At 32.3% G+C, this 57,671-nt stretch carries 59 protein-coding genes (1 of these 59 running past the window's edge); 47 read left to right on the forward strand and 12 right to left on the reverse strand.

Annotated elements, in window-relative coordinates; translation table 11 throughout:
• Positions 1 to 87 precede the first annotated feature (87 nt).
• From BG262_RS06095 to BG262_RS06110, 4 genes are all read left to right on the forward strand, one after another.
• Positions 88 to 1,005: a Dyp-type peroxidase gene (locus tag BG262_RS06095; RefSeq protein WP_070788090.1), complete on the forward strand. Its 918-nt coding sequence runs from the start codon at positions 88 to 90 to the stop codon at positions 1,003 to 1,005.
• A gap of 93 nt (positions 1,006 to 1,098) precedes the next feature.
• Positions 1,099 to 1,938: an AAC(3) family N-acetyltransferase gene (locus BG262_RS06100; RefSeq protein ID WP_070787981.1), complete on the forward strand. Its 840-nt coding sequence runs from the start codon at positions 1,099 to 1,101 to the stop codon at positions 1,936 to 1,938.
• On the forward strand, positions 1,922 to 2,185 hold the full coding sequence (locus BG262_RS06105) for a DUF3977 family protein (protein ID WP_070787982.1): 264 nt from the start codon (positions 1,922 to 1,924) through the stop codon (positions 2,183 to 2,185). The genes BG262_RS06100 and BG262_RS06105 overlap by 17 nt, the downstream gene beginning before the upstream one ends.
• The gene (locus BG262_RS06110; RefSeq protein WP_070787983.1) at positions 2,178 to 2,840 is read left to right on the forward strand and encodes an aspartate/glutamate racemase family protein; all 663 of its coding nucleotides are present in this window, start codon (positions 2,178 to 2,180) and stop codon (positions 2,838 to 2,840) included. The genes BG262_RS06105 and BG262_RS06110 overlap by 8 nt, the downstream gene beginning before the upstream one ends.
• 31 nt (positions 2,841 to 2,871) lie before the next feature.
• Here the strand turns inward: BG262_RS06110 and BG262_RS06115 are convergent, their stop codons facing one another.
• Positions 2,872 to 3,426: a GNAT family N-acetyltransferase gene (locus BG262_RS06115; protein ID WP_070787984.1), complete on the reverse strand. Its 555-nt coding sequence runs from the start codon at positions 3,424 to 3,426 to the stop codon at positions 2,872 to 2,874.
• A 1-nt stretch (position 3,427) separates the two neighbouring features.
• Entirely contained in the window at positions 3,428 to 3,772 is a 345-nt protein-coding gene (locus BG262_RS06120; protein ID WP_070787985.1) for a MazG nucleotide pyrophosphohydrolase domain-containing protein, read from the reverse strand.
• Positions 3,773 to 3,898: 126 nt separating this feature from the next.
• Between BG262_RS06120 and BG262_RS06125 the strand changes: the two genes are divergently transcribed.
• Both BG262_RS06125 and BG262_RS06130 read left to right on the forward strand, forming a co-directional pair.
• Complete coding sequence (locus tag BG262_RS06125; protein ID WP_070787986.1) at positions 3,899 to 4,462, forward strand: LOG family protein; 564 nt, start codon at positions 3,899 to 3,901, stop codon at positions 4,460 to 4,462.
• Between the two features lie 95 nt (positions 4,463 to 4,557).
• The gene (locus tag BG262_RS06130; RefSeq protein WP_070787987.1) at positions 4,558 to 4,836 is read left to right on the forward strand and encodes a hypothetical protein; all 279 of its coding nucleotides are present in this window, start codon (positions 4,558 to 4,560) and stop codon (positions 4,834 to 4,836) included.
• A gap of 61 nt (positions 4,837 to 4,897) precedes the next feature.
• Here BG262_RS06130 and BG262_RS06135 read toward each other — a convergent pair whose 3' ends face one another.
• Positions 4,898 to 5,908 carry a lactonase family protein gene (locus tag BG262_RS06135; protein ID WP_070787988.1) on the reverse strand — a complete coding sequence of 337 codons (1,011 nt, stop codon included), beginning with the start codon at positions 5,906 to 5,908 and terminating at the stop codon, positions 4,898 to 4,900.
• 245 nt (positions 5,909 to 6,153) lie between these two features.
• Here BG262_RS06135 and BG262_RS06140 point away from each other — a divergent pair, with 245 nt between their 5' ends.
• The 10 genes from BG262_RS06140 (at position 6,154) to BG262_RS06185 (ending at position 17,038) form a co-directional block, all read left to right on the forward strand.
• Positions 6,154 to 7,359 carry an AI-2E family transporter gene (locus BG262_RS06140; protein WP_070787989.1) on the forward strand — a complete coding sequence of 402 codons (1,206 nt, stop codon included), beginning with the start codon at positions 6,154 to 6,156 and terminating at the stop codon, positions 7,357 to 7,359.
• Positions 7,356 to 8,612, forward strand: coding sequence for a tetratricopeptide repeat protein (locus BG262_RS06145; protein ID WP_070787990.1), 1,257 nt, complete (start codon positions 7,356 to 7,358; stop codon positions 8,610 to 8,612). Before BG262_RS06140 ends, BG262_RS06145 begins: the two co-directional genes overlap by 4 nt.
• A 137-nt stretch (positions 8,613 to 8,749) precedes the next feature.
• Positions 8,750 to 10,414, forward strand: a complete 1,665-nt coding sequence (gene alsS, locus BG262_RS06150; protein ID WP_070787991.1) for an acetolactate synthase AlsS — start codon at positions 8,750 to 8,752, stop codon at positions 10,412 to 10,414.
• A 150-nt stretch (positions 10,415 to 10,564) separates the two neighbouring features.
• On the forward strand, positions 10,565 to 11,299 hold the full coding sequence (locus BG262_RS06155) for a MerR family transcriptional regulator (protein WP_070787992.1): 735 nt from the start codon (positions 10,565 to 10,567) through the stop codon (positions 11,297 to 11,299).
• Between the two features lie 238 nt (positions 11,300 to 11,537).
• Positions 11,538 to 12,908: an amino acid permease gene (locus BG262_RS06160; RefSeq protein ID WP_070787993.1), complete on the forward strand. Its 1,371-nt coding sequence runs from the start codon at positions 11,538 to 11,540 to the stop codon at positions 12,906 to 12,908.
• 180 nt (positions 12,909 to 13,088) lie between these two features.
• Positions 13,089 to 13,439, forward strand: a complete 351-nt coding sequence (locus BG262_RS06165) for a GntR family transcriptional regulator (RefSeq protein WP_158006653.1) — start codon at positions 13,089 to 13,091, stop codon at positions 13,437 to 13,439.
• Complete coding sequence (locus BG262_RS06170; protein WP_070787995.1) at positions 13,429 to 14,253, forward strand: ATP-binding cassette domain-containing protein; 825 nt, start codon at positions 13,429 to 13,431, stop codon at positions 14,251 to 14,253. Before BG262_RS06165 ends, BG262_RS06170 begins: the two co-directional genes overlap by 11 nt.
• Positions 14,254 to 14,263: 10 nt before the next feature.
• Complete coding sequence (locus tag BG262_RS06175; protein ID WP_070787996.1) at positions 14,264 to 15,526, forward strand: hypothetical protein; 1,263 nt, start codon at positions 14,264 to 14,266, stop codon at positions 15,524 to 15,526.
• Between the two features lie 72 nt (positions 15,527 to 15,598).
• On the forward strand, positions 15,599 to 16,072 hold the full coding sequence (locus BG262_RS06180; RefSeq protein WP_070787997.1) for a GNAT family N-acetyltransferase: 474 nt from the start codon (positions 15,599 to 15,601) through the stop codon (positions 16,070 to 16,072).
• A 117-nt stretch (positions 16,073 to 16,189) separates the two neighbouring features.
• Positions 16,190 to 17,038: a YitT family protein gene (locus tag BG262_RS06185; RefSeq protein WP_070787998.1), complete on the forward strand. Its 849-nt coding sequence runs from the start codon at positions 16,190 to 16,192 to the stop codon at positions 17,036 to 17,038.
• An 89-nt stretch (positions 17,039 to 17,127) separates the two neighbouring features.
• Here BG262_RS06185 and BG262_RS06190 read toward each other — a convergent pair whose 3' ends face one another.
• Together BG262_RS06190 and BG262_RS06195 are read right to left on the reverse strand one after the other, a co-directional pair.
• A complete protein-coding gene (locus BG262_RS06190; RefSeq protein WP_070787999.1) occupies positions 17,128 to 17,868 on the reverse strand; it encodes a putative ABC transporter permease in 741 nt (246 codons plus the stop codon).
• An 82-nt stretch (positions 17,869 to 17,950) separates the two neighbouring features.
• Entirely contained in the window at positions 17,951 to 18,214 is a 264-nt protein-coding gene (locus BG262_RS06195; RefSeq protein WP_070788000.1) for a hypothetical protein, read from the reverse strand.
• A gap of 160 nt (positions 18,215 to 18,374) precedes the next feature.
• Here BG262_RS06195 and BG262_RS06200 point away from each other — a divergent pair, with 160 nt between their 5' ends.
• From BG262_RS06200 to BG262_RS06225, 6 genes are all read left to right on the forward strand, one after another.
• Positions 18,375 to 19,457, forward strand: a complete 1,083-nt coding sequence (locus BG262_RS06200; protein ID WP_070788001.1) for an ABC transporter permease — start codon at positions 18,375 to 18,377, stop codon at positions 19,455 to 19,457.
• A gap of 15 nt (positions 19,458 to 19,472) precedes the next feature.
• Complete coding sequence (locus tag BG262_RS06205; protein ID WP_070788091.1) at positions 19,473 to 20,168, forward strand: ABC transporter ATP-binding protein; 696 nt, start codon at positions 19,473 to 19,475, stop codon at positions 20,166 to 20,168.
• A gap of 10 nt (positions 20,169 to 20,178) precedes the next feature.
• Positions 20,179 to 20,793, forward strand: coding sequence for a TetR/AcrR family transcriptional regulator (locus BG262_RS06210; protein WP_070788002.1), 615 nt, complete (start codon positions 20,179 to 20,181; stop codon positions 20,791 to 20,793).
• A 165-nt stretch (positions 20,794 to 20,958) separates the two neighbouring features.
• Positions 20,959 to 22,326 (forward strand): DUF2252 domain-containing protein, encoded by a 1,368-nt coding sequence (locus BG262_RS06215; protein ID WP_070788003.1) that lies wholly within the window; start codon positions 20,959 to 20,961, stop codon positions 22,324 to 22,326.
• Entirely contained in the window at positions 22,319 to 24,547 is a 2,229-nt protein-coding gene (gene ppk1 / locus BG262_RS06220) for a polyphosphate kinase 1 (RefSeq protein WP_070788004.1), read from the forward strand. Before BG262_RS06215 ends, ppk1 begins: the two co-directional genes overlap by 8 nt.
• A gap of 172 nt (positions 24,548 to 24,719) precedes the next feature.
• Positions 24,720 to 24,941: a hypothetical protein gene (locus BG262_RS06225; protein ID WP_233278828.1), complete on the forward strand. Its 222-nt coding sequence runs from the start codon at positions 24,720 to 24,722 to the stop codon at positions 24,939 to 24,941.
• Positions 24,942 to 24,992: 51 nt separating this feature from the next.
• Here the strand turns inward: BG262_RS06225 and BG262_RS06230 are convergent, their stop codons facing one another.
• Both BG262_RS06230 and BG262_RS06235 read right to left on the reverse strand, forming a co-directional pair.
• On the reverse strand, positions 24,993 to 25,811 hold the full coding sequence (locus BG262_RS06230) for a Cof-type HAD-IIB family hydrolase (protein WP_070788006.1): 819 nt from the start codon (positions 25,809 to 25,811) through the stop codon (positions 24,993 to 24,995).
• Positions 25,804 to 26,172, reverse strand: a complete 369-nt coding sequence (locus BG262_RS06235) for a MerR family transcriptional regulator (RefSeq protein ID WP_070788007.1) — start codon at positions 26,170 to 26,172, stop codon at positions 25,804 to 25,806. Before BG262_RS06235 ends, BG262_RS06230 begins: the two co-directional genes overlap by 8 nt.
• A gap of 168 nt (positions 26,173 to 26,340) precedes the next feature.
• Between BG262_RS06235 and BG262_RS06240 the strand changes: the two genes are divergently transcribed.
• Positions 26,341 to 26,637, forward strand: coding sequence for a hypothetical protein (locus BG262_RS06240; RefSeq protein ID WP_070788008.1), 297 nt, complete (start codon positions 26,341 to 26,343; stop codon positions 26,635 to 26,637).
• Between the two features lie 70 nt (positions 26,638 to 26,707).
• Positions 26,708 to 27,325, forward strand: coding sequence for a DUF1054 domain-containing protein (locus BG262_RS06245; protein ID WP_070788009.1), 618 nt, complete (start codon positions 26,708 to 26,710; stop codon positions 27,323 to 27,325).
• A gap of 55 nt (positions 27,326 to 27,380) precedes the next feature.
• Here the strand turns inward: BG262_RS06245 and BG262_RS06250 are convergent, their stop codons facing one another.
• Both BG262_RS06250 and BG262_RS06255 read right to left on the reverse strand, forming a co-directional pair.
• The gene (locus tag BG262_RS06250) at positions 27,381 to 28,034 is read right to left on the reverse strand and encodes a GNAT family N-acetyltransferase (protein ID WP_070788010.1); all 654 of its coding nucleotides are present in this window, start codon (positions 28,032 to 28,034) and stop codon (positions 27,381 to 27,383) included.
• Positions 28,035 to 28,082: 48 nt separating this feature from the next.
• The gene (locus BG262_RS06255; RefSeq protein ID WP_070788011.1) at positions 28,083 to 28,352 is read right to left on the reverse strand and encodes a SemiSWEET family transporter; all 270 of its coding nucleotides are present in this window, start codon (positions 28,350 to 28,352) and stop codon (positions 28,083 to 28,085) included.
• Positions 28,353 to 28,513: 161 nt separating this feature from the next.
• Between BG262_RS06255 and BG262_RS06260 the strand changes: the two genes are divergently transcribed.
• The 6 genes from BG262_RS06260 (at position 28,514) to BG262_RS10775 (ending at position 35,208) form a co-directional block, all read left to right on the forward strand.
• Positions 28,514 to 30,247, forward strand: coding sequence for an ABC transporter ATP-binding protein (locus BG262_RS06260; RefSeq protein WP_070788012.1), 1,734 nt, complete (start codon positions 28,514 to 28,516; stop codon positions 30,245 to 30,247).
• Positions 30,244 to 32,001: an ABC transporter ATP-binding protein gene (locus tag BG262_RS06265; RefSeq protein ID WP_070788013.1), complete on the forward strand. Its 1,758-nt coding sequence runs from the start codon at positions 30,244 to 30,246 to the stop codon at positions 31,999 to 32,001. The genes BG262_RS06260 and BG262_RS06265 overlap by 4 nt, the downstream gene beginning before the upstream one ends.
• A 709-nt stretch (positions 32,002 to 32,710) precedes the next feature.
• Positions 32,711 to 33,598, forward strand: coding sequence for an ABC transporter ATP-binding protein (locus BG262_RS06270; protein WP_070788014.1), 888 nt, complete (start codon positions 32,711 to 32,713; stop codon positions 33,596 to 33,598).
• Positions 33,591 to 34,304 carry a hypothetical protein gene (locus BG262_RS06275; protein ID WP_070788015.1) on the forward strand — a complete coding sequence of 238 codons (714 nt, stop codon included), beginning with the start codon at positions 33,591 to 33,593 and terminating at the stop codon, positions 34,302 to 34,304. The genes BG262_RS06270 and BG262_RS06275 overlap by 8 nt, the downstream gene beginning before the upstream one ends.
• Positions 34,304 to 35,044 carry a hypothetical protein gene (locus BG262_RS06280; RefSeq protein WP_070788016.1) on the forward strand — a complete coding sequence of 247 codons (741 nt, stop codon included), beginning with the start codon at positions 34,304 to 34,306 and terminating at the stop codon, positions 35,042 to 35,044. Before BG262_RS06275 ends, BG262_RS06280 begins: the two co-directional genes overlap by 1 nt.
• Before the next feature lie 26 nt (positions 35,045 to 35,070).
• Complete coding sequence (locus BG262_RS10775; RefSeq protein WP_158006654.1) at positions 35,071 to 35,208, forward strand: hypothetical protein; 138 nt, start codon at positions 35,071 to 35,073, stop codon at positions 35,206 to 35,208.
• Between the two features lie 111 nt (positions 35,209 to 35,319).
• Here BG262_RS10775 and BG262_RS06285 read toward each other — a convergent pair whose 3' ends face one another.
• Positions 35,320 to 35,934, reverse strand: a complete 615-nt coding sequence (locus tag BG262_RS06285; RefSeq protein ID WP_070788017.1) for a TetR/AcrR family transcriptional regulator — start codon at positions 35,932 to 35,934, stop codon at positions 35,320 to 35,322.
• Positions 35,935 to 36,080: 146 nt separating this feature from the next.
• Here BG262_RS06285 and BG262_RS06290 point away from each other — a divergent pair, with 146 nt between their 5' ends.
• The 7 genes from BG262_RS06290 (at position 36,081) to pyrF (ending at position 47,575) form a co-directional block, all read left to right on the forward strand.
• Positions 36,081 to 40,370, forward strand: coding sequence for a 2-hydroxyacyl-CoA dehydratase (locus tag BG262_RS06290; RefSeq protein ID WP_070788018.1), 4,290 nt, complete (start codon positions 36,081 to 36,083; stop codon positions 40,368 to 40,370).
• A gap of 393 nt (positions 40,371 to 40,763) precedes the next feature.
• Positions 40,764 to 41,747, forward strand: a complete 984-nt coding sequence (gene ypfJ / locus BG262_RS06295; protein ID WP_070788019.1) for a KPN_02809 family neutral zinc metallopeptidase — start codon at positions 40,764 to 40,766, stop codon at positions 41,745 to 41,747.
• Between the two features lie 19 nt (positions 41,748 to 41,766).
• Positions 41,767 to 43,578 carry an excinuclease ABC subunit UvrC gene (gene uvrC / locus BG262_RS06300; protein ID WP_070788020.1) on the forward strand — a complete coding sequence of 604 codons (1,812 nt, stop codon included), beginning with the start codon at positions 41,767 to 41,769 and terminating at the stop codon, positions 43,576 to 43,578.
• Between the two features lie 141 nt (positions 43,579 to 43,719).
• Entirely contained in the window at positions 43,720 to 45,129 is a 1,410-nt protein-coding gene (pepV, locus tag BG262_RS06305; RefSeq protein WP_070788021.1) for a dipeptidase PepV, read from the forward strand.
• Between the two features lie 353 nt (positions 45,130 to 45,482).
• A complete protein-coding gene (locus BG262_RS06310) occupies positions 45,483 to 46,007 on the forward strand; it encodes a ribonuclease G (RefSeq protein WP_233278829.1) in 525 nt (174 codons plus the stop codon).
• Between the two features lie 92 nt (positions 46,008 to 46,099).
• A complete protein-coding gene (locus BG262_RS06315) occupies positions 46,100 to 46,591 on the forward strand; it encodes a hypothetical protein (protein ID WP_233278830.1) in 492 nt (163 codons plus the stop codon).
• Between the two features lie 45 nt (positions 46,592 to 46,636).
• Complete coding sequence (gene pyrF, locus BG262_RS06320; protein WP_070788022.1) at positions 46,637 to 47,575, forward strand: orotidine-5'-phosphate decarboxylase; 939 nt, start codon at positions 46,637 to 46,639, stop codon at positions 47,573 to 47,575.
• A gap of 56 nt (positions 47,576 to 47,631) precedes the next feature.
• Here pyrF and BG262_RS06325 read toward each other — a convergent pair whose 3' ends face one another.
• Together BG262_RS06325 and queA are read right to left on the reverse strand one after the other, a co-directional pair.
• On the reverse strand, positions 47,632 to 48,165 hold the full coding sequence (locus tag BG262_RS06325; RefSeq protein WP_070788023.1) for an HdeD family acid-resistance protein: 534 nt from the start codon (positions 48,163 to 48,165) through the stop codon (positions 47,632 to 47,634).
• Between the two features lie 234 nt (positions 48,166 to 48,399).
• The gene (gene queA / locus BG262_RS06330) at positions 48,400 to 49,428 is read right to left on the reverse strand and encodes a tRNA preQ1(34) S-adenosylmethionine ribosyltransferase-isomerase QueA (RefSeq protein ID WP_070788094.1); all 1,029 of its coding nucleotides are present in this window, start codon (positions 49,426 to 49,428) and stop codon (positions 48,400 to 48,402) included.
• A gap of 188 nt (positions 49,429 to 49,616) precedes the next feature.
• Between queA and BG262_RS06335 the strand changes: the two genes are divergently transcribed.
• From BG262_RS06335 to BG262_RS06380, 10 genes are all read left to right on the forward strand, one after another.
• Positions 49,617 to 50,318 carry a glucosamine-6-phosphate deaminase gene (locus tag BG262_RS06335; RefSeq protein WP_070788024.1) on the forward strand — a complete coding sequence of 234 codons (702 nt, stop codon included), beginning with the start codon at positions 49,617 to 49,619 and terminating at the stop codon, positions 50,316 to 50,318.
• A 280-nt stretch (positions 50,319 to 50,598) separates the two neighbouring features.
• Positions 50,599 to 51,105: a GNAT family N-acetyltransferase gene (locus BG262_RS06340; RefSeq protein WP_070788025.1), complete on the forward strand. Its 507-nt coding sequence runs from the start codon at positions 50,599 to 50,601 to the stop codon at positions 51,103 to 51,105.
• 12 nt (positions 51,106 to 51,117) lie between these two features.
• Positions 51,118 to 51,948 carry a methylenetetrahydrofolate reductase gene (locus tag BG262_RS06345; protein ID WP_070788026.1) on the forward strand — a complete coding sequence of 277 codons (831 nt, stop codon included), beginning with the start codon at positions 51,118 to 51,120 and terminating at the stop codon, positions 51,946 to 51,948.
• Between the two features lie 29 nt (positions 51,949 to 51,977).
• Positions 51,978 to 52,445, forward strand: a complete 468-nt coding sequence (locus BG262_RS06350; protein WP_233278831.1) for an NUDIX hydrolase — start codon at positions 51,978 to 51,980, stop codon at positions 52,443 to 52,445.
• Positions 52,446 to 52,642: 197 nt separating this feature from the next.
• Positions 52,643 to 54,250, forward strand: a complete 1,608-nt coding sequence (locus tag BG262_RS06355; protein ID WP_070788027.1) for an ATP-binding cassette domain-containing protein — start codon at positions 52,643 to 52,645, stop codon at positions 54,248 to 54,250.
• 14 nt (positions 54,251 to 54,264) lie between these two features.
• Positions 54,265 to 54,573 (forward strand): DUF3784 domain-containing protein, encoded by a 309-nt coding sequence (locus tag BG262_RS06360; RefSeq protein WP_070788028.1) that lies wholly within the window; start codon positions 54,265 to 54,267, stop codon positions 54,571 to 54,573.
• A 390-nt stretch (positions 54,574 to 54,963) separates the two neighbouring features.
• A complete protein-coding gene (locus BG262_RS06365) occupies positions 54,964 to 55,494 on the forward strand; it encodes a dihydrofolate reductase family protein (RefSeq protein ID WP_070788029.1) in 531 nt (176 codons plus the stop codon).
• Positions 55,495 to 56,154, forward strand: coding sequence for a VTT domain-containing protein (locus tag BG262_RS06370; protein ID WP_083312919.1), 660 nt, complete (start codon positions 55,495 to 55,497; stop codon positions 56,152 to 56,154).
• Positions 56,155 to 56,245: 91 nt separating this feature from the next.
• Positions 56,246 to 57,055 carry an alpha/beta fold hydrolase gene (locus BG262_RS06375; protein WP_070788031.1) on the forward strand — a complete coding sequence of 270 codons (810 nt, stop codon included), beginning with the start codon at positions 56,246 to 56,248 and terminating at the stop codon, positions 57,053 to 57,055.
• 3 nt (positions 57,056 to 57,058) lie between these two features.
• A protein-coding gene (locus tag BG262_RS06380) for a class I SAM-dependent methyltransferase (RefSeq protein WP_070788032.1) crosses the window boundary here: on the forward strand, positions 57,059 to 57,671 show its 5' portion. 128 nt of this gene lie beyond the right edge of the window; the window shows 613 of its 741 coding nt (coding positions 1-613); the start codon lies at positions 57,059 to 57,061; the stop codon falls past the right edge of the window.

Here is a 57,671-nt window from a genome sequence, read left to right on the forward strand (position 1 = left end):
TGGACTATAATTATTAGATATAAAGGCTTATAAATTAAGGAGAATAAAGTGACTGAAAAACAAGTAATTCTTGGTGCACAAGATGTAATGAAAGATCCTGGTAAAAATATCGTTTTTGCAACTTACACAATGGATAAGGTTGATGGGGCAAAAGATGCCGTTGCTGATTTAGCTGATCACATTCCACCATTTTTAAATAGTATGCGAACTCGTTATCCTGATGATAGGTTAGAATTTGCTTTTGGTATTGGGTCTGAGGCATGGGATTATCTGTTCCCAGGTAAAGCAAAACCAAATCAACTTGTACCTTTTAAGGAAATTGATGGACCAAAAGTTCCAGCAGTAGCAACACCTGGTGACCTATTCTTCCATATCAGAGCAAATGAAATGGCTATTTGCTACGAGATTCATCAACTTTGCTATGATATTATTAAAGACTATGTTCAGTTAACGGATGAAACTCATGGTTTTAGGAACTTTGAGGGTCGTGCTATTATTGGTTTTGTCGATGGAACTGAAAATCCTGTTGGCGCTGAAATTCCTGAATATGCTATTGTTGGTGAAGAGGATGAAAAATTCATTAATGGTTCTTACGCTTTCGCTCAAAAATACATCCATGATATGTCTTATTGGAACAAGCAGACTACTGAGAATCAAGAAGCTTCAATTGGTCGCCGTAAATATGACGACAAGGAACTTGATGATGATGCTAAGATGAAGAACGCTCATAATGTAGTTTCTGTTGACGATACAACTGGTGTAGAAAACAAGATTATCCGCATGAACGTTCCTTTTGCTGTAACAGGTGAAAATAAGGTAGGTACTTACTTTATCGGTTATTCTCGCTATTATTCTGTTACTCATAGAATGTTAGTGAATATGTTCCAAGGTAAACCAAAAGGAAATTATGACCGTTTACTAGACTTTTCAACTCCGATAACTGGTAATCTATTCTTCATCCCTTCTTACGATACATTGGCTGAAATTGCTGACGGTACATTTTAGAATCAATTATTAAAAGTTAAAACCTGAAAGATGGTTTTTTCTTTTTGGTTAATATTGTATAATAGATTAAATTTATGAGTTGAGGATGAAAAAATGGAAGGCATACCATACGTAGTAAAGGCAATTGAGAAGGGACTAACACCTTTAGGCAAAAGTGATTTTATCAAAGCATTTAAAGAACTAGGTGTTCAATCTAATGATAATATAATTGCTCATGCATCTTTGAGTGCATTTTCCTATATTTTGGGTGATGAACGGGCTATTTTTGAAGCACTAATGGAGGTTATGGGAGTAGCTGGTACACTCGTGGTTCCTACCCAAACTGTTGATATTACCGACCCAATAAGATACGAGTATCCTCCAGTTCCCAAAGAATGGTGGCAAAAGATTCGTGATGAAATACCAGCTTTTGATAAAGAAAAGTCACCATCAAGAGCAATAGGGGATTTTGCTGAATATGTCAGAACATATAAGGATTCTAAAAGGAGTATCCATCCACTTTATTCCTTTGCAGCTGTGGGGGAAAAAGCAGATTTTATTTTAGAAAATCATCAGCTAGATTATGGTTTGGGGCAAAACTCACCATTAATGAAATTATATGAATTAGATGCTAAGATTCTTTTATTAGGTGTTGATTTCGACTCTAATACATCCCTTCATTTAGCAGAATATTATCCTAATCGTCCTGATCTTGAAGAATCATCAAAAATAATTGCTGATGGACAAGAAAAATGGATTAGTTTTAAAAATATTGATTTAGATATCTATGATGATTTTACAGATATTGAAAAGAAATTTTATTCTGAAAAACCTGAATCATACACATCTACAAAATTAAATGAAGGAAGTATTTACTTGATAAATATGAGAGATTGTGTTGATTTTGCAAGAAACTACTATTTAGAGAAAGAGTGTGATGAGAAAATTCTTTGAGTTTGGCGTAGGTAACAATTACCTTCTTAGAACTGAATTTGAGCGTGCAGATGGAAGTGAGTATGAGAAAAAAGGAATTCATGGACCTATAAATTTTAATTCAGTTTATGTGAGAATATGGATTAAGCAAAAAGTATTTATACTTGATAGCAAGGAAGGATTTAAGAAAACGAATAAGAAAAGGAGTGATTTCAAATTTATTTTGGGAATCTCTTCGAAAGAGATTGAGGAAGATAATAATGAATAAAAAGATTCTTGTAATGGCAGGCACACCAGTAGATACAGAGGCCGGAGCTAAGCTCTTAAAGGATAACTTTTCTGATGAAATTGAGATAATAGAGCGAGCAATTTCTAAGGATCCCAACCAGCAAACTTATTTTCAAACAATGGACAAGAATAAGAGAGAAAAAATCATTAAAGAAATTCTTTCAGATTATAAAACTTCTGGTGTAGATATTTTCTTCATTTATTGTAATTCTCTGTCAGCATCTGTTGATTTTGAAAGTCTTGCTCAAATACTTCAAATAAATATAATTACTCCTTTTACACTATATCGTGAACTAGCTACTAACTATAATAAAATAGGAGTTCTAGCTGCTAATGCCCAAGGAGCAGCAGGAGTGGAAAGAGTTATGAGTCAAACTAATGAAGATATTTCCATAACATCAATTTCAAATTTAGAGTGGGTTTATGCAGTCGAACGACATGAAAATCCAAAAGTAATTATTGAGTCATATGGTTTACCAGCGAGTATTGAGCTTTTTAAAGCAAATAATGTAGAAAAAATTGTCTTTGCCTGTACACACTTTCCTTATTTCTTTAATGAATATCAAAAAAAGACAGATATATTCTGTCTCAATGTTGACGGATTAATGGTGGAAAAGGTAAGGAACAGTATATAAAAATAAGAGGCTTGAAAATTTTCAAGGCTCTTTATTTATAAATTTTATCTTTTGGCATAAAATATAGCATTTTACCAAAGAATTTCTTTTTTAAATCTGCATATTCTTTTGGATTGACGGGACGTCCATTCGACATAAATGAATATAAAACATGATATTCTTCTATATAAAAATTAAGGTAGTCAAAGCCATTTTTATCATAGAATTTTTTGCGAGCAAGTCGTTGAGCGTTGTTATCAGACTTTGAATCAATCTTTTCATAGGTGAGACATATTCTCTGGTTACTATATTCCTTTTTCAGGGCTTGAAGAATTTGACTCCCAAAACCACGTGATTGAAAATCGTCATCAACCGCTAAATAAGACAGATAAGTTAAATCATCATCATGCATAAGGTAGACAAGACCAATCAACATGTCGTCATCATAAACTGCTAGAAAATCAACAAAGTCTTTATCGGACTTACTTAATAGGGTACGAAAGGGTATTTGTTCGTCCCGAGGAAAAGATTTTCTATATAAAAATTTCAGCTTTGCTATCTCTTCATCAGAAGAAGATTTCTTGGAGATTTTATTAAAGGACAGCATACTAATCTTCTTTGTCGTCCTCTTTTTGGTCTTGCTCAAAACGCTTCTCAAGTTTTTTAATATGTTTGTCCATCACATCTTCGAGTGTCATGTCATATTTATCCGCTAGAATAATGATATTATCCAAAACGTCACCTAACTCTTCAAGCAGATTATCTTTCTTCGTATCAAGTGATTTCTCACTTTCGTCCGGTCTGTCTCGTCCAATCTCTATATCCCTAACAGCACGTGAAACTTCGCCAACCTCTTCGGTTAAATAGTTAATCCTAACGAACGGATCATACTCATACCAACCACGATTTCGATAAAAATCAATAACCCATTTTTCATATTCTTTAGTATTCATTTTAGATTCCTCCTTTTTGATATTATAACGCAATTTGCTAAAATTTCCTTGTTTGAAATAATTTTTAAAATGATATACTAAACAATAGAGCTTTAGATAATATTGAGATAGAAAGGCAATTATATAATGAATATAGCTGTATATTGTGGTGCTAACGCTGGAAATAATTTTCTTTATGAAAAAGCAACAATTGACTTGGGAAAATGGATAGCAGAGCGTAAAAATACCCTTGTTTATGGTGGAGGTAATGTTGGATTGATGAAAAAAATCGCTGACACTGTTCTTGATAATGGTGGTAAAGTGATTGGAATAATTCCAACTTTCTTACAAGAACGAGAACTTGCTCATGATAAGATTGATGAAATTGAAGTAGTGGAAAACATGTCTGTAAGAAAAATGAGAATGCTTGAACTTTCAGATGTTTGTATTGCTCTTCCTGGAGGACCAGGAACACTTGAAGAGATAGCAGAAGCGTACTCATGGGTTCGTGTTGGACAAAATTCAAGCCCCTGTATCTTTTACAATGTTGCAGGATATTATGATTTACTTAAAAGTTTCTTTGATAAGATGGTTACTGAGGGGTTCTTAAGTGAGGTTGACCGCAGTAAAATTTATTTTATAGATAATTTGAATCAATTAGATAAAATTATTGATGATTATCAAAGTCCTGAAGTCCGTAAATATAAATAAATCTACTTTATAAGTAGTTTTTATTTTACACTTGTTTAATCTTAAAATTAGTATTATATTAATAAAAAAAGCTGCTACATATTAAAGGAGATTTCATGAAAAAAAGTATTTCTAGTCAGAATTCATATCCTACATTAAGTATAGTTTGTTTCATACTAGGTTTGCTTTGTTGGATTCCTAACTTATTCTTTTATGATCCAAATAATCCTTCCTTATTTATATTTTTCACTCCAGTTTTAGGAGTTTTGGGAATATATTTTGCGATAAAGTGTCAAAGTAAATCACTGAAAAATACTTTGATAGTATTGAATGGCCTCATTGCCTGTAGTATTGGTTTAGTATTTTTTATTGGGACTTTGATTTGGGGCCCTTAGCTAATTAAAGTAAAAAACTCTCTTAGTATCTTCATTAATTAGAAGATACTAAGAGTCTTTTTTATTTTTCTACATAAACACACACAGCTTCTGGAACTTTAAAGTCATGCTTAATTTCAGCCAAAAGTCCTGTTGCCTCATCACGCGCAAATGTAGTAACATTATCACTATCTTGGTGTGCGGCTACTACAATCTTACCATCACTTGATAAGTTAATATCTCGAGGTGTCTTACCTGCTGTAGAGATAGTTTGTATTTTCTCCAAAGTAGAGTCACCTAAACATTTGTAAACGACAATTGAGTCATGACCGCGGTTACTAGCGTATAAAAATTTATCATCATCAGATAGTCTGATTGCAGCAGTTCCGTTAAAACCAATATAATCTTCTGGAAGTGTTGAAATTGTTTGAAGTAATGAGAAATCGCCTACACCATCGTAGATGAGTACTTCGATAGTGGAATTAAGTTCACAAATTAAGTAAGCAATCTTATTTGTTTTTTGAAAGACGATATGGCGAGCACCAGAACCAGGTGCAGACTGATAATTATTGATTTCAATCATTTTCCCATCAACGATATCATATGTTGTTACACTGTCAGTACCGAGGTCGCAGGTTACCAAAAACTTGTCTGGTGTTAGATCTGCAAAGTGAACATGCGGACTTGCTTGATTTTCATGAGGACCAAAACCAACATGTTGAACCTTGTCACTTAAAGATAAACGACCATCCTCGTGGCGCGTGTAGGCAAGGACTTGTCCTTTGTGATAGTTAGCTCCATATACTAAATTACGATCTTCATCAACAGAGACGTAACAAAGTGGTGCACCCTCTTCAACAACGTGGTTGAGAAGATGACCATTAGCATCGAAAGCTGCAACTCCACCTTCAGACTTAACAGCACCAACAGAGTACAGATGTCTTTGATTATCAATAGTTAAGTAAGTTGGGCTTGGTTCCTCAATATATTCAATTAAATCACTAAGTTGACCAGTTTCAGTATCCAAATTAGCCTTGTAGATTCCTTTAGAATCACGACGTGTATAAGTTCCAAAGTAAATTGTATCTTGCATGTTTTACCTCTTCCTAGATTATATTCAACTTAATAATATCATAAATGGTCTAAAAGGTTGAATCGAACTGCTTACGGAATCAAAAAAGTTCATATATATTTCCTGTAAATATACGAATATTTTTCCTTAAATTTAATATCGAAAATACAAAAAGGAGATTCTATTTAATGTTTTTAAATGTTTTTTTCCTATGCTTACTTGTGTTATAATTTAAGTTACAAAAAAGAAAAAATGAAGGTAAATGAATGAATCAAAGTAGACCTTATAAAACCTCTTGGTTTTACAAACTATTTATTAATAATAGGATAGCAACAACATTGGTTGTTTCGCTTCTATTATTTTTAAATCTTTATATAATTAGTAAACTAGGTTTTCTTTTTAGACCAATAATTGATTTCTTAGGAATAATAATGTTGCCAGTTGTTCTTGCAGCAATTTTCTACTATATGTTAAATCCTATTGTCGATTGGTGTGAGAAGAAAGGAGTAAAAAGAACAATTTCAATTGGTGTTCTTTTTATTATATTAGCAGGAATAATTATTTTCTCACTAGCAGTAGTAATTCCTAGTATCCTTGATCATGTTGAAAGCTTCATGACCAACATTCCTTCCTACATTAGTGAATCGCAAAAAAGAGTTAATGAAATAATTCAGCAACCATTCTTCGAACAATTTAGACCTCAGATTGAGGAATTCATTAATAACGTCAGTGGAAAATTGATAGAAGCATCAAGAGATATTTCGAAAACAGCAGTTTCAGGAGTAACTGGATTTCTATCAACTGCGACAAGCGTTCTGATATCAATTGCAATCCTACCTTTTATATTGTTCTATCTTCTAAAAGATGGGAGAAGATTGAACCCTTATATTACTCAATTTCTTCCTGATAAAGCTAGACCTCAAACTTCTAAAATTTTATCAGAAGTTGACAACACCCTATCAAATTATGTACGCGGGCAAGTAACAGTTTCACTTGCCGTAGCAATAATGCTAAGTACCTTATTCACTATAATCGGACTTAAATATAGCGTGACTATCGGTATTATAGCAGGGATACTTAATCTCATTCCATATTTAGGATCGTTTGTTGCCTTAGTTACAGCGTTATTAGTTGCACTAGCAACTGGTCCTGTTATGATTGTAAAAGTTCTAATCTGTTTTGCCTTAGAACAATTTATTGAAGCACATCTAATTTCTCCTTTAGTATTAGGAAGTAAATTAAAAATACATCCGGTTACAGTATTAATCGTATTACTGACTTCAGGAAAACTCTTCGGTCTTTGGGGAGTACTACTTGGAATACCAGTTTATGCATCATTAAAAGTAATAATAAGCTACTTCTATAAATGGTACCGTGAAGTATCTGGACTTTATAGTGAACCGCTAATGACAGAAGGCCAACTTGATCAAGTAGAAGATGAGTTGGATAAGGAGGCAGAAGAAAAAGAATGACATATTCAGAACAAATGGTCGAAGCACTTCATGACCAAGAATTAGAAAAAGCTCAGGATCTTTTAAAAAAGGCTCTTGAGTCTGACGAACAGGAAGTCCTTTTAGATCTAGCCGAATATCTAGAGTATATGGGATTTCAAGAAGAAAGCCGCTTAATATATGATAAAGTCATGGATGAAGATCCAGAAGATAAAGGCTTCTATATAAATTTAGCAAGTATGGCTGCTGATGATGGTGACTTTGATAAGGCATATGAATACCTAGCTCAAATTCCTGAAGATGACGAAAATTATTTGGCAGTAGTAGTTGAGACAGCAGATTTATACCAAATGGAAGGCTTTTATGAAGCCGCTTTGGAGAAATTACGTCTCGCAGAAAGCATGTCAGATTCACCATTAATTACCTTTGCAATGGCTGAATTATTTTATAGTCAAGGAAGGTATCAAGAAGCAATAGATAAGTATGTATTACTTGATGTTGAAGAAATTTATGAAGCGACAAGAGTTTCAACCTATCAACGTATTGGTACAGCGTATGCAAGTATAGGTAAGTTTGAGTTAGCTCTTGAATATCTAGAAAAATCTTTAGAATTATATCATGATGACAATGTTCTTTTTGAACTTGCAAATATCAATATGGAGCTTGGAGAAGATAAAAGAGCAATTGATTACTTCAAACAGTTAGATGTTTTAAATCCTGATTTTGACGGATATGAATATTTATATGCACAAGCATTAGAACATGATAATAATTTTGAAGAAGCTAAAAACATTGCATTACAAGGATTGAAAAAGAACCCTCAAGATGTTCCATTACTTCATTTCTTATCACGTATTTCTTATCAAATGCATGACTTTGAAGAAGCTGAAAAATATTTGATGCAGGCGCTTGATGTACCAGATATGCATGACGAAACAGTGTTCCTATTAAGTAATTTATATTTAGATCATGAAGACTATGAAGCAGTAGTTCATTTGGAAGATGTTTTAGATGAAGAACATTTACTTGCATCTTGGAATTTTGCTAAAGCGTATATGGAACTTGATGAAGAAGACAAGGCTGAAGAAATCTTTGATGGATTGGCAGAAAACATGTCAAATAACCCTGAATTTTTAAAAGATTATATTGATGTTTTGCGCAGATTAGGACGTCAAACGGATGCTAAAATTCAAGTTGAAAAATATCTTGATTTAGTTCCAGATGATGAAAATATGCAAAATTTACTACAAGATCTTCAATCAGAAGAATATTAATCTAAAAATTATTCTCGCTTTCGGGCGAGTTTTTTTATATAAAATATTTTTTTCTTATGATAACGGTTTCCTAGACTTCTTTAATAGTTTTCTTCTTTTTTTCGTGATATACTAATTCACGAAATAAGAAAAAGGAGATGCAAATGTCAAAAGATAAATTTGGTGCAGACCTAGTTGTTGATAGTCTGATTAATCATGATGTGAAGTATATTTTTGGAATTCCAGGAGCAAAAATTGATAAAGTATTTGATACTTTAGAAGATAAAGGCCCTGAATTAATCATTGCCCGTCACGAACAAAATGCTGCCTTTATGGCTCAGGGTATTGGTCGTATTACAGGTGAACCAGGAGTTGTTATTGCTACAAGTGGTCCTGGGGCAAGTAATTTGGCAACAGGTTTGGTAACAGCAACCGCAGAAGGTGATCCTGTACTTGCCATTGGGGGACAAGTTAAACGTGGAGATTTATTAAAACGAACTCACCAAAGTATGGATAATGCTGCCCTTTTCGAACCAATTACTAAATATTCAGCTGAAGTTGAGGACTCAAATACTATTTCAGAAGCAATTGCAAATGCTTATAGAATGGCTAAGTCTGGTAAACCAGGAGCGAGTTTTATTTCACTTCCTCAAGATGTTGTAGATTCAAAAGTTTCTGTGAAAGCAATTTCACCATTAAGTGAACCACGTCTAGGAACAGCTTCTATTGAAGATATTAATTATCTTGCACAGGCTATTAGAAATGCTGAATTACCAGTTCTATTATTAGGTAGTGGTGCTTCAAGTGAAAAAGTTACTGAAGCAGTTCGTAATTTAATTAAACATGTTCCTCTTCCTGTAGTTGAAACATTCCAAGGAGCAGGTATTATTTCAAGAGATTTAGAAAAGAATTTCTTTGGTCGTGTTGGTTTATTCCGTAACCAACCAGGTGATATGCTTCTTAAGAGATCGGACCTTGTAATTGCAATTGGTTATGACCCAATTGAATACGAAGCACGTAACTGGAATGCTGAAATCGATAGTAGAATTATTGTTATTGATGAAGCTATGGCTGAAATTGATACATATTTCCAACCAGAACGTGAATTAATTGGTGACATCTCTGAAACATTAAAGAGTCTTTTACCTGCCATCAGAGGTTATAAACTACCTAAAGCTTCAATTGATTATTTGATTGATTTACGCGAAATTCTAAATTTCCCTGATATGAGTATTGTTGAAAAAGAAGGTGTTCTTCATCCAGTTGATGTAGTTTCAACTCTTCAAAAACATGTTAAAGACGATCAAACAGTCACTGTTGATATTGGTAGCCATTATATCTGGATGGCGCGTAAATTCCGTTCATATAGCCCACGTCATTTGTTATTCTCAAATGGTATGCAAACACTTGGTGTTGCGCTTCCTTGGGCAATTTCTGCAGCCCTTGTTCGCCCAGGTAAAAAAGTTTATTCAGTATCTGGTGATGGAGGATTCTTATTCTCAGCTCAAGAGCTTGAAACAGCTGTACGTATGAATTTACCAATCGTTCATTTAATATGGAATGATGGTCATTACAACATGGTAGAATTCCAAGAAGTAATGAAATATGGCCGTTCAAGTGGTGTTGATTTAGGACCTGTTGATTTTGTTAAATATGCAGAAGCATTTGGAGCAAAAGGAATTAGAGTTCACTCAAAAGATGAGTTAGACCAAGTATTGGCGAGCATTGATGATTCTACTGGTCCAGTAATCATTGATATTCCAGTTGATTACTCAGATAATATCAAACTTGGAGAAACAATCTTACCAGATGAGTTTTATTAAAAATATAATTTAGACATCTTCGGATGTCTTTTTTAGTTGATTATAATCTTATAGCAGAAAGCATTTATGATATTATTTAATAAAAGTCTTGACCTTTACCTTACGTAAAGGAATATACTGATATTTGTAAAGAACAAGGAGGCAATTTAGGTGAAAAACATTAAGGAAGTATCCAAGCTTACTGGCTTAACAGAAAGAAGCTTAAGATACTATGAAGAAATAGGTTTAATTAATCCAACTAGAAACGAAATAAATGATTATCGTCAATATAGTGATTCTGACATCGAAAAACTATATCAAATTCAGCTATATCGCAGTCTAGAAATTCCTTTGAAGAAGATATCGGAAATATTTTTCAATGAAAATACATCAGAATATCAAATTTATATGGAACAAATTGATAAATTAAAGAAAAAAAGAGATGACCTAAATAAAATTCTTGCTGATTTACAAAGAAAAGTAGAAGGTGAGAAAATAATGGAAAAAGATTTCAAAAATGTTAATGCAGTTATTGCAGATAATGAAACAAAATACGGACAAGAAATTCGAGAAAAATATGGTAATCAAGTTGTTGATAAAGCAAATGATTATCTACGTGCATCAGGGGGTGAAAAACTTGATAGTGCGGAAGAATTACGTCTTCAAATTAATGAACTGTTGACTCAACTTGTAAGTGAAGAAGTGAGTATTGAAGATGAAAAAGCGAAAAAACTTTTTGCTCTTCATAAAGAATGGTTAGAAATATATTATCCTAATTATTCAAAAGAATATCATTTAGGACTTGCTGATATGTATGAGTTTGACGAAAGATTTGCAAAATACTATGATGATGTAATTAATGGCGGAATGAAATTCATAGTTGATACAATTAGAAAATATGTATAATAAGTAAAATTGGTATATACAAATATGCCGATTTTTTCGTATATAATTTATCAATAAAAATATTTTTTTAAGGTCCAAAAAGCTTTAATTTAAAGGCAAGTGTACGCTTTCAATATATCAGATTGAAGTTTAAATATTATGAAAATAATTGAAATTTGGTAAATCTTAGTCTATAATACTGTAATATATTTGAAACATATTAAGAAATCACATTTTAAAAAAAGAAGTGAGGAAAAAGATGGGTGAAAAACAAGTAAATAAGGACGATAAGGCTGTCTTAGAACGAGGACTCAGTGGTCGTCATGTTGAAATGATTGCTCTTGGGGGAACAATTGGTACAGGTCTATTTTTGGGAGCTGGAAGATCAATTCAAGCAGCAGGACCATCGATAGTACTAATTTATATCATTACTGGGATATTTATGTTCTGGATGATGCGAGCACTTGGTGAGTTAATGTTGACTGATACTAATCAGCCCACTTTTATCGCTTTTATAGAAAAATATCTTGGGAAACGAGCACAATTAGTAATTGGTTGGACCTACTGGATTGGTTGGATTGTAATCGCCATGGCTGAGCTTACGGCCATTGGTATTTACATGAAATATTGGTTTCCAACGATTCCAGTTTGGATATGGGAGATAATTTTCTTAATCGTCTTATTTGGAATTAATATCATTGCAGTAGGAGCTTTTGGAGAAACAGAGTTTTGGTTTGCCATGATTAAAATTATTGCAATCTTAGCTATGATTGCTACTGGTATATTTATGGTTGTAACCCATACTAGAACCTCAGCTGGTGTCGCAAGCTTATCAAATTTATGGAAATATGGCTTTGTAGCTGACCATGGGAAACATTTATTACCTGCCTTCAAGATGGTATTCTTTGCTTTCCTAGGTATTGAGTTTGTTGGTACTACAGCAGCAGAGGCCAAAGATCCTGATAAAGTAATACCTAAAGCAATTAATTCAATCATAATGCGTATTTTAATTTTTTATGTTGGAGCATTATTAGCTATTATGTGTATTCAACCTTGGACTAATTATAATGCTGATGAATCACCATTTGTACAAGTATTTGCAGGAATTGGTATTACGGCAGCAGCTGGAATTATTAATTTCGTTGTATTAACTGCTGCAGCATCTTCATTAAATAGTGGTATATTTGCAACAGGACGAATGTTATATTCTTTAACTCATGAAAATCCAAAAAGTCCATTCTCAAAACTTAGTAGAAATAAACTTCCGTTAAATGCTATTATCTGTTCAACTGTTTTAATTGGTATTGCTGTAATTGTAAGTATACTCTTACCAGAAGGAGCATTTGAGATAATTACATCTATTGCATCTGCAGCATTTATTGGAATTTATATGACACTTGTTTACGCTCATCTTAAATATCGTCAATCTGATGATTTTAAAAATGGACCTCAAAAATTCAAGATGCCAGGTGCTCCATTAACTGATTACTTAACAATTGCGTTCTTAGCTTTCATTTTTATTATCTTGTTAACTACAAAAGAGACTCAATTTGCAGCAATCCTTGCAATTGTCTGGTACGCTTCCCTATACGTACTAAGTAGGAATGCAGATAAAAGGAAAGTAAATTAAATAGATATTTATAAAAGTTGTCGAATTTTCGATGACTTTTTTCTTATGTTTTTTGGTGAATTATGAAGAGTTAATAAAAATTTATATTTTTTATTGACTTTTCGTTCCGTACTATTTATAATAATACACATAAAGATTCCGTACTATGCGAAATAGTACATATAATATAGAGGAGGTATGATGAGCAAATTACCTATTTATGAGCAAGTTGCAGAAAAGATAAAGCTTGATATCGTTAAAGGGAAGTTGAATCCTGGTGATCAGCTCTTATCTGTTCGTGCCATGGCTGTTGAAGAAGGTGTGAATCCTAATACGATTGCTAAAAGCTATCAACTACTTGAAAGAGAGGGAGTTATCGTGGCTATGCCTAATAAGGGAAATTTCGTTAGTGAAGATGTCAATAAGTTAAATCAAGTACAAAAACAGGATATGCTTGATGAACTAACTAAAATGGTTAAAGATATAATGAAACTCGGCGTTAGCAAAGATGAATTAGTGGAAGTTATAAGGGGAGTTGCGAATGATGCTTAAATTGAAAAATGTATCAAAAGAAATTGATGGAAATTTGATTTTAAATAATGTAAATTTTGAACTTCCCAATTCTAAAATTATAGGGCTTGTTGGTCGAAATGGGTCAGGTAAAACGACACTTATGAAGGTTATCGCAAGTGAGATGTTGCCTAGCTCAGGTGAAGTTGATGTGGCTGTGGAGGATGTTTTCTATGTTGATCCCTTAGCTAATTTCATGACAAATTATTCACCCATCGCGGTTGCTGATGTACTATCTTCTTATATGCCAAAATTTAATCGTAATGAGTTTTTTGATATTCTGGGACAATCTGAACTTCCGTTGAAAAAAACGATTTCATCATTTTCAAAAGGACAACAGGCTTTACTATATATTGCTTGTGGAATAGCTTCAGGTGCTAAATATATATTATTAGATGAACCATTAGACGGTCTGGATGTATTCATTAAAGATAGGGTTAAAAATCTTTTGATTGAAAATGTTGGTAGAAGTGAATCGACAGTTGTTATTGCTACTCATAATCTAGCAGAACTTGATAGTTTAGCTGATAGTATACTTTTTATCAAAGATAATACTGTTGAGATGTATGATCCTGAAGAAGAAGAGCAGGTAAAAGTTCAATTTGTATATGATGAAGATGAATTACCATCAAATCTAGCTTCCGTTGCTAAGGTTATTGAAAAGAGGGGAAGAGTTTGGCTAGTTATAATGCCTGAAGATGAAATTGAAAAAATTTTTTCAGATACATCTACTTATCAATTTGTTGAAGTATTACGTGTGACGACAGAAGATGTCTTCCGTACAGAGCTGGGCTAGAGGAGGGAATATGAAAAAAGCACTAAAGGCATATTGGAGTTTGAGAAAAAACTTCATTATTGGAATATACGCTATTATTATAGGTATTGGTCTTGTTGGGATGATTAATGACCAAATAAATTGGAATTCTTTCAAGGACGAAGTCACTAGTCAATTGGATGAAAAAGATTACAATAAGTTTAGGGGTGAAATTGAGGATTTAGTCAACTCAGGAAAAGGTAATAATTCATATATGGAGATTCCTTATTTTAATGATGACAAGAAAAATGAGGTACAAAATGATTCATTCCGTAATAAAATACATGATTACTATATACTCGTTACTTCTGGTCAATATAAAATTTTAAAAAAGGATAAAATATATACTACTGACTTTGATCAATCAGCAGAATCTATTTTAAAAGAATTACCTGAATCATTTAAAGATTATAAAAATAAAGTGCTTAATTATTACGCACCCCAAGATATAGAAGGTTACAAGAAAACTGGCTATGAAAAGGATGCATATGTCTCTAATAGTTTAAATAATGTTGCTATTATTATATATGTTCTAGCAGCTGCACCACTTTTGTTATTAGTGATGATACTGGATCAAAATAGAAAATTTTCACCTTTCTATGTTCAGAGGGGAAGAAATAGAAACAAACTGGTGTTTGCTCAATTTATTTTCTTCGGACTTGGAACCATATTTATGATTACATTAATGTCGTTTATTACTCATCTAACAAGAGGATTATTTATTCCACAAGAATATGTGAACGTTCAATATAAAGGACTTGTATATGTAGGAATGCAACTAATAATAGATTCATTAATTTTTATTATATATGTAATATTTATTGATGCATTAATTGGAAAGTCTATTTACAAGACTTTAACTACAGCATTTAGTATACCTGCGGCTATATTACTATTAAATGAATTACCAGCAGAAGTAAGGGTCAAGATTAATGAATATTCATTTGGGGGAAATTTTATTCTAATATTACTAATTTTTGCTTTAATATTACTTCCCGCTGCATATTTCATGAACTTAAAATATTCATACGAACAAGAACAACGATACGTTAGATTGAAGAAATTGGCATTACCTTTCTATATATTTATTGTGGCTTTAGCAATCTACGATTTAATTATTCCAGGTATAAGAGGTAGTTTATTTATGAGAGGTGGAAGTTCTGATTTAATATTTGTTGTATTAGGTGTTGTGATAATAGTCTTATTCGCAAAATTAATTTTAGGAACAGGTTTTCCGTCAAAAGAGAAAGCCTAATTGTTAGACAGGTCTATAAATGACCTGTTTTTGTTGTTTTTGATGATATAATAATATTAAAAGGAGATGAAAATGAAATTAAAAAATGTAAAAATAAATCAGTTATCACAAAAGAATGCAGAAGTGATAGCTGATACTTGGAAGTATGAAGACCCCTATTCATTTTATAATATGACGGAGGATCCAGAAGATTATGAAGAGCTGATAAATGCCCAAGGACGTGGAAAAAATTACTATCAAGTTCTTTCGGATAATGAATTGATTGGATATTTTTGCCTTTTTGAAAGTGGCGATGAATTAGAAATTGGTCTTGGATTAAAACCCAGTCTAACTGGAAAAGGGCTTGGAGATCAATTTTTCCAAATAATTCTTGATTATATTAATCAAAACTTCAAAGTTAAGCAAATTAACCTGGCAGTAGCTGAATTCAATAAGAGAGCCCACAAATTGTATTTGAATCATGGTTTTAAGGATATAGAATTATATGATCAAGCTACAAATGGTGATGTTTATCCATTTATCAAAATGTCTAAAACGCTTAACTAGTTTAGTCTGTTTAAACAAACTTTTCTGTTTAAATATTCTAAATTGTGGCACAATACTTGCTTTTTGACCAAAAAAGATGTTAACATATAAGATAGTCTTATAACTTAAAGGAGGACTATTTTGGATATAAAAAATAAAATTTGGGGATATGTGAAGATAATATTTGCCCTTTTACTTTTGGCTTTTGCCATAAATATGTTTTTAGGACCGCATCAAATTGCAGCAGGCGGAGTTAGTGGTCTCGGAATTTTGATGGAATATGCATTTGGCTTTAGTCGTGCAGGTGTAGTGCTTGTCTTAAATATTGTCATGCTTATTCTTGCTCTTGTTTTTCTTGGTAAGGAATCGTTTTTTAAGGTTCTATTTGGTAGCCTAGCTTTTCCGGTCGCAATCGCAATTGTGCCAGAAATGATGCTCACAAGTGATAAATTATTATCGGTATTATTTGGTAGCGCCATATTCGCTTACGGTGTAAGCATTCTTTATAACAACGACTCATCAGCAGGTGGTACAACAATTCCTCCGTTAATCTTGCAGAAGTACTTCAATATCGATAAGTCGGTTGGTCTTCTCATGACAGATGCAATAGTTGTTTTCCTAAACCTTGTCGTTTTCGGTATCGAGTCATTCTTATATGCAATTCTTTCGATTATTATTACCTCAATAGTGATGTCATATATCGAGACAGGAACAAATCGTAAGAAGGAAATCCTGATAATGAGTGAGGATAAACTACCAGCCATTCAACAGTGCCTTAACAATAAAATTGACCGTGGTCTAACTTTCCTTGAGGCCAAAGGTGGCTACAAAAATGAAAGCAAGCAAGTACTGATGATTGTAGTTGATAATCAGGAATTTCTGACTATTAAGCGAATTATTGAATCAGTAGATCCAAATGCTTTTGTAATTGTAAGTAACGTGTCAGAAGTATTAGGACGTGGATTTACCTATACACACGTGGAATAAATTCAATATCTATTAAAATAAGTAGCCTCTGAACTTTGGACTACTTTTTTTAATGGATTAAAAAAAGACCTCAAGTGAGATCTTAAAAATTATTTAACTCTTGAGCTTTTGCTTCCTTTTGTAAATTTCATATTTGGATAGTTCTTAAGCAAACGTTGCATATGTTTTGCACGTAGGCTTGTTTTACCTTTAAAGTGTGCTGAGACACTCTTATGAGACTTAGATTCTTTATGATTTTTAATAATATGATCCCAACGCCATTCTTTTGCTGATGCATTTTCTGGATCATTCTTATCAACCTGTGAAGCAACTTCATTTTTAGTAGAGTGTGAGAATTCAAGTGAACTTACAACATCCGTCATAAATAAGACAAATAAGATTGCAGGTGCAATGCCTTTTGTAGAATTAATAAAATTAGTAATGTGACCACCAATAAATGGTTCAATATATTTTATTAGAATTACGCAACCAAATCCCCAGAACAATGATACAGGGAGAGCAACTCGTCCATTTATATTAAAAGGTACATCTGAGTAGTCCCAAAGTTTCATATTGAAAAGTTTTTCTAAAAGAACACTTGCTATATATTCAATGACAGTAGCGATAACGATTGAATAAAGATAAAGTTCTAAAGTTGATCCATAGTTTTTAGGAGTTAATAGTAATACTCCACAAACTCCAAATCCATATACGGGACAGTATGGACCAAGTAGAAATCCTCTATAAACAAAATGTCCTGATTTTAGTGAGCAGTAGAATGTCTCCCACAGCCATCCGATAATAGCATAGACTAGAAAAGTCATAAATAATTGCCAAAAATCTTGTAACATGTATAATCTCCTTAAATTAGATAACTCAATTTATACCATAAAGTAGGAAAAATTGCATTGATTTATATATCAATCGTAAGTTTTACTTCTCTACTAAGAACTTTTCGATACTAATATAAAGTTGTTCTTTAGACAATTCATTACAACCAATTTCAAATTTAAGCTGACTTAGAAAACTTGCAAAGTCATTGATATTTTCAATTGGAACGGTCTTATAAAGATTACCATCAAATAAAAAATTTAACTTACTACCCCATTGATCTTCAAGAAGATACTGAGCTTGAAGGATTCTTCCATCATTTTCCTCATCAATATCGACCTTGTAGTTGATTAATTTATATTTCATTATGACTCCTTAACTTATATTTGTATGTTAATTATAATATATTTTTACGCAAAATTGATTAATTTACGCCAAAAATGACAAAGTGTCAGACAAATGTTTTGACACTTTGTCATTTTTGGCGTAAATTAATCACATAAATAAATTTTTATAGGAGGCAATAATGTTTTTAGCCATTAAGGAAATGAAATTTTCGAAATTTCGTTATGTATTAGTAATTGGAGTTATGTTTTTAATTTCATATTTAGCATTTATTCTTTCAGGACTTGCGACTGGTCTTTCAGATCAATTTAAGCAAGAAGCAGAAGACTGGGGCGCAAGCCAAATAGTTCTTTCAGAGGATTCAAATAGTGTGTTTGCTGCTAGCCAACTTAAAAGAAAAGATATGGATAGAGTAGATTCAAGTGATAAAGCACCAATTGGTCTTTATAGTGGTGCTATTGATGTTGACGGACAAGATGACAAGGTTAATGTTTCTGTATTTGGAGCATCAGACAATGCATTTTATCTTCCAGAAGTTCTTGAAGGAAATAAATTAACTAAGGAAAATCAAATTATTATTTCTCAAAACTTAGCTGATAAAGGCTTAAAAGTTGGAGATAAGGTAAAACTTGGTAATTTGGAAAACGAAGTAGAAGTTGTTGGTATCTTTAACAAAACTTATTATGCAGTTACTCCAGTAATTTATACAAACCTTGAAACTTGGACAAAAATCAAGTATGGTAAACAACCATTTGCAAGTGATGGCGACAAACCAATCAATGCAATTCTTTCAAAAAGTGATATAAAATCTATCACTAATAACGATGAAGATTCAAAAATTAAAGAAATGGATATTCCTGCATTCATTCAAAAAATGCCAGGTTATGCAGCTCAAAACTTAACTCTTATGTCTATGATCTACTTCTTATTCGTAATTGTTGCAGCTGTAATTGGTATCTTCATGTATGTTATGACCATTCAAAAAACATCAATCTTCGGTGTCATGAAGGCTCAAGGTATATCAAACGGATTTATAGCTAAATCAATCGTTTGGCAATCAGTTTTAGTAGGATTTATCGGAGTACTTGTTGGTTTCGTTCTTGCATATCTAACAAGTATGATATTGCCAGAAGCTATGCCATTTGCTATCGACTTTAAACAATGGTTGTTATATGGTGCAGTTCTAATCTTAGTTTCAGCTCTTGGTGGTTTATTCTCAATCAGAACAGTTGCTAAAGTAGATCCAATCAAGGCAATCGGATAAAGGAGATTAATGAAAATGACAAATAAAGATGTATTAGTGATGGATCACATCACAAAAGACTTTGGAAACGGACGTACTAAAATTACAGCCTTAAAAGATGTAAATTTCAAGGTTAAGGAAGGTGAATTTGTAAGTATCATTGGACCCTCAGGTTCAGGGAAATCAACATTTCTTACAATAGCTGGGGGACTTCAAAGCCCTACAAGTGGTAAAATTATTATCAATGATAAAGATTTTACTAACCTATCAGAAAAGAAACGCTCAAAATTACGTTTTGAAGAAATTGGTTTTATCCTTCAATCTTCAAACTTGATCCCATTCCTTACAGTTAAGGAACAATTTTACTTAGTAGATAAGGTTGAGAAGAAGAAAAATGAAGATGCTAGAATTGATGAAATTCTTAAATCTCTTGATATCTTAGATTTGAAAGACAAATATCCGCGTGATTTATCTGGTGGTGAACGTCAACGTGTAGCTATTGGTCGTGCATTATTCAATAATCCAAGTTTGATTTTAGCCGATGAACCAACAGCAAGTCTAGATACAGAGCATGCTTATGATGTTGTAAAACTTTTAGTTAAAGAAACGCATGAAAATAAAAAAGCGACAATTATGGTAACACATGACACTCGTATGATAAAATGGAGTGACAGAGTTTACCACATGGAAGATGGGATACTTAAAGAGGTAAATATTGAAGATATAGAATAGGGGAAAGTAAATGCCTAAAGAAGCCTTTTATCGCCTGGGGGAGTCGAAAAAAAGTCAACTTGATCAAGTATTATTTAATGTTTTTTCAGCAAATCATATTAGTCAGGTAAAGGTTGCTGATATTGTAAGTCAAATGAACATGGCTAGAGGTAGTTTTTATAACTATTTTGAAGATTTGGCCGATGCTCATGAGTATGTAGTGAGAGATAAATATATGAAACTTCATAGAAAAATAATGGAGTTTATTTACCAAAAACAAACAGACCTATTTGCGGGAATTGAAGATTATTTAAGATGGATATCAAATCTGGATGAAGATGGTCAAGATTTTAAGGATATGGTTTTCCTTTTGACCAATGATTCACTTCGTTCTTATAAAAGAATTCCAATTGCTGCGAATTCTGAAAACTCACAGTATCAGATGATTGATTCATGGATGAAGATTGTAGATGAAAATAACTTTACAAGAATTCAGACTAAGGAAGAAGGTATGACATTTCTTTTTTTCCTCATGGAACTTGTAACAAATTGTATGAAAACTTACCTGGCCAATGGTTGGAATGAAAGTCAGTTAATTTATGACTATCAATTAAAGGTTTCATGGTTAAAATCGGGAATATTGTAAGGAAACAGGCTATCAGAAAAATTATCTGATGGCCTATTTTTATAAAGAGAACATAGTTCCGAATTGATATTTTCTATTAATTTTCTTATAATGAGTACAACATATATATTTATATTTTAATTTATGAAATTTTAAAGGAATATATAGTTTAAGGAGATGACATAGATGGCAAAAAAAATTAATGAGACTGCACCATATAACTTCGAAGTAACAGATCATTATAAAAGCCATGAATATTTGATTAAAGAAGGGTATTCAAGGGGAAAAGATGTTACGTACGACACTTTGAGTCATTTTGAAGTTAAGAAGAGAAATGTCTTTGATATTCTTGAGATTAGGGAGAAACTCTTAGTTAAGGAATTGCTTCCTATAAAGTATCAAAGGATGTCTACTAATACATTTGCCTTTTTCCGTGGAACTGCTGATGTGATGAATTACGATCTTACAAATGGTTATAATTCAGGTATCGATGCAATAATATGTGGTGATGCTCATTTAGCGAATTTTGGATTTTATTCTTCTCCTGAAAGACAACTTTTATTTGATGTTAATGATTTTGATGAATCTAGAGTGAGCTACTGGGAATACGATCTTAAACGTTTCTTAGTCAGTGCTTTGTTGATTGCTGATAGTCAAAATCTTCCTAAAGAAGATACTGAAGTTTTTTTAAAAAAAGCTGTTGAGGTTTATAAAGAAGCACTAAAAAACATTGCAAATTTGCCTTCAATTGAAAGAATGCTTTTTCCGAATACAGTTGAAAATATTGTTCAAACTTTTGGTAATGAAAGTGATGAGAGTACACAAAAACTTTTGAAAAAAGCTGTTAAAAAGGCTGTGCATAAAAATTCAAACTCCGCAGTTGAAAAATTTACAGAGATTGATGATAAAGGAAAAAGAAAATTTATTGAAAATTCCCCTGTTACTAAGCATATTAGTAAAACAGATTACCTTGCTATGGTTGCAGGATATGAACAATACGTAAATAATTTATCAAGTAATATCAAGTTATACCTATCACAATGCCGTGTTATTGACATTGTTCGTCATTCTGTAGGTGTAGGTAGCGTTGGTACTCTTTGCTTTTTGATGTTATTACAAAATAATGATGGCTCTTATTTAGTTCTTCAAATTAAAGAAGCACTTCCTATTACTGATGGGCATGAAGTATATGCTAATAAGGACCAACAAGGTTTAAACATTGTAAATTGTCAAAAGATTCTACAGTCTGCCTCAGATCCATTTCTAGGGAATTTTAAAACTGATAATAAATACTATTACGTTCGTCAATTTAGAGATATGAAAGGCTCAATCAAATTGGATAAACTTGATTGGGATTCTTTTAGAGGATATGTTGACGTTTGTATAATTTTACTCGCTAGAGCACATAGTCAGTCACCATCATTTCCAATGATAATTGGTTATTTAGAAAGTCAAGACTGGATGGCTGATGCGTTTGTAACATACTCTAAAAATTATAGAAAGCAAGTACTTAATGATTATAAGGACTTTTTAAAAAGGTTAGAAGATGAGTGAACAAATTTTTTCAAAATATTACAATAGAGATTTAAGCTGGCTCCTCTTCAATAGACGAGTTATTAATCAATCTCGAGATGAAACTATCCCATTACTTGAGCGTTTGAGGTTTTTAGCTATTGCTTCAAGTAATCTTGACGAATATTATAGTGTCCGTGTACCTAGCATACAAGAGATAATTAGGGTTGCTCCTCAAGCACGTGACAATAAAACTGGACATCTACAAAAAGATATTCGTGATCAAATATGCGAGAGAAATCGAAAAAATGTTGATATTCAATACACAAATTATGATAATTTAATTGACATACTTGATGATGAACAGGTTTTTGGCATTCGTAGCTACACGGAACTTTCTGAAGAAGAAAAAGATGCTTTAGATATATTTTTTGATCAAAGCATTTTTCCTTGCTTGACAAGTATTCAATTTGATCAATATCACGCTCATCCAAGATATGTTGATGGAGAATTAAATATTTATATTCGTTCTTTTTATGAAGATGAAGAGGTGACTACGGTCATTCCTATATCAGATAAACTTGATAGATTAATTCCTCTAATTAAAGAAGATCGTTATGTCTTTTTAGAAGATTTGATTATGAATAATATTGATAAAATATTACCAGATAATAAGATAATTAATAAATTTGTTTTTCGAATTACACGTGATAAAGACATAGAACTTGATAATGATATTGAAACAGACGTTTTAGACTGGGTTAAAATGTATGTTAAGCAGCGTGAAAAAGGTAGACCTACTCGTTTAGAGTACTCTGGAGATAATATCAATCAACACTCTACAGATATAGCAATTTTAAATGATATGTTAGGACTGGAGAAAAAGTCTAGTTATAATATTCAAGGTCCTCTTGATTTAACATTTTTATTTAAATTGATTAAGAATTATTCTAAGTCATACCCTGAACTTATTTATCCACCATTTCACCCTATTGAACCGAAACCTAATCACGATATTTTTGAAAAAATCGATAATGAAACCTTACTTTTTCAACATCCTTATGAATCTTTTGATTTTGTAGTTGAACTTTTGAAAGAAGCAGTTGGTGATCCAAATACTGTTGCTATAAAACAAACAATTTATCGTGTTGCTGATGATTCAGAAATTGTAGAGCAACTGGTTAAGGCAGCAAAAAGTGGTATTCAAGTTACGGTTGTAGTTGAACTTAAAGCAAGATTTGATGAAGAAAATAACATTGCCTTAGTTGACAAACTAACTGAGGCAGGATGCTATGTAAGTTTCGGTAAAGAAGACCTAAAAACTCATAGTAAGGCTATGCTTATCATTAAAAAGACAGAGAATGGTACTAAAGGTTACGCTCATTTTGGAACTGGTAACTATAATGAAGACACATCTAAAGTTTATACTGATTTATCTTTACTCACATGCGATGAAGATTATATTGATGATGCTGAACAATTCTTCAACTATATGGTAAATGATATTGAAGTTCCTGATTATAAGTTAATTTCGACTTCACCTACTTTACTTAAGCCAATGATTTTGGAAAAAATCAAACTTATGAAGAAACACTATTTGAAAACAGGAAAAGGGAAAATCTTTTTCAAAGCCAATGCTTTAACCGATAGAAACATTATCGATGCCTTATATAGTGCTGCTAAAGCTGGTGTACCTATCCGTATTGTTATCCGTGGTGCATGTTGTATGAAGGTTGGTATTTGTGGCGAGAACGAAGATGTAGTAATTTCAAGTATTGTGGGACGTTTCCTTGAGCATAGTAGAATTTATGGTTTCTATTGGGGTGGTGAGAATAATGTTGACGAAGCTGAATTTTGGATTGCGTCAGCCGACCTTATGACTCGTAACATGGAAGACCGTGTTGAGATAGCAACTCCTGTGAGAGATAAGGAACTTAAGACTAAGCTTGCAAATATTGTTAATATCTTTGCATCTGATACAAAAGGTGCTTACTATCTTAATAAAGACGGTAGATACAAGAAATTACAAGTAGCTGAAAAAATAAGTTCGCAAGAAACATTTATGAAGATTGCTGAAGCAGGACAACAGGTTGATACAGTTAAACTCAAGCCAATAGAGAATCCAGTACCAGTAAGAAGAACTGACAGATATGAAGTAAATAATAAAAATGTTGACAACTTCCAATTTAGTAAGCTGTTTAATATTGTAATGATTATTTTACTTGTGATTATAGTTGTGCTCATGGTACAGTGGATTTTGTGACAAATTAATATTTTTTATATTTTAAAAAAACTTAATAATACAGTTTTAATATGAGAAAAGGAAGTTTTATGAAGAAGTTTTTATTGGGCTGTTATTTTTGGGAGCATGTGGAAATACGAAAGAATCCAGTAAAACCAAATACGACTATACAGAATCTCAATTTGAAGATAAATTGAATGCAGGAGACGATTTAACAGGTAAAACTGTTGAAGTTAGAGTCGCTAAATTAGTTCCTAATTCTGCTTTTGGTTATAATATTGAAGCAGGTAAACATTTGAATTTTGTATCACCAGAGAATCCAAATGTTAAAGAAGGAGATACAGTTGTTCTTAAAGTTGATAAAATAACAAGTACAATGGGCTCATATGTGATAACATATAAAAAAGAAAAATAAATCAATAAAACTCCAATTGCAAAATTGGAGTTTTACTTTCTACATTATATTTTAATCAACCAACAAATATTCATCAATCACTTGAGCACATCCTCCGTGATCGTTATCATTCACAATGACATCAGCAAGCGATTTTATATTTTCATTGGCATTTCCCATGGCAACACCAAGGCCTGCAATTTTAATCATACTTTCATCATTATCTGCGTCACCGACAGCAATCGCTTGAGATATAGGTATATCCAAATAATCGCATAAGAACTCAAGTCCTTCACCTTTTTCAACACCTTTGTCAGTGATTTCCACACCAGTTTCCTCAGCCTTAACAATAGTAATATTTTCTTTTCTTAGTTCTTCATATGTATCTAATCTATCCTTATCATTAAAATGATAAAGGTTTATTTTTTCAAAATTTCCTCTTTCCTCTTTTAATATTTGACAAATATCATCAACAAATGTAGCAGCATGGGTATATAAATCCTTATAGTAATCCATGTGATAATTTTCAATATGGTCATAGTGCGACCGTTGGACATAGATTTTACCATCAATCATAGCAACTACCATTGTTTTCTTTTCTTCAACAATTGCACCAATTTGATCTACAACACTTGCTGGAATCTTATGTTGGTGTAAAATCTTTTTATTTTTAAAATCGTAGACTAAAGCACCACTTGCAAGCACTCCATATTTTACATCGGGAAGTATTGGCATATATTCATCAAGTTCAACCAAAGCTCGCCCGGTAGATAATACTATATTTTTTCCGACAGAGCTTGCTTTTTTTATTGCTTTGATACTAGATTCGGCGATTATTTTTTGACTAGTCAAAAGCGTTCCATCCATATCAAAAGCTATTAATTTATACATCTTGTCTCCTTAATTTTTCTTTTAGTTCAGTTCGTATTTTATTAAGTTTGGCTTTTCGACTCATAAGTTTGACAATATTACTATCAATATCTGCAAGTTCATCAGTCACAATAGACAAATTTTCCGTCCATTGCTTGTCAGTTGAGCAAGAAGTATTATGTAGCTCCTTTATTCTTTTTATTGCCTTAATCGAAAAACCAAGTTCCTTGAGCTCTACAATATTTTGAAAATCATCAGCATCTTGCTCACCAAAAACGTACCAACTCCCATCCTTTTCAGGTGTCAGCAAACCATTTTTTATATAAAATTTAACAGTATCAAGCGTAGTAGATTGACTTTTGACGAATTCTGAAATATACATAGTTCCTCCTTGACAGGGTGTTCAGACCCTATGTTTAAATTATAACATAGTCACCTGAAACTAGAAGATTACATCGTCGATTAGCTTTTGATGAACCCAAGTTCTATCTTCAACTTATCTCCTAGGCCTTTTCCCTTTCAGTCACCAATAAAAATCTTAGGAGGAAACATGAAAATCACACTTTACCTTATTTTAGCATTTTACGGAATTCTATTAGCATATTCCCTTATTTCTTTGAGAAAAAAATATTCACTACCAAATTGGCTAAGCTTTTTTAACCTATTAGGCTCATTTTTCCTACTAATTTCATGGATAAACAAAATTTTTGTACCTTTGGGACTTATAATCTTACTGATAACTGGACCTATAAATGGTTATTTAATGAATGGGAAAGTAAATTTAAAACATCTAGTAGTTAAAACAATCTTGTCAGCAATTCTTCTAATTTGGGTATTAATTATCTAGTTCATCAACCTTGCACCCTGAACTCTATCCAGTTATAATAAATTTAAGATAATAAGAGATAGAGGTAGTTATGTTTACAGAAGAGAGTTTTGAAGTATTCAATGTTGATGGTTTGGATGAGCGTATGGTGGAAATTCGTGCTCACATTCAGCCAGTATTTAAGGAAGTATTAGAATCAATTAAACCGCAAGTTGAAGAAGCAGTAGGACGTGATGCTTTTGTTCATATAGCTCAACATATTCGTCGTACAAAAAATGCACCTGAAAGCACTTGGTCAGCAATTTCTTTAAACAAGAGAGGTTATAAATCTGAACCACATTTACAACTTGGAATTTGGAAAGATTATGTCTTCATGTATATATCTTTAATTGATAATCCAAAAGAAGAGAAAGCAATGGCTGATTATTTATTAGATAATATAGAAAGCCTAAACTCACTTCCTCAAGATTTTGTATATTCTAAAGACCATACAGTTCCTGAACATTATCCAATAACTGATGGAGGAGTAGAAGCAGCTATCACGCGCCTTCGTGATGTAAAAAAAGGTGAATTCGAATTTGGACGTATCATTCCTGCTGATTCTAAAATTTGGTCTGACCCTCAAAAAGCCAAGGAATTTATTGAAGAAACTTATGAAAATTTAATTCCGATTTATACGGAGCTTCTAAAAGCCGCAAATCATATCTAAACAAAAAAGTTAATCTAATCTTTGCTCCAAAGGAGTTTAGACTAGGTTAACTTTTTTAGTATTCTTTTGTATCAAGTTCAGAAGCTGCTTTTGCAAACTTTTCCTGACTTGCCATAACTTTTTTCTCGTTATGTGGAAATTGAGCATCGAATTCTTCAAGTTCGTTTTCATCAGGTTCAAGGGCTGATGAAAATTGAATTTGTCCACTCACATTGTCAAAAGCACCAGGGACAAGTTCAAGTGCCATTATTCCTGAGTAGTAATTCCCATCTTCAAGTCTTAATCCAAATTTCTTAGTTCCTGTAAAACCGAAGCGTTGATAATAAGCAGGATAACCACCAATAATGATTGCTTTATAGCCTAGTTTTTTAGCCTCATCAATTGAGTAGTTAATTAGTTTGGAGCCAAGTCCCATATTATGAAACTCAGGTGCTATTGAAACAGGTCCAAAGGTGATTGCTTGACCGATTTCTTTACCTGATTCATCTAAGATTCTCGTTTTTGAATAAAAAATAGAACCTACAATTCTTCCATCAACTTCAAGTACAAAGGTAAGTTCTGGAATATAATCTTCGTGATTTCTTAGATTATGAATTATCAGATGTTCATTACATCCTGGTACATATAAATTCCAAAAAGCATCACGAGTTATTTTTTCAACAGTGGTATAATCTTCTTTTTTCTCTTGTCTTATTTTTATTTCTTTCATTATAACCTCCAAAATAAAAAACTTTCGAAATGAAAGTTTTAAAAAATTTTAAAATGCTGTAATAAATGCAATACCTGCAAAAATGATACCTGGTACGTTTGCGATAACAATTGGCCAGTCTTTTTTCTTTTGCAATAGTCCGTATGCAGTCCAAACTATACAGTTTACCATAGCAACGAAAGGTTGAATAGGGTTACCTTTGTTTCCTGCTAAGTTTCCAGCAATCTGTGGAATGTATGAAACATACATTAATACTGACATTGTTGATGCTACTCTACCTAAAAGATTTACAAATTTGTCTTTTTTACTTTCTTCCATTGAACCATCCATCTTCATTAAATTTTTTATATATAATATTATATTCTAAATAGGATTATAAATCAAAAGATAGAGTCCATTGTTTTTTAACTTAATGTGTTTAAAAAATGTTTATCCTATGTTACACTTGGATTAATGTATATAAAAAGGAGGTACATTCATTGAAATTAATGTGGAAATACACAATGAAAAATAAAAAGCTTTTATTTTGTAATTTAATTTGTGTATTAGGCTTTATTTTAATCGAGTTAGGACTACCAACTCTACTAGCTTGGATGATAGATATTGGAATTCCTAATAATGATCGTTCATATGTCATAAAAATGGGTATATGGATGCTCGCAATAATAGTTGTTGGAGTTACCTTAAATATCTGTCTAGGATATGTTACTTCACGGATAACATCAAATGTTACAGCTGATATTCGTGATGATCTATATGAGAAAATCCAAACTTATTCTCATCGCGAGTATGAAACAATAGGAGTATCGTCTTTGATTACACGCGTTACAAATGACGCTTATCAAATCATGCTCTTCTTGCAGAATGTCTTAAGACTCGGTTTTACAACGCCATTAATGTTTGGTACAAGTTTATACCTTGTTATGAGAACCAATAGGACACTTGGATGGTATGTTTTAGGAGCTCTACCTTTCCTATTAATAGGTGTTATTGCAATTGCCTATTATTCTGAACCAATTTCCAAAAAACAACAAAAGAATTTAGATAAAATTAATGCTATTTTACGTGAAAATTTATCAGGTCTTCGTGTTGTACGTGCATTCGTAAATGAAGATTTTGAAAGCAAACGTTTTGAAAAAGTAAATAAGAAATATGCTGATACATCAACAAGACTATTCTCTTTGATGGCTCTTGCACAACCAGCTTTCTTTGTTCTATTCAATACAGTAATGGTATTTATTATCTGGCAAGGTAGCCTTCAAATTGATGCGGGAAGCTTAAAGCTTGGTGATTTGGTAGCCTTTATTGAATATATTTTCCATGCTCTATTCTCATTCATGTTATTTGCGACAGTCTTCATGATGTACCCACGCGCCGCAGTTTCTGCCAATCGTATTCAAGAAGCACTTGATGCAGAACCCATGATTAAAGATAACAAAGACGGTGTTAAAGATACAGATAAGAAGGGTTATGTAGCTTTTGATGATGTAACTTTTGCATATCCTGGTCCTTCGGAAACACCAGTAATTCGTAATGTTTCATTTGATGCCAAGCCTGGGGAAACAATAGCCTTTATCGGAAGTACTGGTAGTGGTAAGTCGACCCTAATTCAGTTGATTCCAAGATTTTTTGATGTAAGTCAAGGAGCAGTCTATGTGGATGATGTAAATGTGCGTGATTTTAATTTAGAGGCCCTGCGTCATAAGATTGGTTTTATACCGCAAAAAGCTTTGTTATTTAAAGGTACCATTGCAGATAATCTAAGATTTGGTAAAGAAGATGCGACAATTGAGGATATGAAAATAGCAACTGATATTGCCCAAGCATCTGAATTTATTTCACAATTACCAGAAGGATTTGATTCTCCAATTTCCGAAGGTGGTTCAAACCTTTCAGGTGGGCAAAGACAGCGTTTAGCTATTGCGCGTGCAATAATTCGTCGTCCAGAAATTTATATTTTTGATGATAGTTTCTCAGCCTTAGATTATGAAACTGATAAAAAACTACGTGCTAGTTTGAAAGAAGTAACTCAAAATTCAACCGTATTAATCGTTGCACAACGTGTTGGCACAATTATGGATGCAGATCGTATTGTGGTACTAAATGAGGGAGATGTAGTAGGAATTGGTAGCCACCATGAACTATTGAAGACCTGCCCAATCTATCATGATATTGCAGCATCACAACTTTCAGAGGAGGAATTAGCAAAATGAAAACGTTCTCTTCTTTAAAAAGAATATGGGAGTATGTAAAACCTTATAAATTCTCATTCTTCTTAGTAATTTTATTTACAATTTTAACAGTAGTCTTTAGTGTTGCATCGCCTTATGCTACAGGTCTTCCAACATCTGAAATTGCTAGAAATTTAGCTGATGGTCAACCAATTAATTTTGACTACATTAAAAAGACCTTAGTATTAATCTTTGCTCTTGGTATTTTATACGGGGCTTGCCAACTTATTTCAGGATTGCTTATCACTAGAGTAGTTCAAAAATCAATGAAGGACTTGCGTTCAGACATTGACACAAAAATAAATAAACTACCAGTTTCTTATTTTGATAAGAATCAACAAGGTGATGTTCTATCACGTATGACAAATGACGTTGATGCAGTATCTAACGCCTTTCAACAATCATTTATTGGAATTATCAATGCAATCTTAAGTATTGTAATGTCAGTTGCTATGATGTTCTACATAAATACAACAATGGCGCTTTTGGCTATTCTAATGATTCCTGCATCAATTCTTATTTCTAGATTCATTGTTAAACGTTCACAAAAGTATTTCCAAAGTATGCAAGATTCATTGGGAAGCCTAAATGGATATGTTCAAGAAACAATGACTGGTTTTAATGTAATTAAAGCATTTGGGCAAGAGAAGAAGAGTCTAAATGATTTTAAAAAGGTTAATCATAGCTTAAGAGAAAATGGATTTAAAGCATCATTTATTTCTGGTCTTATGATGCCACTCGTCCAACTTACTGCTTATCTTGCATATGTTGTAATCGCAGTAGTAGGTGGTCTTTATGTAATTGGTGGAGTGATACTTGTTGGTCAACTTCAAGCCTTTATCCAATATATTTGGCAAGTAAGTCAGCCAATGGGGAATATCACGCAACTTTCATCAGTTCTACAAAGTGCAGCCGCAGCATCAAGTCGTGTATTTGCTCTTTTAGATGAACCAGACGAAGTTGAAATTAAAAATCCAGTTGCTTTACCTGAAAAGACTGATGGTAATGTAACTTTTGAGAATGTAAGTTTCTCATATTCACCAGATAAACCACTAATTGAAAATCTTAATTTTTCAGTAAAAGCTGGTCAAACAATAGCAATCGTTGGTCCAACAGGTGCTGGTAAAACAACTTTAATTAACCTTCTTATGCGATTTTACGATGTTAATTCAGGAGCTATAAAGATTGACGGTATTGATACTAAGACAATGAAAAGAAGTGACGTTCGTTCAATGTTTGGGATGGTACTTCAAGATGCTTGGCTTTATGAAGGTACAATAGCAGATAATATTCGCTTTGGGAAACTTGACGCTAGTGACTATGAAGTAGTTGATGCTGCTAAAACAGCCAATGTTGACCACTTCATTCGTACTATGCCAGAAGGTTACGAGATGTTAATTAACTCAGAAGGTGATAATGTCTCTCAAGGACAAAAACAACTTTTGACTATCGCTCGTGCCGTAATATCAGATCCTAAGATTCTTATTTTGGATGAAGCTACAAGTTCAGTTGATACTCGACTTGAAGTATTAATTCAAAAGGCAATGGACAAGGTAATGGAAGGACGAACAAGTTTTGTTATCGCCCACCGTCTATCAACAATCCGTGATGCTGACTTGATTCTAGTAATGAAGCAAGGATCAATCGTTGAACAAGGAACGCACGAAGAACTCCTAGCTCAAGGTGGCTTGTATAGTAATCTGTACAATAGTCAGTTTGCTGAAGAGGAAGAATAGTGCAAGATATTGAATATAAAAAAGAATCCACTCATGTGTGATTCTTTTTTTGATTTTTAAAATTTTTCAATTACTTATAGTATAAAAATTTAATTACTTTCTATGAAGAATGAGAATTTATCTAATTAAAATTAGTTATATAGTAGGTAATATAAAATATATTTATTGATATTCTATTTTAGTTATGATGATAGTTTGTATGCTAAATGAATATGAATCATTATCTTTATTTAAATAAAATAAAATAATATACATATATTTATTAAAAATAATATTTTATAAAAAATGTTGAGCATCTGTTTTTATCTGTTATAATAAAGAAGAGTTTACGGTAGTATAATTTTCAACTGCGAATCATTTTTGAATTTTTTTGAATTCAAAGTATCGAAGATCTATTTATTCTGAATGGTGTTACATCAAGTATAATAAAATTTTTATGAAACGATTTTGAAAATGTAAATATTTTAAACAAAATTGATTGGAATACGTTAAGTGGAAGTGCTGAAATTATTATAATAAATAGAAGTAATAAAGAATTGAAATTTTAAAAAGTATTTGTATTAGAAACTATTAAAAATAACGAATAATATAAGTATACAGATGTTTCAATTGATAGTATTGATACTATGCAAATTAGAATTCGATTAAGTAAATGACTTTGTAAGCATATATGAGATTCTAAATTTTTAAGTATTAGAGGAGATTAGCAATGATTTTTGAGTGCCAAAATTTACAAATGACATATCCAAATTGTAAAAATACTACATTACATAACATAAGTACCGAAATTTATGAAGGTCAGATTATTGGATTAGTTGGTCATAACGGCGCAGGAAAAACGACATTGATAAAAATAATATGTGGACTTATTACCCCATCTAGTTTTGATAAGCTTTATATTAATAAAAATATAAAAAAATCAATAATATTAAATGCAAATCAATTATATGATGATTTAACTATATTAGAAAATATCAAGTTTTATTTTTCACTTTACAATAAAAGGTTTGACGCTGATGAAGTTGATTTATATTTGAAAAAAATAATGTTATATGACTACAAGGATTATTTAGTCTCATCTCTATCAACTGGACAAAAACAAAAAGTTAATCTTGTGAGGACTCTTCTTGTTGATTCAAGACTATTAGTTTTAGACGAACCAACTAGTGGTTTAGATCCAATATCTCGCTTTGAGTTTCATCAATTACTTCTGTCTATTGCACATGAAAAAAAATTGACAATTATATTTTGTAGCCATATTATTTCAGAAATTGAAAAAATGTGCTCTGATATTTGGATGTTACATGGGGGTGAGATCGTTAAAAAAGATAAGATTGAAAATATTTTTAATGAGTATACTGAATATGTTTTAGAAGTTGAGATATCAAATAACAATAATGAGATGATTTCTTTAATTGAATCACTTCCAAAAGAAATGTACGTAAAAACTCTTTTACTTGATAAAATTATATACATTATTCAGGAATGTGATTTGAGACAAGAAGATATACAAGCTTATGATTTAGAGTCTTTTACAAAACGAAAAACAACTTTAGAAGATATTTATCTCTTTATAAATAGGAGTACATATGTTTAATTTATTTTTAAAAATTACATATAGAAATAAATGGAATCTATTTAAAATTTATTTTTTAGTGCCATTTTCGCAAATTTTACCGATTATTGTGCTTTCAAACTTTTTGGTTCCAAAATATAATGATAAAATCCTATATGGAATGATGGTCTGGGGAGGATTCTACTCAACATTATTTGAAATCATGAATTCTAGAATTGAAAGGTTCAACAGTAATAAAGTTGCTGATGTCTTTCTAAGTGGTAACTCTATTTTAAAATACAATTCTTATGAGATACTAGCAATAAATTTTATTTTTGTGCCATCAAATATTTTAATTGCTTTGTTTTTATCAAAAATATTCGAAGTGGAAATCAGTATGAAAATAATTTTTTTGTTATTTATATTGTTAACAATAAATAACCTAATATGTGGAATATTTATACTATCTCTTCAACTTGTTTTTAAAAACTATTTTAATAAAGTGAATTTATTAATGGACTTACTTTATTTAATATCAGGTGTTGTGATACCTTTGACTACTTATCCAATTTTTTTACAAATATTATCTTTAATGTTTCCAATAACTAATATTATTCAATATTTGTATAGCCAAGACTGGAAATATTTATTATTTTATATTATGTCTGCGATTTTTAGTGTATTTATAGGTAAACTTTTATTCCAAAAAAGTTTAAAAAAATATAGATTAAGAGGAAATATAAATTAATGAGAGCAGTATTATTAAAATTAATTTTTTATTATAAAAGAAATTTCTTCGAGCTACTTTCTGTCATGATTCGAATATTTATTAGCTTTTTTCCTATTTTAATACTTTCCAGCCTTTCAAAAAAAGCAGAAATAATGCCATTTATTATTGTATCTTTCATGATAATTGCTTTTGTTTCTGATTTAGTAGTTGGAGCAGTTTTTATATTTTACGGTGATTTTATTTCATACAAATTTATTGATTATAAATTATCTAAAATTAGTATTTCAAAATACTTATTAGTTACAATGTTATTCAGAGGTTTTTTTTCTTTAATTAGTGTGATTATTAGTTCAATATTATGGTGTAAAATATTTGATATTAATATTCATGTTATTTCGAATAGAATATATATTTCTATGATAATAATACCAGTGCTATTTATTTTCATATTCTCATTTATTGTTTTTGGAGTGTATCTTACATATAAAACAAATAGATTTTCTTTTGTTACATTTATTTTAAATATGGTATTTATATTCTGTGGGTTTTATTCACCAGTCAATTTCAGAAATGAATTACTATCAAAAATTTTTAACATTAATATTTTTTCATTTTTGATAACTGCAATAAGATCTTTATTTTTTGAAAGTTATATTGTAGTACTTAACTATACAAATGTATTTTTAATAATTAGCCAAATTCTATTGCTTATTTACTTTTCTTATAAAATCATCAATTACTTAAATATTAATGTTTAAATAATCAATTAACATGAAATAAGGTAATGAATATGGAAAAGGATATTTTGAAAAATAATGAAGAAAAGCATAATAATTCAGTTGTTAAGCCTTCAATTGTTAAGATTGATAATGAGTTGCTAAAATCGTCTATTATTATGTCATCTTGTCATTGTATTAATTAATTGAATTTTAAATTTCGCGTATAATCTATCAATAAATCCCAACTATCGAACATATGAATATAGAAACCCCCTAGAAACTTATTTATACTAAAGTTCTAAGGGGTTTTTATGTTATTCTTCACGATTAATATTGACACCAAGAACTGTCAGATGTCCGTTACTTATAAGCTTGATCACCAAATGACTTAGATCCACGGGTTTCATAGCATTAGGATTTTTTATCCACCATTTAAGAGTAGAAATAAATATTCCTGAAATATAATATGCAACAAACTCAGTAGGAACAATAATATCATTTTCACGAACCTCAAGCTTATTAAATACTGTGGTATAACGCTCTTTAAAATTATCCATAAGCTTGTTCAAAAGAAAATCTTCGTTTGTCGAGTCAATGACCACTTGAGCAACTTCAGGTTTCTCTTTGATAAATTGAAAAAACTTAGCTAAGACGATTTCAATTTCTCTTATATTAACATTTTCGCCTTCAATTACCTTTTCTTCATCTAAAAGTTTGGCCATATCTTTGAGAAAATATTCTATCAGTTTCTCATACAAATCCTGTTTATCTTGGAAATGTGCATAAAAAGTAGCACGATTAATCATTGCTTCATCAGCGATTTCGCTAATGGTGATTTTGTCATATGTTTTATTACGTAAAAGACCGATAAATGCTGACATAATCATCTTATTTGTCCTTAAAACTCTCAAATCTTTTTTCTTTTTCACGACAATCTCCTACAATGTGTTGTATATCTAATATAGTATCAAAATTGATGGTTGCAATCAAATTATTGTAGTGTATTATTACTGATAAGAATTGAATGAATAGTAGTTTTAATACAATAGTTACGTGCTATATGAAAGGAAATATTATGACTTACAAAGCTGGTATTGATGTTGGCTCAACTACAGTAAAGGTAGTTGTGTTTGACCAAGATTACAACTTAATTTTTTCACGCTATGAAAGACACTTCTCAGATGTGAAAGCAGCTACAGTTAAAGTATTAAAAGAATTAATAGAAGAAATTGATGACCTAGACCTTGAACTTTCAATTACAGGTTCTGGAGGAATGGGACTAGCGGATGTTATTGATGTTCCTTTTATCCAAGAAGTAATAGCTTCAACACTAACCATTGAAAAATTTATTCCCCAAACTGATGTTATGATTGAACTTGGTGGTGAAGATGCTAAGATGACTTTCTTTGATGGAACGCTAGAACAAAGAATGAACGGAACTTGTGCTGGTGGTACAGGTGCCTTTATTGACCAAATGGCAGCACTTTTAAAAACTGATGCCAGTGGTGTTAACGAACTAGCAAAAAATTATCAAAATATCTATCCAATAGCTAGTCGCTGTGGTGTTTTTGCTAAAACAGATGTTCAACCTCTCTTAAATGAAGGGGTACGTAAAGAAGACATAGCTGCTTCGATATTCCAAGCAGTGGTTAATCAGACAATTGCTGGTCTTGCTGCAGGTCGTAAAATTCAAGGCAATATTGCCTTTCTAGGTGGACCACTATATTTCATGAGTGAGCTCCGCAGAAGATTTATTGAAACTTTGAATATTCAACCTGAGAATGTTGTCTTTCCTGAAAATCCTCAACTTTTTGTAGCCATGGGTGCAGCTCTTGATGATGACACTGAACGTCCAGTAAGGAAAGTAACTGAGCTAATCCACAGTCTTGAAAATGATTCATCTGATAATCTCATTCCCCAAGATACTCTGGAATTACTTTTTGAGAATCAAGAAGAACTTGATGAATTTAGAGAACGTCATGCCAAAGCCAGTGCATCCTATAAAGATATAAATGAACATCATGGACCAGCCTACCTTGGTATTGATGCAGGTTCAACTACAAGTAAGGTTGTCTTAATAGACGAAGATGGGAATATTCTTTTTGACCATTATGGAAGTAATAATGGGGAGCCGCTTGAAAATGTTATTGCTGTTTTATCCCGTCTTTATAAGGAAATGCCAGAAGATGTATATATTGCAAAGTCTGCTGTAACTGGTTATGGTGAGCATTTACTTAAAAATGCACTGAAAGTTGACTATGGTGAAGTTGAAACAATGGCTCACTACAAGGCGGCTGATTATTTCCAACCCGGTGTTGATTTTATTCTTGACATTGGTGGTCAAGACATGAAGGCCATGAAGATTAAGGATGGAGCACTTTCAAGTATTCAACTTAATGAGGCATGTAGTTCTGGTTGTGGTTCATTTATCGAAACATTTGCTCATTCATTGAAATATGATGTTAAGGACTTTGCACAAGTAGCATTACTTACTGAGCATCCAGTTGACCTTGGTTCTCGTTGTACTGTTTTCATGAATTCAAAAGTGAAGCAAGTACAAAAAGAAGGAGCAACTGTAGGAGATATTTCTGCTGGGCTATCTTATTCAGTAATCAAAAATGCCCTTTATAAGGTAATAAAGGTTAAGCGTTCTGAAGAATTAGGTGAAAAAATTGTTGTTCAAGGGGGTACATTCTATAATGAAGCTGTCCTTCGTGCCTTTGAAAAAATAAGTGGACGTGAGGTTGTTAGACCAAGCATTGCAGGTCTAATGGGGGCCTATGGTTGCGCACTAATTGCTCTTGAAAATGCTGATAATCAACCATCTGAAATTTTAGGTCTTAATGATTTAAATAAATTTGAAACTACTAAGGAATTTGTAAAATGTGGTCTTTGTGAGAATAACTGTAAGATGACTTTAACCGTCTTTAATGACGGACGCAAGTTTGTATCTGGAAATCGTTGTGAACGTGGTGTAGAAAAAGCCATGGAAACAAAAATGGATAAGAAGGATAAAAAAGTTAATCTTGTTGATTACAAATATAAAAAGTTATTCAAATATAGAGGAATTCGTAAAAAAGATGCAATTAATGGCGAGATTGGAATTCCACGTGTTTTAAACATGTATGAAAATTATCCATTATGGCATACTATTTTGTCTGATTTAGGTTTTCGAGTAGTTCTTTCACCAAGAAGTAGCAAGGAATTATATGAACAAGGGATTGAAACGATTCCATCAGACACAGTTTGCTATCCTGCAAAACTCTCTCATGGTCACATTATGAGTTTGATAAATAAGGGGATACCGACGATTTTTTATCCAAGTGTTCTTTATGAAAGACAAGAAGATGCGACTGCTCAAAATAATTATAACTGCCCAATTGTTCAGTCGTATCCAGAAGTCATCAAGAATAATGTTGATGAAATTCGTAATGGCAATGTAAATTATATTCATCCTTTCATCAATCTTGCTGATGTACCAAGTATGACTAAAAATCTTTTTGAAGCCCTGTCAGATTTTGAACTTACAGAAGAAGAGGTTCAAAAGGCTGTTGTACACGGTTTTGAAGAACATGACTCATTCAAGGAAGACATTCGTAAGCAAGCTGAAGATTTACTGATGCAAGTTAACCTTAATGACGAAAAAGCGATAGTTCTTTCAGGCCGACCATATCACTTGGACCCTGAAATAAATCACGGTATAGCTGATATTATGACTCAAGAAGGATTCCACGTCTTAACCGAAGATAGCATTTCTCAACTGGGTGATGTTGGTGGTTTGCGCGTTGTAAATCAGTGGGTATATCACTCAAGACTATATGCAGCTGCGCGCGTGGTTGCTAAAAATAAAAATTTAGAACTGGTGCAACTAAATTCATTTGGTTGTGGACTTGATGCCGTTACTACCGACCAAGTTGAAGAAATTATGGCTAAACATAATAAACTTTATACAGTCCTTAAAATTGATGAAGGTTCAAATATGGGTGCCGTTAGAATTCGTCTTAGAAGTCTGAAAGCAGCAATCAAAGAGCGTGATAAACGTGGATTTGAACCTATTGTTGAAGTAGAAGAAATCATCAAAAACGAACCTATTTATACTAAGGACATGCGAAAAAAACATACTTTGTTGATGCCTATGCTTTCGCCAATCCATCAAGAAGGTTTGATTGATACTGCCTTTAAATCTGCTGGTTATAATGTTGTTGTCTTACCAGATACAAGGGCAAGTATTTCTGCAGGCTTGAAATTTGTAAATAATGATTCATGCTACCCAGCTATCATTTCTATTGGTCAACTTATTGATGCACTTCAATCAGGTGATTATGATGTAGATAATACAAGTGTGATGATGACTCAAACGGGTGGTGGATGCCGTGCGACCAACTATATTCCACTGTTGAGAAAAGCGCTTAAGGATGCTGGTTTTGGACAAGTTCCTGTTGTCAGTCTTTCAATGGGTAATAAAGGTACTGAGAGCTCAGAAGGCTTCAAGCTTACTATTCCATTAATTACAAGATTTATGATTGCAGCTCTTTATGGAGATTTGTTTGAACGTCTAGTTTATCGTACACGTCCTTACGAAGTTGAAGAAGGTCAAATTAACGCTCTTCATGAAAAATGGCTAGAGAAAGCTACTAAGAACGTTAAATCAGGTTCACTTTTTGAATTTAACCGCAATATGAAACGTATAATTCGTGAATTTGATGAAATTCCGTTGCTAGATATTAAAAAGCCTCGCGTTGGAGTAGTTGGTGAAATTCTAGTGAAGTATTCAAAAACTGCAAATAATGATATTGTTTCTATCATTGAATCAGAAGGAGCGGAAGCTGTGGTTCCTGACATTATCGGTTTCATGAATTACTCACTTTATAACCAAATTTGGAAGTCAGATAATATTGGTCAGTCTAAAAAAGCAAAACTTTTTGCCCGTACCCTACTAAATATTATCAATATGATTGAAAAACCAATGAATAAAGCATTGAAGGAATCTAATCGATTTACTGGTCTTCATTCAATTGATGATTTGGCAAGTGATACTGAAAAAATCATTTCTATTGGTAATCATACTGGTGAAGGTTGGTTCTTGACTGGTGAAATGATTGAACTATTGCAGGATGGTGTTGATAATATTGTCTGTCTGCAACCATTCGGATGTTTGCCTAACCATATCGTTGGTAAGGGAATGATTAAGGAACTACGTCGTCAATATCCAAGTGCAAATATTGCACCGATTGACTACGATCCGGGTGTCAGTGTCGTTAATCAGCTCAATAGGATTAGATTAATGCTTGCGACTGCCAAAAAGCAACTTAAAAAAGATGAAGAACTTGATGAAGAACTTAAAGAAGTAACTTATAATTTATAAAAAAAATAAATTATCTTGGCTTAATTATATTTTGCCAGGATTTTTGTTTATTATGCTCAAATAAAGTTTGATTTTTCTCAAATTGAGGATTTTATACTTGAGGTAGCTGAAAAAACAGAATTCAGTAGTGAAACTTATGTAGCAAAATTTGAAGATGTCCCACCTGAAAAAGAAAAAATAAGTTTCTTGGGTTTGATACATTGGGAAGTATAAATATAATCATTAATAGTCTATACGAGAAAAAGAGTAAATTTTCTTATATAGATTTTTTATATTATAAAATAAGTTTCATGTTGAAAATATTAAGTGAAAATTATGCTAATAAAGTCACTTTTTATTATTTTCCTTGAATTTATGATAAAATTAGATAAGTAATATACAAAGGAGAATTTTATGCGTTGGGAAGATGAGAAACAGACGAAAAACTTTGAAGACCGCACAAATGATAAGGTTACATCAGGTGGAGATCTGGGTGACATATTAGGTGGTCTTGGCGGAGGTTCTGGATCAGGTAGAGGAGGAATTGGTTTACCTGGTGGAGGTCTAATTGGAATTATTATTATTATTGCCATGTTGTTTCTTGGTGGTGGAGACTTAGGAAGTATTTTCGGTGATTTAACAGGAACGAATACTCAGCAACAAACTGCACCTAAAACATCACAAAAATCGAAAACAACAATGGGCGATAGCACTGACAGTCGTAAGGCTTTTTCGAGAACAGTATTCCAAATGCTTGATGATTTCTGGGGCCCAGAATCGAAAGAATATGGTATTAATTATCAATCTCCAACGTTAGTAATTTATTCTGGTAAAGTTCAAACACCTTTTGGTGTCGCGACAAGTGATATGGGACCATTTTACTCACCATCTGACCAAAAAGTTTATTTAGATACAAGTTTCCAAGATGAACTTGCCAATACATATGGTTCAAAAGGTGATTACACTATGGCTTATGTACTTGCTCACGAATTTGGACATCATATTCAAAATAGAGTTGGACTTGCCTCAGCAATGGGACGTCTCCAACAACAGCTTTCTAAAACTGAATATAATAAATACTCAGTATGTATGGAATTGCAGGCAGATTATTACGCAGGTGTTTGGACTAAATACTTAGAAAGTAGAACAACAACAAAAGGTGAAGCGGTCCTTGAACAAGGCGATATTGAAGAAGCTGTTAAGACAGCATCAGTTATCGGTGATGATTTTATCCAAAAGAAATTTACTGGACAAGTTAATCCAGAGACTTTCACTCATGGGTCAAGTGCAGACCGTGTAAAATATTTTAATCTTGGCTATAAATATGGCGACCTAGAACATGGCGATGTATTCGCAGATAAAGGATTAAGAAATCCAGTAGGTACACCAACACGATAGTCATTAGAAGTAGGTTTAAATGAATTCAACTATAAAAGCCAAATTAGAGTTACTCCCAAATAGTCCAGGATGTTATTTACATAAGGATAAAAATGGGACAATAATCTATGTTGGTAAAGCGAAGAATTTGAGAAATCGTGTACGCTCTTACTTCAGAGGAAGCCACGATACAAAAACTGAGCTACTAGTAAGTGAAATCGTTGATTTTGAATTCATAGTAACGGAGAGTAATATAGAAGCACTTCTTCTTGAAATTAACTTAATTCAAGAGAATATGCCAAAATATAATATTATGTTAAAGGATGACAAAAGTTATCCTTTTATCAAAATTACAAATGAAAAATATCCACGTCTTTTAATTACTAGACAGGTCAAAAAAGACAATGCAAAATACTTTGGCCCCTACCCTGATGTAGGAGCCGCAAATGAAATAAAAGGTTTACTTGATAGAATCTTTCCTCTTAGAAAATGTAAAACTTTACCAAATAAGGTTTGTTTATACTATCATATAAATCAATGCCTCGCTCCATGTGTTTTTGATATTGATCCGCAAGTTTATCGAGATATGACAGATCAGATTGGTCGCTTTTTAAATGGGGATGATGATAAAATAATTCATGAACTTGAAGACAAGATGAAGGATGCTTCAGAGCAAATGGAATTTGAAAAGGCTGCTGAATATAGGGACTTAATCAAACATGTTGGTATTTTAAGAACTAAGCAACGTGTAATCAATCATGATTTGAAAGACCGTGATGTATTTGGATATGCAGTTTTAAATGGTTGGATGTGTGTTCAGGTTTTCTTTGTTCGACAAGGAAAGTTGATTCAAAGGAATGTAAATATGTTCCCTTATTATAATGATCCAGATGAAGACTTTCTGACATATATCGGTCAATTCTATCAGGAAGATGAGCATTTTATTCCAAAAGAAATATTCATTCCAAAAGATATAGACGTTCATAGCGTTAAAGTTTTAACTCAGACAGAAGTTATTCAACCATCACGTGGTGAGAAGAAACAACTGGTTAATCTGGCGACAAAAAATGCTGAGGTGAGTCTGCAACAAAAATTTGATCTAGCAGAAAAGAATGTTGAAAAAACAAAAGGAGCAGTTGAAAACCTTGGTGATTTACTTGGAATTCCAACTCCGATAAGGATTGAAGCTTTTGATAATTCAAACATCATGGGTACCAGTCCTGTATCTGCTATGGTTGTTTTTGAGAACGGGAAACCAAGTAAGAAGGATTATCGCAAGTATAAGATTAAAACTGTCACTGGTCCGGACGACTATGCTTCAATGCGAGAAGTAATTGAGCGTCGTTATTCAAGGGTGGTTAGTGATAATTTAACTCCACCAGACTTAATCATTATTGATGGTGGTGAGGGCCAGGTGAACGCGGCTAAGGAAATACTTTATAACAAACTAGGACTTGATATTCCGATAGCTGGACTTGCTAAAAATGATAAGCACCAAACCCATGATATTCTCTTCGGTGATCCTCTGGAAGTTATTCCTCTAAGTCGTCAAAGCCAAGAGTTTTTCTTACTTCAAAGAATTCAAGATGAAGTCCATAGGTTTGCAATAACTTTCCATAGACAGGTCAGAAGTAAAAATTCATTTGCTTCAAAACTTGATGGTATCCCGGGCCTTGGTCCAAAACGTAAACAAAATTTACTCAAGAAGTTTAAGAGTCTAAAAAATATTCAAAATGCTAGTGTTTATGAAATACATGAAGTAGGTATCCCTATGAAGGTGGCAGAAGAAGTATCTAATGTACTTGCACCTAAGAAAAAAGAGAACGAAAAGGACAAAAAAGATAATTCATAGATACTATTTAAAAATAAAAATTTTTTTATTCATTTATAATTTATTTTATCCTTAAAAAAGGGTAAAATAGATTATGTGAATTAGTAGTTCTTTATAAAAATGAAGAGCTTGGATTTGTCATAAAATGAAAAGGAGAAATACATGTCAGTTAATTTTAAAGAAGAAATTGAAAAACGCAAAGATGATATGTTAGAAGATTTATTTACTCTTCTACGCATCAACTCAGAACGTGATGATAGCAAAGCAACTAAGGAAGCTCCATTTGGACCTGGTCCAGTTAAAGCTCTTGATGCTATTCTAGACATTGCTAAACGAGATGGATATGCAACTAAGAACGTTGATAACTATGCTGGCCATTTTGAATATGGTGATGGTGATGAAGTATTAGGAATCTTTGCTCATATGGACGTTGTACCAGCAGGTTCTGGTTGGGATTCAAATCCTTATGAACCAGAAATTCGCGATGGTAAAATCTATGCGCGTGGTTCAAGTGATGATAAAGGGCCAACAATGGCATGTTACTATGGATTAAAAGTAATCAAAGAATTAGGACTTCCTGTTTCTAAAAAAGTAAGATTTGTAATCGGTACAGATGAAGAATCTGGTTGGGGAGATATGGATTATTACTTTGAACATGTTGGTGTTCCAAAACCTGATTTTGGTTTTTCACCAGATGCTGAATTCCCAATTATCAATGGTGAAAAAGGTAATGTTACTGAATACCTTCACTTTGATGGAATTAATGCTGGAACTTTCCGTTTACATTCATTTAATGGTGGACTACGTGAAAACATGGTACCAGAAAGTGCAACTGCAGTAGTAACTTCAATTCTTCCTCTTGAAGATATCCAAGAAGCTTTTGAAACATTTAAAAAAGATTTCAAAGTTGGTGGTGAAATCAAAGATTTAGGTGAAGATAAATTTGAAATCACTGTTGTTGGTAAATCAGCACACGGAGCTAGTCCACATACTGGTGTTAATGGTGCAACTTACCTTGCTCATTTCCTTTCAGGATATGACTTCCAAGGTGGCCCAGGAGCATTCATCAATATCGCTGGTAAAACTCTTTTCCAAGATCATGATGGTAAAAAATTAGGTGTTGCTTATACTGATGAAAAAATGGGTGCACTTTCTATGAATGCTGGTGTCTTCAAATTTGATGAAAATTCTGATGACAACACAATCGCTCTTAACTTCCGTTTCCCTAAAGGAACAGATGAAAACAAAATCAAAGATGTTCTTGTAAAACTTGATGGAGTTTACAAAGTAACTTTAACTGAACATATCATGCCTCCTCACTATGTTCCAATGGATGATCCATTGGTTAAAACTCTACTTGATGTATATGAAAAACATACTGGTCAAGAAGGTTATGAACAAATCATCGGTGGTGGAACATTTGGACGTCTTCTAGAACGTGGTGTAGCATATGGAGCAATGTTCCCTGGATACACAGATACAATGCACCAAGCAAACGAATTCGTACCAGTTGACTTCTTAGTAGATGCAGCAGCAATCTATGCAGATGCAATCTATCAATTGATTAAATAAACCATCGGAGTAGTAAGGAGACATCTGAAAGGATGTCGAACACTTGCTACTGAAACTCACGGGTTTATCCGTGTTAGTTTCATAGACATCGTAACGAAGTGAAGTACGGAGAAGGTTCTCCAACGCCCTGCCACTAGAACTAACGACTTTAGTCGTTTAAGTCCTATGGACAGCGTAATAAGAAGAAGATAGGTGATTTTGCGACTGAATAAGGAGTAAAAGTACGACCTAACTTTTCAATATTATTAAAAGCAAGACCAATTTGGTCTTGCTTTTTTATATTATAATGTATAATTTATGTTAAAATAATAATATAAAGGTTTTAAAAATATGAAAATGAAAAAGGAGAAATTATGAAAGAAGAGTCCTATAATGATTTAGAAAATGATAAAGAATTAAAAGAAGATATAAATTCGATTTTGAAAAGCCAACAAGTTGAGAATATAAAAATTGTACATGTATATGAAGATTCTAACCAAGTTCCTGAAGATATAAAGGGCTGGAATTGGGGAGCATTTGGATTAACTCTTTATTGGTCGATTGGTAATAAAGTTTATTTGGGATTGTTAATCTTACTTTCAATGGTACCTTACGCTGGATTTGTATTTGCTATTGTATGGAAAATTGTAATCGCAGCTAAAGGGAATGAATGGGCGTGGAAAGCAGGAAAGTATAAATCCGTCGAAGAATATAAAAAAGTACAAGAATCTTGGAAAATGCCCGGAATAGTTGCATTTATTCTTGGAATTTTAAGTATTTTTATCGTATTTTTATTTCTTATATTTTTTATGGCTATATTTTTTTCAATAATAAATTCTTATAATTCAAACATTGGGAATACAGGTATATACGATTCAACAGATACTTACAAGTTTTAATTTGAAATATATTATTACTAAATATGGATATAATAAATTTATAGTGATATAATTAGGAATGTGTAATAAAATATAAAAATTGGAGATTAATTATGGAAGAAGAAAACTTAAAAAATAAAGATCAAATTATCGAGGAAAATTTAGATTTATCAAAAGAAAGTTTTGATACTGAAGAAAATTTTGATTTACCAAACGAAACTAAAGTAATACATGTTTATGAAAATAGTAATGAAGTACCTGAAGAGATAAAAGGTTGGAGCTGGGGAGCATTTGGACTAACTTTTTATTGGTCAATTGGTAATAAAGTTTATTTAGGGTTGTTAATTTTATTAGCTGGAGTACCTGTAATTGGTTGGATCTTTGCAATAATTTGGAAAATTGTCATGGGACTTAAAGGAAATGAATGGGCATGGAAGAATGGAAGTTATAAATCTCTTGAAGAATATAAAAAAGTTCAAGATTCATGGAAAGTTCCAGGAATTGTAGCATTTGCATTTGCAATCATTGGGGTTGTTGCATGTATAATTTTCTTTATTTTCTTTGCTGCAATGGCATCTACTATCTATAATTATGATACTTATTAAAAATGCCTAAAGGCATTTTTTTATGAATAAATAGAATGAGGATATATGTTCGCTGATAATTACATTGAAAAAGTTCTTGAAAAAAAATCTCATCTATGTGTTGGTCTTGATCCAGATTTGAAGGAGTTTCCGACCTATATATTAAATGAAGCAGAAGAAAAATATGGTAAAACGTCACAAGGAGCAGCACACGCGATTTATGAATTTAATAAGTTAGTCATTGATCAAGTTGCAGACTTGATACCAGTAGTGAAACCTCAGTTAGCTTACTATGAAGTTTATGGTTCTGCTGGTATTGATGCCTTTTGGAAGACAGTAGCATATGCACACGCCAAAGACTTACTCGTGATTGCGGATGCAAAGAGAGGGGACATTGAATCCACATCGAAAGCCTATGCTCAAGCCTTCTTCAAGGATAAAAATAATAGTTGGCAAGATACAGATAAAGTAGATGCTGTCACAGTAAATCCCTTCTTAGGAAGGGATGGAATTGATCCATTTTTAGAAGTTGCTAAGGAAAATGGGGACGGTGTTATTGTATTAGTGAAAACAAGTAATAATTCATCAGGAGAGTACCAAGATAAGATTACCATTGAAGATAAAAAGAGCATCTCCGAGCTTGTTTGTGATTACATAGTATCAAATTATCCAGAGTCTATTGGTAAATATGGATATTCAAATATTGGAGCGGTAGTTGGAGCAACATATCCTGAGCAAGCAAGAGATTTTCGTAAAAAAATTAGTAAATCCTTATTTTTAGTACCTGGAATTGGTAAGCAAGGTGGAGACATTGAACAATTAGCTAACTCATTTAACGAAGATGGACTTGGAGCTATTATTTCTTCTTCAAGGGCAATTAATTATGCTTACCCTTCTGTTGAGTCAAATGATAAAGAAGTTAAAAATTCAATTAGAAATATTGTAATTGAGACAAATCAATTAATAAATGAGTCATTAAGAAGAGCTGATAAGTTAGCTTGGTAAAAAATGATGACAAAAAAAGAGCTTCTAGATGTCTAGAAACTCTTTTTCTTACTAAATTATACTTGTTCAGTAATATCTTTTGGTAACATGAAAGCTGATACAACAGCAATGATTCCGTCGAATACTAAGAAGAATCCTACGAACCATACGAATGAACCAAGAGAAAGTGCTGGATCAAATAGCATTACGAATCCTACATATAAACCGAAAAGTCCGATTAATACATATAAAACTCTCATTAATCCACTGATACCAACTTGCCAGAAAGCTGACATGATAGCTTCAGCAGAAGCAAAGATAATCCAAAATGCGAAAATGAATGCAACGGTAACTGCGCTTGCTGATTTATCAAATAAGAAAATCAAACCAACAATTGCTGAAAGTACAGCGCTTAAAATTTCACGGCTACGAAGTTCTGAGAACTTAGTTTTGTAAGCAATGTAAGCTGATGCAATAGCAGCTACAATGTTTAAAATACCGATAATAGTAAGCATAGGTCCTAATTCTCCAGTGGGGCTAGTAAGAACAAGAATACCTAAAATAAGTGAAATAATTCCTAGTACAATAAGACCAATTTTAATGTCTTTCATTAAAAACGTCCTCCTTTTTTATAATTCCATATTATTATTAATATGTACTATTAACATTAACGATTAATAGACCAAAAGTCAAATAATAAGTAATATTGATAAGGATTTTGTAACAAATTAGTCTATACCAATATATGTAGTAAGAGAAATTGTTATTTATTAGGATCAAATCACGAACATTGTTATATAAAAATAAAAAAAGACCAGATATTTATATATATCTGATCAAATATATTATTTAACAAACATTGCATCCCCAAAACTGAAGAAACGATATTTTTCATCAACTGCATGTTTATATGCATCAAGTACAAAATCTCGCCCAGCAAAAGCTGAAACCAACATTACTAAAGTTGATTTAGGAAGATGGAAATTTGTTGAAAATGCATCAACAACCTTAAATTCATATCCAGGTTTAATGAAAATATTAGTCCAACCAGAGTCAGCTTTAATTTCTCCATTAAATTTTGTCCCAATAGTCTCAAGAGTACGGATAGAAGTAGTTCCAACAGCTACAATTCGCCCACCGCTTGCTTTAACCTCGTTCAATTTAGCTGCAGCATCTTCAGATAGCTGGTAGAATTCACTGTGCATTTCGTGTTCATCAACATTATCAACACTAACCGGACGAAAAGTTCCAAGACCAACATGGAGTGTAAGCTCAACAAGATTAACCCCTTTATCTTCGATTTTCTTCAATAACTCAGGAGTAAAATGAAGACCCGCAGTTGGGGCAGCAGCAGAGCCGTTTTCTTTAGCGTATACTGTTTGATAGCGTTCTTGGTCTTCAAGTTTTTCATGAATATATGGAGGAAGTGGCATCTCTCCGAGGCTTTCTAGAGTTTCTAAGAAAATTCCATCATATTCAAATTCGACTATACGACCACCATGTTCAAGCTCCTCAGTAACAGTAGCAACCAAGCGACCGTCTCCAAAAGAAACCTTTGAACCAACACGTAGGCGTTTAGCAGGCTTAGCAAGAGTTTCCCATTTATCACCCTCAATGTTTTTAAGAAGTAGAAGCTCAACATGTCCACCAGTATCAGGTTTAACACCAAAAAGTCTTGCAGGAAGTACTCTCGTATTATTCATTACAAGAGCATCACCCGGCTCAAGTTCGTCAATAATGTCGTAGAAATGTTTATCTTGCATAGTTTCTGATTCACGATCAATCACAAGTAAACGTGATTCACTTCTATTTTCGAGAGGTGTTTGAGCAATCAGCTCTTCAGGAAGTTCAAAGTCAAAATCATTTGTGTTCATTGTTAATATTTGGCAAGAGATTATAAAATATTTTTTAAATACCTTGTAAACACTTGCTTTCTCCAATCCAAAATTATTTACTAAAATATTATATCAAATTTAAAAGAAAATAGTTGACAAATGAATTTAATTTCGTATAATTGGTATATACCAATATAAAGAATAAATATAAAAGGAAAAATAATAAAATGAAAATTATTAAAGTTGCAGATCAAGTTGAAGGTGGAAAAAAAGGATTTGAAATCCTATCAGAAAAAATGGCAAATGGAGCAAAAACTCTAGGACTTGCAACTGGAAGCACACCAGTTGAATTTTATAAACAAGTAGTAGCAAGTGATCTTGATTTTTCAGACATGACATCAGTTAACCTTGATGAATATGTTGGATTAGATGCAGATCATGAACAAAGCTACCGTCACTTCATGGGTGAACAACTTTTCAATGCTAAACCATTTAAAGTAAACTATCTTCCAAACGGTAAGGCTGAAGATTTACAAGCAGAAGCAAAACATTACGATCAAATTATTGCTGAAAATCCAATTGACCTACAAATTTTAGGAATTGGTTCAAACGGACACATTGGTTTTAATGAACCAGGAACTCCATTTGATTCAACTACACATATTGTTGATCTTGCTGAAAGCACAATCAAAGATAACGCACGTTTCTTCGAAAATGAAGAAGAAGTTCCTAAAAAAGCTATCTCAATGGGTATTGCAAGTATCTTAGGAGCTAAATCAATCGTACTTATGGCTTACGGTGAAAATAAAGCGGATGCAGTTGCAGCAATGGTAAATGGTGAACAAACAGAAGACCTACCAGCAAGTGCATTACAAAATCACGATGACGTTTACGTGATTGTTGACGAAGCAGCAGCTTCAAAACTATAAGAACAAGATAATAATTGACTAAACCTTCATCAAATTTGATGGAGGTTTTTTGTAAACATATCTTCTAAGTCCTATAACCACGCGCAATGTAAATATCTTTATAGTAAATTTCCTCAAAAAATCCTATTTATCAAAGACTTTTGATGTTATAATAAATTAAAATCTATTAAGATTATGTAAATTTGTAGTAACAGAAAACTCAGTTTTTTATTTCATAACTATTTACTTGGAGTAATGAGTCCAATCATCGGGGTATTATCCCTTTCAATTTGAGGTTTATATGGATATAAAATCTTTGTCTGAAAAATATATTGTAAAAGAAGCCGATTATACGGATTTAAATCAAATATTTCATCTCTGTCAGGATAATGAACTCTATTTCAAATATTGTCCACCAATGGTAACTATAGAGGGCATTGAAGAGGACATGAATGCTTTACCGCCCGGAGTTAGCAAAGAAAATAAACATTATCTTGGCTTTTATAATCCTACTGATAAGAAATTATTGGCAGTTATGGATTTAGTTGAAGGATATCCAGATTCTACAACTATCTATATTGGATTCTTTATGTTGGATACTGAAATTCAAGGGCAAGGAATTGCTAGTGAATTAATAGAAGAAGTGTTGAATAACTTGAAAGAATTAGGGTTTAAAAAAGCAAAATTAGGATATGTTGAGGGTAACCCTCAAGCAACGAACTTTTGGAAGAAAAATAATTTCGTTGAAACTGGAAGAAAATTACAATTTGATGAATATGTCGCAATCGATGCTGAAAGAAAATTATAGATAGAGGTAGAAATGAATAGGATTCCTTTTTCACTAGAAATAATTGCTCCACCAATTAATACACCTTATGAAAATTTCAAAGATGACCTTGAAGATTTTATAGAGCTTAATCCATCATTCATCGGAGTTCCAACCATTGATAAAGTAAATATGGATAAAAGAAGTTTTGAGCTTACGCGTTACATTCAAAATGATTTATCATATCCTGCAATGGCTCATTTACCTGCAAAATTTATGACCGAAAAACATCTTGAAGATACCTTGAATTCTTTTACTAATTCAGGAGTGAGGGAAATATTAGTTGTAGGTGGAGAGGTTAGAGATGAGGCTAAAATTTATTCTGATTTTCCATATGCTAATCAACTTATGGCTTTTATAAGAGAATACTCTTCTGATTTTCATGTCACAGGAGCATGCCATCCAAGAGGTGTAGAAGGTGATGGTGATTTAGCTCGTGAGATGGAAGATATTAAAAGAAAAATTGATTCAGGTTGTCAGCAACTAATCAGCCAAGTATTTTTCGACAACGAAGATTTTTATCGCTTCAAAGAAGCCTATGAGAAAGAAAATTTTAAGATACCAGTCTTAGCTGGGGTTATGCCTGCATTGTCAAGGGGTGTCATCAACTTTATGGTATCAAGAAACCATACTAGACTAAGTCCAGAACTTGAAAAAGTATTGGAAAAGTATGCTAATGATCCAGCTTCCCTTAGACAGGCTGGTTTAGAACATTCTATGGAACAAATAGATAAATTGTTGGGATGCGAAATCGATGGTTTCCATCTTTATACCATGAACGACGTATTAGCAAGTAAAGAAATATATATGACTTTTAGGAATTAATCAAATAATTTGGAAAGAAAGTAAATATTATGAGTAAAGTTAGTCAAATGTATGTTGAAGATATGAGGAAAAAGATTGGCCATGATTTATTAATTCTTATTGGTTCCAATATTATTTTGGAAAATGAAGACGGCCATATTCTGCTTCAAAAAAGAACAAATGATAGCTGGGGATTACCTGGTGGACTAATGGAAATTGGTGAATCGCTAGAAGAAACTGCAATTAGAGAAGTGTATGAAGAAACAGGTCTTGAAGTTACAGATTTAAAACTAGTCAATACATTCTCAGGACCACAGTATCAATTTACATTAGAAAATAAAGACCAAATATACGTTGTCACCTCACTTTATAAGGTTATTTCTTATAAAGGAAGTATGAACTTAGAATCAGACGAGACACTTGACCTTAAATATTTTCCTTATAATCCTTTACCAGAAAATATGGAAGATGAATATATTGACTATATTAAATATTATTTAGCGAATTTTGTGCAATGAACATACTAAAACAAGTCCTCTTGGGCTTTTTTTGATATAATGTAGAAAACGCATACAAGGAGACTCTTTAAAATGAACAAACGAATTAAATTCTCGATATAGCTGATTTGATAGGCAGTATATCGAGCAAATAAATTTTTAGTCCTATCAGCTTGGCTGTATCAACCCTAGACAACAACAAAAATAGGAGATATAGCATGAAAGCACAAAACATAAGACATTTAATAAAATATTTTAAGAATTTAACAGTAACATACATTATTTTAGGAGTTCTTTGTCAGCTTCTGAAATCAATAAACATCCTTTACTATCAAAATATATTAGATGGATTTTCTAAAGGACTAAGCCCCTGGAGTCTTCTAATTTATTCAACGACATTAATTCTTCCCCTCATCCTTGCATATTTGTCGGAATATCCCAAAAGCAAACTCTATCATGGGATTTATTATTTTCTCAAAAAAGAAGTGCTAGAGAAAATCTCACACATTGATTATCTTAGCTACATGACTTTTGGAAGCGGGAATCTCTTACAGAAGATTGAAGTAGGAGCCTTGGCTGGAAGAAGTATTTATGTAGATTTTTACTGCCATATTTTGAGAGAATTACTTCCATCACTGATATTCAATATACTTTTTATCTCCCTGATTGATTTAAGTCTGATACCCTTCATTACCCTTGGATATTTAATCGTTTTCCTTATAAGCAAGTTCCTTCTCACATATCTTGAAAGAATTAAAAGGGAAAATCTCATAAACGAGGAGGCCTTAAATAGTATTTTGACCCGTAGTGTTTTTGAAATAGTCACCTTCCGCATAAATCGCAGATACAAAAGCGAGATAAGAAAGTATGAGTCGCTGTCGGAGAAGGTGGTTGATAATGTCACGAGCATGACGCTCATTCACGAGCTGTTCTTCACTATTTTCGCTATCTTGGTCGCAATCATCCAAATCCTTCTGCTCGCTCTAGTCTTGACTGGGCACATAAGTCTGACAGTTGGCGGATTGGTTGCAGTTCTTGCCTACATTGACAACATCTACACGCCTATTGCCATCTTCAACGTCATCTTTGTCAACTATCGACTAAACAAGGTTTCCTATGAGCGGCTGGCAGAATTTTACATGGCACCTGATGATTTGGGTCTTACTTCTGGGAAAAAGCTTTTCCATGAAAAAATTACTAATGTCAGATTAGTGGATGTAGATCTTTCCATCTCAAACAAGGAAATTCTCTGCAGTGTAAATCTTAATTTCGAAAAAGGGAAAATCTACGCCTTAACAGGAAAAAGTGGTTCGGGAAAATCGACTTGTGTAAAAACAATACTTGGCTTGCTTAAGGCGACTAGCGGTGAAATTCTTATAAACGATAGGAAACTATCTAGCATAAATCTTGATGATTATTATAAGGACGTTTTCTATATTTCACAGGAAGTTCCAATCTTTGAAGGAAGTTTAAGAGAAAATATAATTTTTGAAAATGAAAAAATTACAGATTTAGAGATAATTGAGGTATTAGAAAATTGTGGTTTGAAGAATTTCTTTGGAAAACTTGAGAAAGGACTAGACACATCACTTGGAGAAAAGGGATTAAATATATCTGGTGGTGAAAGACAGAGAATTGCCTTTACTAGACTATACTTTTCACAAGCAAATCTAATAATTTTTGATGAAGCAACATCAGCTATGGATGAAAAAACAGAAGAATTTATTTTAAACAATGTTTTACCGTTACTAGAAAACAAGTTAACAATAATGATAACTCATCATAAAAAGAATTTGAAATTTGTTGATGAAGTAGTTAGCTTTTAAAGGAGGCTAATAAAATGATATTTATATTAATTTTAGGTCTACTTTTTATAATTCTAGCAATTCAGTTTAGACGTGGGAAATGGTCAAGACTCATAGCAGGAAATACTTTCGGTGATAGGCCGAAAGAAAAAGTGGATAAAGCAGCTAAAACAGTCAGTAACTTATTGATATATATAGGTTTAGAGTTTATTATTTCATATTTTTTAGACGTGTTTATCAAAAAAGGTGCTAAGATATCTCTAATTGGCCTGATTCCTATAATCATCTATGCTTTTTACATGATATTTGTCTACTTAAAAGCATATTTGAAAAATGAGATTTAACTAAAGTAGATTTACTTTATATTTAATTATATTTTTGAAAGGATATCGTATGAATGATTTGATAACAAAATTATTGAAAAATTTATTTCTATGTTTAATAATTTATTATTCTTATTCAGTAATAATAAATTTTATCAGTTTGTCTAATATTGCTAATATTGGTAATATTAGTGGGGAGGGATTGTTTTTTAGAACGATTAATTTTCTTTTGATTATACAACCTTTTATATTGAAAGTTATGATCTTAATATTTTTGGTTATTTCTTACAGAGATGTTAATGATTATCGAAGTAAATAATAAATGATTATGAATATCAAACTATCAAAATTGTGGAAATCATACAATTTTGGTAGTTTTTGTTATAATATTGAGTAACTAGGAGGTATCAGATGAGAAAGATAGCATTTTACGGAGCAATAAGCCTGGATGGTTTTTTAGCAGATAAAAATGATAATTTGGACTGGTTATTTAATACCCATACTGAAGGTGAAATAACTTATGATAAATTTATTGAAACTGTAGATACTGTTGTTATGGGACGAGTAACATATGAAGAAGTACTTAAATTACTTAAGGAAGATGAAGAATTCTATCCAAATCAAGAAAAAATAATATTTTCAAATACTCTTAAAAATGACATTGAAGATGTAGAAGTTGCGCATGGAAATATAGTCGACTATCTAAATAACCTTAGACAAAAAGAAGGAAAAACTATTTGGATAATCGGAGGTGGAGCTATTTTAAAACCATTAGTTGAAGCTAATATGGTTGATGATTACTATATTCAAATAGCACCAATTCTTCTAGGCGATGGCAAAAGACTCTTTGAGAAAATGAGCCATCCAACAAACTTAAAGTATCTTGGAACTTCACAGATGGGTGACCTAGTAGAAGTTAGATATTCAAAGATTAGGTTATAGATGAAAAATAAATTTACTAAGATATTAATAATAATAATCTTGTTGCTGATTGTTTTATTTATATGGAGGCATAGAGGTGATTTTTCAAGTTTTCGTATAAATCAGAAACAGTTGGTCGAAAAAATTCGTAGTCATGGCCCTGTTGATATTATCATTTTGGTAGCTCTTATAATTATTGTAATTATGGTACCAGGTGCTCCAACGGCTCCTTTTGAAATTGCATCCGGAATAGTATTAGGACCAATATTTGGAAGTGTCTTAAATGTTACAGCGGCAGTTCTTGGGAATGCTCTTTTGATTTGGATAATTTCTAAATTTAAAATTAGTAGTTCATCGGATAAAAATAAAATTTTAGGAAAATTGGAAAATATGAACAATCCTAAAATGGGACTTTCCATTGCATATATGATTCCGGTTATTCCAACCTTCTTGATAGACTATACTGTTGATAAATTAGGATATTCTCTGAAAAAATTTTTGCCTTATATAGTCATTGGTAATATTCCTATATCAATTCTCTATGCAGTTGGTGGTGATGCAATATTAGAAAAGAACTATAAAAAAATAATTGTTCTTTTAGCTATTATTTTAATAATACTTGGTCTATTCCTTTTATTTAATAAATTGTATAAACAAGAAAGAAGTGAAGATAATGAATAAACGTATTAAGAAGAAAAAAATGAAAAACTATTTGGCTATATGTCCATCAAAACCAGTAGAAGTAAAACTTAAAGCTAAAAAGGAGTAGCTCATGAATAAAGATTTTCTTGATACAAAATATGGTAAAACCTATTATTTTTACAAACCATCTAACAAAAATGAAAAAACTTTGATTTTTATTCCTGGTTTTAGTGGCGATTCAGCCTATAACTCATTCAGAAACATTATTGATAAGCTTCCCGATTCAATTGGAATACTTGTTGTTGATACCGTTGGAACTGGTCATAGCTATAAAGAGTATATGAATCGAACACCAGGAAATGTTGTCGGTAATATTATAGAGGTAATAACTTATTTGAAGCCCATAAATCCGATGTTTGTTGGTCATAGTTACGGTGGAGCATATGCCCTTCAATTGGTAGATAAAGTATCTGATTTAACTAATGAACTCTTTTTGATAGAACCGACATATTCACAAATAACTTTCAAGCTTCTTGATAAAACATATCAGTTTTTGAAGCAATATAAAGACTTCTCTGAAGAAAAAGCTAAGGGTAGTATAAATGCGGAAGATTTTATAGATTCTGTAAATCCACTTGTAACTGAAGAGATTATCAAAGAGAATGCGGAATTACTTTTTAATGTCTACGCAAACGAATCAATAATTGCTGAATGTCTTGCCACTGAAGAGATGGTAAAGCAAATGGAAATAGCTGAAAGGAATTTAGATAATTTTCATATAGTTCTTTTATGTTCAAAAGAGCGGGAAGAAGAATATAAAAATTCTATTTTTGCTCCTTCTTGTAAAATATTATCGGCAGCTGGAAATCATAGTCTCCATTGGACAAACGAAAAATTTGTACTAGATAATTTAATTAATTTTATTAATGGAAGTGAATAGGTAATGAAAACCAATATTTATGATAACGAGGAGTTTTTTAATTCCTATAGCCAAATGTCACGCTCAAAAGATGGACTAGCAGGTGCTGGTGAATGGCACACTTTACAAAAAATGCTTCCTGATTTTAAAGGAAAACGTGTTTTAGATCTTGGGTGTGGTTATGGCTGGCATGCAAAATATGCTGTTGATAATGGTGCAAAATCTGTATTAGCAATTGATTTATCGGAAAAAATGCTTGAAGTTGCACGTGAAAAGAACTTTGATGAAAATATCACTTATGAACAAGCAGACTTAAGAGAAGTCAAATTTTTTGAAGATACATTTGATGTAGCTATATCATCTCTAGCATTTCATTATCTTAGTAAGGATGAAATGAATGCTCTTTTTGCTAAGCTGCATATTGCTCTAGTAGATGATGGAGAATTTGTATTTTCAGTTGAACATCCATTATTCACTTCTGAAGGAAGTCAAGATTGGGTTTATAATGAAGATGGTAGTATCTCTCATTTTCCTGTAGATAATTATTTTTACGAAGGAGAAAGGAATTCGCATTTTCTAGGAAGTTATGTGAAAAAATATCATAAAACTTTAACAACTTATGTTGAGATTCTTTTGG

The sequence above is a fragment of the Floricoccus penangensis genome (assembly GCF_001832885.1).
GTDB classification, from domain to species: Bacteria; Bacillota; Bacilli; order Lactobacillales; family Streptococcaceae; genus Floricoccus; species Floricoccus penangensis.

Excerpts from the sequence above, each read along its gene's own strand:
- BG262_RS06095 (WP_070788090.1), top strand. The coding sequence starts at position 88 with ATGAAAGATCCTGGTAAAAATATCGTTTTTGCAACTTACACAATGGAT.
- BG262_RS06100 (WP_070787981.1), top strand. The coding sequence starts at position 1,099 with ATGGAAGGCATACCATACGTAGTAAAGGCAATTGAGAAGGGACTAACA.
- BG262_RS06105 (WP_070787982.1), top strand. The coding sequence starts at position 1,922 with ATGAGAAAATTCTTTGAGTTTGGCGTAGGTAACAATTACCTTCTTAGA.
- BG262_RS06110 (WP_070787983.1), top strand. The coding sequence starts at position 2,178 with ATGAATAAAAAGATTCTTGTAATGGCAGGCACACCAGTAGATACAGAG.
- BG262_RS06115 (WP_070787984.1), bottom strand. The coding sequence starts at position 3,426 with ATGCTGTCCTTTAATAAAATCTCCAAGAAATCTTCTTCTGATGAAGAG.
- BG262_RS06120 (WP_070787985.1), bottom strand. The coding sequence starts at position 3,772 with ATGAATACTAAAGAATATGAAAAATGGGTTATTGATTTTTATCGAAAT.
- BG262_RS06125 (WP_070787986.1), top strand. The coding sequence starts at position 3,899 with ATGAATATAGCTGTATATTGTGGTGCTAACGCTGGAAATAATTTTCTT.
- BG262_RS06130 (WP_070787987.1), top strand. The coding sequence starts at position 4,558 with ATGAAAAAAAGTATTTCTAGTCAGAATTCATATCCTACATTAAGTATA.
- BG262_RS06135 (WP_070787988.1), bottom strand. The coding sequence starts at position 5,908 with ATGCAAGATACAATTTACTTTGGAACTTATACACGTCGTGATTCTAAA.
- BG262_RS06140 (WP_070787989.1), top strand. The coding sequence starts at position 6,154 with ATGAATCAAAGTAGACCTTATAAAACCTCTTGGTTTTACAAACTATTT.
- BG262_RS06145 (WP_070787990.1), top strand. The coding sequence starts at position 7,356 with ATGACATATTCAGAACAAATGGTCGAAGCACTTCATGACCAAGAATTA.
- alsS (WP_070787991.1), top strand. The coding sequence starts at position 8,750 with ATGCAAATGTCAAAAGATAAATTTGGTGCAGACCTAGTTGTTGATAGT.
- BG262_RS06160 (WP_070787993.1), top strand. The coding sequence starts at position 11,538 with ATGGGTGAAAAACAAGTAAATAAGGACGATAAGGCTGTCTTAGAACGA.
- BG262_RS06165 (WP_158006653.1), top strand. The coding sequence starts at position 13,089 with ATGAGCAAATTACCTATTTATGAGCAAGTTGCAGAAAAGATAAAGCTT.
- BG262_RS06170 (WP_070787995.1), top strand. The coding sequence starts at position 13,429 with ATGATGCTTAAATTGAAAAATGTATCAAAAGAAATTGATGGAAATTTG.
- BG262_RS06175 (WP_070787996.1), top strand. The coding sequence starts at position 14,264 with ATGAAAAAAGCACTAAAGGCATATTGGAGTTTGAGAAAAAACTTCATT.
- BG262_RS06180 (WP_070787997.1), top strand. The coding sequence starts at position 15,599 with ATGAAATTAAAAAATGTAAAAATAAATCAGTTATCACAAAAGAATGCA.
- BG262_RS06190 (WP_070787999.1), bottom strand. The coding sequence starts at position 17,868 with ATGTTACAAGATTTTTGGCAATTATTTATGACTTTTCTAGTCTATGCT.
- BG262_RS06195 (WP_070788000.1), bottom strand. The coding sequence starts at position 18,214 with ATGAAATATAAATTAATCAACTACAAGGTCGATATTGATGAGGAAAAT.
- BG262_RS06200 (WP_070788001.1), top strand. The coding sequence starts at position 18,375 with ATGTTTTTAGCCATTAAGGAAATGAAATTTTCGAAATTTCGTTATGTA.
- BG262_RS06205 (WP_070788091.1), top strand. The coding sequence starts at position 19,473 with ATGACAAATAAAGATGTATTAGTGATGGATCACATCACAAAAGACTTT.
- BG262_RS06210 (WP_070788002.1), top strand. The coding sequence starts at position 20,179 with ATGCCTAAAGAAGCCTTTTATCGCCTGGGGGAGTCGAAAAAAAGTCAA.
- BG262_RS06215 (WP_070788003.1), top strand. The coding sequence starts at position 20,959 with ATGGCAAAAAAAATTAATGAGACTGCACCATATAACTTCGAAGTAACA.
- ppk1 (WP_070788004.1), top strand. The coding sequence starts at position 22,319 with ATGAGTGAACAAATTTTTTCAAAATATTACAATAGAGATTTAAGCTGG.
- BG262_RS06230 (WP_070788006.1), bottom strand. The coding sequence starts at position 25,811 with ATGTATAAATTAATAGCTTTTGATATGGATGGAACGCTTTTGACTAGT.
- BG262_RS06235 (WP_070788007.1), bottom strand. The coding sequence starts at position 26,172 with ATGTATATTTCAGAATTCGTCAAAAGTCAATCTACTACGCTTGATACT.
- BG262_RS06240 (WP_070788008.1), top strand. The coding sequence starts at position 26,341 with ATGAAAATCACACTTTACCTTATTTTAGCATTTTACGGAATTCTATTA.
- BG262_RS06245 (WP_070788009.1), top strand. The coding sequence starts at position 26,708 with ATGTTTACAGAAGAGAGTTTTGAAGTATTCAATGTTGATGGTTTGGAT.
- BG262_RS06250 (WP_070788010.1), bottom strand. The coding sequence starts at position 28,034 with ATGAAAGAAATAAAAATAAGACAAGAGAAAAAAGAAGATTATACCACT.
- BG262_RS06255 (WP_070788011.1), bottom strand. The coding sequence starts at position 28,352 with ATGGAAGAAAGTAAAAAAGACAAATTTGTAAATCTTTTAGGTAGAGTA.
- BG262_RS06265 (WP_070788013.1), top strand. The coding sequence starts at position 30,244 with ATGAAAACGTTCTCTTCTTTAAAAAGAATATGGGAGTATGTAAAACCT.
- BG262_RS06270 (WP_070788014.1), top strand. The coding sequence starts at position 32,711 with ATGATTTTTGAGTGCCAAAATTTACAAATGACATATCCAAATTGTAAA.
- BG262_RS06275 (WP_070788015.1), top strand. The coding sequence starts at position 33,591 with ATGTTTAATTTATTTTTAAAAATTACATATAGAAATAAATGGAATCTA.
- BG262_RS06280 (WP_070788016.1), top strand. The coding sequence starts at position 34,304 with ATGAGAGCAGTATTATTAAAATTAATTTTTTATTATAAAAGAAATTTC.
- BG262_RS10775 (WP_158006654.1), top strand. The coding sequence starts at position 35,071 with ATGAATATGGAAAAGGATATTTTGAAAAATAATGAAGAAAAGCATAAT.
- BG262_RS06290 (WP_070788018.1), top strand. The coding sequence starts at position 36,081 with ATGACTTACAAAGCTGGTATTGATGTTGGCTCAACTACAGTAAAGGTA.
- ypfJ (WP_070788019.1), top strand. The coding sequence starts at position 40,764 with ATGCGTTGGGAAGATGAGAAACAGACGAAAAACTTTGAAGACCGCACA.
- uvrC (WP_070788020.1), top strand. The coding sequence starts at position 41,767 with ATGAATTCAACTATAAAAGCCAAATTAGAGTTACTCCCAAATAGTCCA.
- pepV (WP_070788021.1), top strand. The coding sequence starts at position 43,720 with ATGTCAGTTAATTTTAAAGAAGAAATTGAAAAACGCAAAGATGATATG.
- BG262_RS06310 (WP_233278829.1), top strand. The coding sequence starts at position 45,483 with ATGAAAGAAGAGTCCTATAATGATTTAGAAAATGATAAAGAATTAAAA.
- BG262_RS06315 (WP_233278830.1), top strand. The coding sequence starts at position 46,100 with ATGGAAGAAGAAAACTTAAAAAATAAAGATCAAATTATCGAGGAAAAT.
- pyrF (WP_070788022.1), top strand. The coding sequence starts at position 46,637 with ATGTTCGCTGATAATTACATTGAAAAAGTTCTTGAAAAAAAATCTCAT.
- BG262_RS06325 (WP_070788023.1), bottom strand. The coding sequence starts at position 48,165 with ATGAAAGACATTAAAATTGGTCTTATTGTACTAGGAATTATTTCACTT.
- queA (WP_070788094.1), bottom strand. The coding sequence starts at position 49,428 with ATGAACACAAATGATTTTGACTTTGAACTTCCTGAAGAGCTGATTGCT.
- BG262_RS06335 (WP_070788024.1), top strand. The coding sequence starts at position 49,617 with ATGAAAATTATTAAAGTTGCAGATCAAGTTGAAGGTGGAAAAAAAGGA.
- BG262_RS06340 (WP_070788025.1), top strand. The coding sequence starts at position 50,599 with ATGGATATAAAATCTTTGTCTGAAAAATATATTGTAAAAGAAGCCGAT.
- BG262_RS06345 (WP_070788026.1), top strand. The coding sequence starts at position 51,118 with ATGAATAGGATTCCTTTTTCACTAGAAATAATTGCTCCACCAATTAAT.
- BG262_RS06350 (WP_233278831.1), top strand. The coding sequence starts at position 51,978 with ATGAGTAAAGTTAGTCAAATGTATGTTGAAGATATGAGGAAAAAGATT.
- BG262_RS06355 (WP_070788027.1), top strand. The coding sequence starts at position 52,643 with ATGAAAGCACAAAACATAAGACATTTAATAAAATATTTTAAGAATTTA.
- BG262_RS06360 (WP_070788028.1), top strand. The coding sequence starts at position 54,265 with ATGATATTTATATTAATTTTAGGTCTACTTTTTATAATTCTAGCAATT.
- BG262_RS06365 (WP_070788029.1), top strand. The coding sequence starts at position 54,964 with ATGAGAAAGATAGCATTTTACGGAGCAATAAGCCTGGATGGTTTTTTA.
- BG262_RS06370 (WP_083312919.1), top strand. The coding sequence starts at position 55,495 with ATGAAAAATAAATTTACTAAGATATTAATAATAATAATCTTGTTGCTG.
- BG262_RS06375 (WP_070788031.1), top strand. The coding sequence starts at position 56,246 with ATGAATAAAGATTTTCTTGATACAAAATATGGTAAAACCTATTATTTT.